The 57,671-nt window shown below is 40.9% G+C and carries 53 protein-coding genes (2 of these 53 cut by a window edge); 37 read left to right on the top strand and 16 right to left on the bottom strand.

Features of this window, described 5'->3' with window-relative positions; all coding sequences use genetic code 11:
- The 9 genes from PaeCFBP13512_RS10915 to PaeCFBP13512_RS10875 form a co-directional block, all read left to right on the top strand.
- On the top strand, positions 1–35 hold the 3' end of the coding sequence (locus PaeCFBP13512_RS10915; protein ID WP_137223032.1) for an NAD-dependent epimerase/dehydratase family protein. The gene continues 721 nt to the left of window position 1, outside the view; only the last 35 of its 756 coding nucleotides appear in the window; its start codon lies off the left edge, out of view; it ends in the stop codon at positions 33–35.
- Between the two features lie 174 nt (positions 36–209).
- Positions 210–884, top strand: coding sequence for a ThuA domain-containing protein (locus tag PaeCFBP13512_RS10910; RefSeq protein ID WP_161594253.1), 675 nt, complete (start codon positions 210–212; stop codon positions 882–884).
- Between the two features lie 238 nt (positions 885–1,122).
- Positions 1,123–1,443 carry a phasin family protein gene (locus PaeCFBP13512_RS10905; RefSeq protein WP_069327744.1) on the top strand — a complete coding sequence of 107 codons (321 nt, stop codon included), beginning with the start codon at positions 1,123–1,125 and terminating at the stop codon, positions 1,441–1,443.
- 1 nt (position 1,444) lies between these two features.
- On the top strand, positions 1,445–3,115 hold the full coding sequence (locus PaeCFBP13512_RS10900) for an ABC1 kinase family protein (protein ID WP_069327745.1): 1,671 nt from the start codon (positions 1,445–1,447) through the stop codon (positions 3,113–3,115).
- Positions 3,116–3,454: 339 nt separating this feature from the next.
- Entirely contained in the window at positions 3,455–4,996 is a 1,542-nt protein-coding gene (locus tag PaeCFBP13512_RS10895) for a SulP family inorganic anion transporter (protein WP_137223028.1), read from the top strand.
- 173 nt (positions 4,997–5,169) lie between these two features.
- Positions 5,170–6,966 (top strand): DEAD/DEAH box helicase, encoded by a 1,797-nt coding sequence (locus PaeCFBP13512_RS10890; protein WP_069327747.1) that lies wholly within the window; start codon positions 5,170–5,172, stop codon positions 6,964–6,966.
- Between the two features lie 140 nt (positions 6,967–7,106).
- Positions 7,107–7,532, top strand: coding sequence for a DMT family transporter (locus tag PaeCFBP13512_RS10885; protein WP_069327748.1), 426 nt, complete (start codon positions 7,107–7,109; stop codon positions 7,530–7,532).
- Positions 7,533–7,554: 22 nt separating this feature from the next.
- Complete coding sequence (locus tag PaeCFBP13512_RS10880; protein ID WP_137223251.1) at positions 7,555–8,256, top strand: Crp/Fnr family transcriptional regulator; 702 nt, start codon at positions 7,555–7,557, stop codon at positions 8,254–8,256.
- 27 nt (positions 8,257–8,283) lie between these two features.
- Positions 8,284–8,754, top strand: coding sequence for a DMT family transporter (locus PaeCFBP13512_RS10875; RefSeq protein ID WP_137223249.1), 471 nt, complete (start codon positions 8,284–8,286; stop codon positions 8,752–8,754).
- 97 nt (positions 8,755–8,851) lie between these two features.
- Here the strand turns inward: PaeCFBP13512_RS10875 and PaeCFBP13512_RS10870 are convergent, their stop codons facing one another.
- Positions 8,852–10,660, bottom strand: coding sequence for an ABC transporter ATP-binding protein (locus tag PaeCFBP13512_RS10870; protein WP_137223026.1), 1,809 nt, complete (start codon positions 10,658–10,660; stop codon positions 8,852–8,854).
- Positions 10,653–12,389 carry an ABC transporter ATP-binding protein gene (locus PaeCFBP13512_RS10865; protein ID WP_137223024.1) on the bottom strand — a complete coding sequence of 579 codons (1,737 nt, stop codon included), beginning with the start codon at positions 12,387–12,389 and terminating at the stop codon, positions 10,653–10,655. The genes PaeCFBP13512_RS10870 and PaeCFBP13512_RS10865 overlap by 8 nt, the downstream gene beginning before the upstream one ends.
- Positions 12,390–12,606: 217 nt before the next feature.
- On the opposite strand from PaeCFBP13512_RS10865, the gene glsA reads away from it, so the two are divergent.
- The 4 genes from glsA to PaeCFBP13512_RS10845 all read left to right on the top strand — a co-directional run bounded on the left by glsA (position 12,607) and on the right by PaeCFBP13512_RS10845 (position 16,830).
- Positions 12,607–13,548 (top strand): glutaminase A, encoded by a 942-nt coding sequence (glsA, locus tag PaeCFBP13512_RS10860; protein WP_069327750.1) that lies wholly within the window; start codon positions 12,607–12,609, stop codon positions 13,546–13,548.
- A gap of 191 nt (positions 13,549–13,739) precedes the next feature.
- Positions 13,740–14,795, top strand: a complete 1,056-nt coding sequence (locus tag PaeCFBP13512_RS10855) for a FecCD family ABC transporter permease (RefSeq protein ID WP_069327751.1) — start codon at positions 13,740–13,742, stop codon at positions 14,793–14,795.
- Positions 14,796–14,803: 8 nt separating this feature from the next.
- Positions 14,804–15,817 carry a FecCD family ABC transporter permease gene (locus PaeCFBP13512_RS10850; protein ID WP_069327788.1) on the top strand — a complete coding sequence of 338 codons (1,014 nt, stop codon included), beginning with the start codon at positions 14,804–14,806 and terminating at the stop codon, positions 15,815–15,817.
- A 149-nt stretch (positions 15,818–15,966) separates the two neighbouring features.
- Positions 15,967–16,830 carry an ABC transporter ATP-binding protein gene (locus PaeCFBP13512_RS10845; protein WP_069327752.1) on the top strand — a complete coding sequence of 288 codons (864 nt, stop codon included), beginning with the start codon at positions 15,967–15,969 and terminating at the stop codon, positions 16,828–16,830.
- Positions 16,831–16,995: 165 nt separating this feature from the next.
- Here the strand turns inward: PaeCFBP13512_RS10845 and PaeCFBP13512_RS10840 are convergent, their stop codons facing one another.
- Positions 16,996–17,652 (bottom strand): pyridoxine/pyridoxamine 5'-phosphate oxidase, encoded by a 657-nt coding sequence (locus PaeCFBP13512_RS10840; RefSeq protein WP_137223022.1) that lies wholly within the window; start codon positions 17,650–17,652, stop codon positions 16,996–16,998.
- A gap of 408 nt (positions 17,653–18,060) precedes the next feature.
- Here PaeCFBP13512_RS10840 and PaeCFBP13512_RS10835 point away from each other — a divergent pair, with 408 nt between their 5' ends.
- The 4 genes from PaeCFBP13512_RS10835 (at position 18,061) to PaeCFBP13512_RS10820 (ending at position 22,575) form a co-directional block, all read left to right on the top strand.
- The gene (locus PaeCFBP13512_RS10835; RefSeq protein WP_137223020.1) at positions 18,061–19,422 is read left to right on the top strand and encodes an FAD-dependent oxidoreductase; all 1,362 of its coding nucleotides are present in this window, start codon (positions 18,061–18,063) and stop codon (positions 19,420–19,422) included.
- Between the two features lie 240 nt (positions 19,423–19,662).
- The gene (locus PaeCFBP13512_RS10830) at positions 19,663–20,550 is read left to right on the top strand and encodes a formate/nitrite transporter family protein (protein WP_137223018.1); all 888 of its coding nucleotides are present in this window, start codon (positions 19,663–19,665) and stop codon (positions 20,548–20,550) included.
- 164 nt (positions 20,551–20,714) lie between these two features.
- Positions 20,715–21,149, top strand: a complete 435-nt coding sequence (locus tag PaeCFBP13512_RS10825) for a GNAT family N-acetyltransferase (protein WP_137223016.1) — start codon at positions 20,715–20,717, stop codon at positions 21,147–21,149.
- Positions 21,150–21,357: 208 nt separating this feature from the next.
- Positions 21,358–22,575, top strand: coding sequence for a sensor histidine kinase (locus PaeCFBP13512_RS10820; RefSeq protein WP_069327756.1), 1,218 nt, complete (start codon positions 21,358–21,360; stop codon positions 22,573–22,575).
- A 136-nt stretch (positions 22,576–22,711) separates the two neighbouring features.
- On the opposite strand, the gene PaeCFBP13512_RS10815 is transcribed toward PaeCFBP13512_RS10820, so the two are convergent.
- The 3 genes from PaeCFBP13512_RS10815 to PaeCFBP13512_RS10805 form a co-directional block, all read right to left on the bottom strand.
- Positions 22,712–24,337 (bottom strand): copper amine oxidase N-terminal domain-containing protein, encoded by a 1,626-nt coding sequence (locus tag PaeCFBP13512_RS10815; protein ID WP_069327757.1) that lies wholly within the window; start codon positions 24,335–24,337, stop codon positions 22,712–22,714.
- Positions 24,338–24,919: 582 nt separating this feature from the next.
- On the bottom strand, positions 24,920–25,366 hold the full coding sequence (locus tag PaeCFBP13512_RS10810; protein WP_137223014.1) for a carboxymuconolactone decarboxylase family protein: 447 nt from the start codon (positions 25,364–25,366) through the stop codon (positions 24,920–24,922).
- A gap of 89 nt (positions 25,367–25,455) precedes the next feature.
- Positions 25,456–26,370, bottom strand: coding sequence for a sigma-70 family RNA polymerase sigma factor (locus PaeCFBP13512_RS10805; RefSeq protein ID WP_069327758.1), 915 nt, complete (start codon positions 26,368–26,370; stop codon positions 25,456–25,458).
- A 156-nt stretch (positions 26,371–26,526) separates the two neighbouring features.
- Between PaeCFBP13512_RS10805 and PaeCFBP13512_RS10800 the strand changes: the two genes are divergently transcribed.
- Together PaeCFBP13512_RS10800 and PaeCFBP13512_RS10795 are read left to right on the top strand one after the other, a co-directional pair.
- On the top strand, positions 26,527–27,759 hold the full coding sequence (locus PaeCFBP13512_RS10800) for an MFS transporter (RefSeq protein WP_137223012.1): 1,233 nt from the start codon (positions 26,527–26,529) through the stop codon (positions 27,757–27,759).
- Positions 27,760–27,839: 80 nt separating this feature from the next.
- Positions 27,840–28,337: a GNAT family N-acetyltransferase gene (locus PaeCFBP13512_RS10795; protein WP_069327760.1), complete on the top strand. Its 498-nt coding sequence runs from the start codon at positions 27,840–27,842 to the stop codon at positions 28,335–28,337.
- Here PaeCFBP13512_RS10795 and PaeCFBP13512_RS10790 read toward each other — a convergent pair.
- Positions 28,325–28,744 (bottom strand): hypothetical protein, encoded by a 420-nt coding sequence (locus tag PaeCFBP13512_RS10790; protein WP_137223010.1) that lies wholly within the window; start codon positions 28,742–28,744, stop codon positions 28,325–28,327. The two genes, PaeCFBP13512_RS10795 and PaeCFBP13512_RS10790, sit on opposite strands and share 13 nt — an antisense overlap.
- A 280-nt stretch (positions 28,745–29,024) precedes the next feature.
- On the opposite strand from PaeCFBP13512_RS10790, the gene PaeCFBP13512_RS10785 reads away from it, so the two are divergent.
- The 3 genes from PaeCFBP13512_RS10785 to PaeCFBP13512_RS10775 are packed head-to-tail and all read left to right on the top strand — an operon-like array spanning position 29,025 to position 33,254.
- Positions 29,025–30,689, top strand: coding sequence for a response regulator (locus PaeCFBP13512_RS10785; RefSeq protein WP_241669356.1), 1,665 nt, complete (start codon positions 29,025–29,027; stop codon positions 30,687–30,689).
- Positions 30,686–31,774: a HEAT repeat domain-containing protein gene (locus PaeCFBP13512_RS10780; RefSeq protein ID WP_137223006.1), complete on the top strand. Its 1,089-nt coding sequence runs from the start codon at positions 30,686–30,688 to the stop codon at positions 31,772–31,774. Before PaeCFBP13512_RS10785 ends, PaeCFBP13512_RS10780 begins: the two co-directional genes overlap by 4 nt.
- Positions 31,755–33,254: a glycosyltransferase family 2 protein gene (locus PaeCFBP13512_RS10775; protein WP_137223004.1), complete on the top strand. Its 1,500-nt coding sequence runs from the start codon at positions 31,755–31,757 to the stop codon at positions 33,252–33,254. Before PaeCFBP13512_RS10780 ends, PaeCFBP13512_RS10775 begins: the two co-directional genes overlap by 20 nt.
- Positions 33,255–33,334: 80 nt before the next feature.
- Here the strand turns inward: PaeCFBP13512_RS10775 and PaeCFBP13512_RS10770 are convergent, their stop codons facing one another.
- Together PaeCFBP13512_RS10770 and PaeCFBP13512_RS10765 are read right to left on the bottom strand one after the other, a co-directional pair.
- On the bottom strand, positions 33,335–33,883 hold the full coding sequence (locus PaeCFBP13512_RS10770; protein WP_069327765.1) for a GNAT family N-acetyltransferase: 549 nt from the start codon (positions 33,881–33,883) through the stop codon (positions 33,335–33,337).
- A gap of 86 nt (positions 33,884–33,969) precedes the next feature.
- Entirely contained in the window at positions 33,970–34,230 is a 261-nt protein-coding gene (locus tag PaeCFBP13512_RS10765; protein ID WP_137223002.1) for a DUF2164 domain-containing protein, read from the bottom strand.
- A 211-nt stretch (positions 34,231–34,441) separates the two neighbouring features.
- On the opposite strand from PaeCFBP13512_RS10765, the gene PaeCFBP13512_RS10760 reads away from it, so the two are divergent.
- Complete coding sequence (locus tag PaeCFBP13512_RS10760) at positions 34,442–36,133, top strand: glutamine--tRNA ligase/YqeY domain fusion protein (RefSeq protein WP_069327767.1); 1,692 nt, start codon at positions 34,442–34,444, stop codon at positions 36,131–36,133.
- A gap of 134 nt (positions 36,134–36,267) precedes the next feature.
- Here PaeCFBP13512_RS10760 and PaeCFBP13512_RS10755 read toward each other — a convergent pair whose 3' ends face one another.
- On the bottom strand, positions 36,268–37,473 hold the full coding sequence (locus PaeCFBP13512_RS10755) for an MFS transporter (protein ID WP_069327768.1): 1,206 nt from the start codon (positions 37,471–37,473) through the stop codon (positions 36,268–36,270).
- Between the two features lie 103 nt (positions 37,474–37,576).
- Between PaeCFBP13512_RS10755 and mobA the strand changes: the two genes are divergently transcribed.
- The 3 genes from mobA to PaeCFBP13512_RS10740 all read left to right on the top strand — a co-directional run bounded on the left by mobA (position 37,577) and on the right by PaeCFBP13512_RS10740 (position 39,477).
- Positions 37,577–38,224: a molybdenum cofactor guanylyltransferase gene (mobA, locus tag PaeCFBP13512_RS10750; RefSeq protein WP_137223000.1), complete on the top strand. Its 648-nt coding sequence runs from the start codon at positions 37,577–37,579 to the stop codon at positions 38,222–38,224.
- 238 nt (positions 38,225–38,462) lie between these two features.
- Positions 38,463–39,134 carry a TorD/DmsD family molecular chaperone gene (locus PaeCFBP13512_RS10745; RefSeq protein WP_137222998.1) on the top strand — a complete coding sequence of 224 codons (672 nt, stop codon included), beginning with the start codon at positions 38,463–38,465 and terminating at the stop codon, positions 39,132–39,134.
- Between the two features lie 142 nt (positions 39,135–39,276).
- A complete protein-coding gene (locus PaeCFBP13512_RS10740) occupies positions 39,277–39,477 on the top strand; it encodes a hypothetical protein (protein WP_069327771.1) in 201 nt (66 codons plus the stop codon).
- An 8-nt stretch (positions 39,478–39,485) separates the two neighbouring features.
- On the opposite strand, the gene PaeCFBP13512_RS10735 is transcribed toward PaeCFBP13512_RS10740, so the two are convergent.
- The 4 genes from PaeCFBP13512_RS10735 to PaeCFBP13512_RS10720 are packed head-to-tail and all read right to left on the bottom strand — an operon-like array spanning position 39,486 to position 41,758.
- Positions 39,486–40,424 (bottom strand): 1-phosphofructokinase family hexose kinase, encoded by a 939-nt coding sequence (locus PaeCFBP13512_RS10735; RefSeq protein ID WP_137222996.1) that lies wholly within the window; start codon positions 40,422–40,424, stop codon positions 39,486–39,488.
- Positions 40,425–40,438: 14 nt separating this feature from the next.
- Complete coding sequence (locus tag PaeCFBP13512_RS10730) at positions 40,439–40,753, bottom strand: DMT family transporter (RefSeq protein WP_069327773.1); 315 nt, start codon at positions 40,751–40,753, stop codon at positions 40,439–40,441.
- On the bottom strand, positions 40,753–41,121 hold the full coding sequence (locus tag PaeCFBP13512_RS10725) for a DMT family transporter (RefSeq protein WP_069327774.1): 369 nt from the start codon (positions 41,119–41,121) through the stop codon (positions 40,753–40,755). The genes PaeCFBP13512_RS10730 and PaeCFBP13512_RS10725 overlap by 1 nt, the downstream gene beginning before the upstream one ends.
- 40 nt (positions 41,122–41,161) lie before the next feature.
- A complete protein-coding gene (locus tag PaeCFBP13512_RS10720) occupies positions 41,162–41,758 on the bottom strand; it encodes a TetR/AcrR family transcriptional regulator (protein ID WP_069327775.1) in 597 nt (198 codons plus the stop codon).
- A gap of 177 nt (positions 41,759–41,935) precedes the next feature.
- Here PaeCFBP13512_RS10720 and cls point away from each other — a divergent pair, with 177 nt between their 5' ends.
- Positions 41,936–43,444 carry a cardiolipin synthase gene (gene cls / locus PaeCFBP13512_RS10715; RefSeq protein ID WP_069327776.1) on the top strand — a complete coding sequence of 503 codons (1,509 nt, stop codon included), beginning with the start codon at positions 41,936–41,938 and terminating at the stop codon, positions 43,442–43,444.
- Between the two features lie 161 nt (positions 43,445–43,605).
- Here cls and PaeCFBP13512_RS10710 read toward each other — a convergent pair whose 3' ends face one another.
- Together PaeCFBP13512_RS10710 and PaeCFBP13512_RS10705 are read right to left on the bottom strand one after the other, a co-directional pair.
- On the bottom strand, positions 43,606–44,214 hold the full coding sequence (locus PaeCFBP13512_RS10710; RefSeq protein WP_137222994.1) for an esterase/lipase family protein: 609 nt from the start codon (positions 44,212–44,214) through the stop codon (positions 43,606–43,608).
- Positions 44,215–44,435: 221 nt separating this feature from the next.
- Positions 44,436–45,947, bottom strand: a complete 1,512-nt coding sequence (locus PaeCFBP13512_RS10705; RefSeq protein WP_137222992.1) for a phospholipase D family protein — start codon at positions 45,945–45,947, stop codon at positions 44,436–44,438.
- A 183-nt stretch (positions 45,948–46,130) separates the two neighbouring features.
- Between PaeCFBP13512_RS10705 and PaeCFBP13512_RS10700 the strand changes: the two genes are divergently transcribed.
- The 10 genes from PaeCFBP13512_RS10700 to PaeCFBP13512_RS10655 all read left to right on the top strand — a co-directional run.
- Positions 46,131–47,681: a phytoene desaturase family protein gene (locus PaeCFBP13512_RS10700; protein ID WP_069328695.1), complete on the top strand. Its 1,551-nt coding sequence runs from the start codon at positions 46,131–46,133 to the stop codon at positions 47,679–47,681.
- On the top strand, positions 47,678–49,141 hold the full coding sequence (locus tag PaeCFBP13512_RS10695; RefSeq protein ID WP_137222990.1) for a phytoene desaturase family protein: 1,464 nt from the start codon (positions 47,678–47,680) through the stop codon (positions 49,139–49,141). Before PaeCFBP13512_RS10700 ends, PaeCFBP13512_RS10695 begins: the two co-directional genes overlap by 4 nt.
- Positions 49,138–50,019 (top strand): phytoene/squalene synthase family protein, encoded by an 882-nt coding sequence (locus PaeCFBP13512_RS10690; protein ID WP_083243577.1) that lies wholly within the window; start codon positions 49,138–49,140, stop codon positions 50,017–50,019. The genes PaeCFBP13512_RS10695 and PaeCFBP13512_RS10690 overlap by 4 nt, the downstream gene beginning before the upstream one ends.
- A 1-nt stretch (position 50,020) precedes the next feature.
- The gene (locus PaeCFBP13512_RS10685; protein ID WP_137222988.1) at positions 50,021–50,815 is read left to right on the top strand and encodes a carotenoid biosynthesis protein; all 795 of its coding nucleotides are present in this window, start codon (positions 50,021–50,023) and stop codon (positions 50,813–50,815) included.
- Positions 50,799–51,536: a lysophospholipid acyltransferase family protein gene (locus tag PaeCFBP13512_RS10680; RefSeq protein ID WP_137222986.1), complete on the top strand. Its 738-nt coding sequence runs from the start codon at positions 50,799–50,801 to the stop codon at positions 51,534–51,536. The genes PaeCFBP13512_RS10685 and PaeCFBP13512_RS10680 overlap by 17 nt, the downstream gene beginning before the upstream one ends.
- Positions 51,537–51,540: 4 nt before the next feature.
- Positions 51,541–52,746, top strand: a complete 1,206-nt coding sequence (locus tag PaeCFBP13512_RS10675; RefSeq protein ID WP_069328707.1) for a glycosyltransferase — start codon at positions 51,541–51,543, stop codon at positions 52,744–52,746.
- Positions 52,743–54,221 (top strand): phytoene desaturase family protein, encoded by a 1,479-nt coding sequence (locus tag PaeCFBP13512_RS10670; RefSeq protein WP_069328699.1) that lies wholly within the window; start codon positions 52,743–52,745, stop codon positions 54,219–54,221. The genes PaeCFBP13512_RS10675 and PaeCFBP13512_RS10670 overlap by 4 nt, the downstream gene beginning before the upstream one ends.
- A gap of 20 nt (positions 54,222–54,241) precedes the next feature.
- Positions 54,242–55,294: a type 2 isopentenyl-diphosphate Delta-isomerase gene (fni, locus tag PaeCFBP13512_RS10665; RefSeq protein ID WP_137222984.1), complete on the top strand. Its 1,053-nt coding sequence runs from the start codon at positions 54,242–54,244 to the stop codon at positions 55,292–55,294.
- Positions 55,295–55,349: 55 nt separating this feature from the next.
- Positions 55,350–55,835 (top strand): hypothetical protein, encoded by a 486-nt coding sequence (locus tag PaeCFBP13512_RS10660; RefSeq protein ID WP_069328701.1) that lies wholly within the window; start codon positions 55,350–55,352, stop codon positions 55,833–55,835.
- Between the two features lie 209 nt (positions 55,836–56,044).
- Positions 56,045–57,671 carry the 5' portion of a methyl-accepting chemotaxis protein gene (locus PaeCFBP13512_RS10655; protein WP_137222982.1) on the top strand. It continues 113 nt past the right edge of the window, so 1,627 of the gene's 1,740 nt are visible here — the first part of the coding sequence; the start codon lies at positions 56,045–56,047; its stop codon lies off the right edge, out of view.

The raw sequence follows: 57,671 nt of genomic DNA, 5'->3' as shown, positions 1-57,671 counted from the left end.
TTAGTCACATTTCGCTATACGACAGTCCAAGATAAATAGCTACTTTTTCTATCCATCATCGCTAATAGACTTCTATCTTCTCATATCTTATATGAATAAAATTTGAAATAAAGCTTATCTATTTGTCGAATTGTTGCAAGAAAAGGGTAATGGAACATAGAGAGCGGAATTTTCGGTCAACACTCTATGTAAAGGAGATTACTTGTCTTATGAAATTACAACCGGATCGCAAAACTTACATCAAACAAGCTATTTTAATTGGGGATTATCATCAAGATGCACCTTATCATCCACTGGAACCGATTGAAAAAGAGATTCGTAAGCTGATGCCTGAAGGCTGGGAATTACATGTAACCGATGACTATGATATGTTTACAGCGGAACGTCTAGAAGCTTATGACCTGTGCATTTCGTATACCGATTCTTTTGACAAAAAGATGAGTGACAAGCATACTGCCGGCATTATTTCATATATTGTCAATGGAGGCGGATTGCTGATTATTCATGCAGGGGTATCCATGCAAGAACAGCGTCACGAAATAAAGTTACTTATGGGAGCTGTTTATCGTGGACATACCGATTACCAGCCACTGGATATGAGCGTATCGTCACCAAGTCACCCGATTATGCAGGGAATTTTTTCTTTTTCGATGGAAGAAGAACCTTATGAATTTTCATTGTTATCTGCGGCAGAGCGTACAATATTAATGGAATATAATTTGGAAGGTACCACATGGCCAGCCGCATGGTGTTCTAATTACGGATTAGGACGGGTTGTGTATCTTATGCCAGGACATCATGCAGCTTCGTTCGACTATCCCGAGTATCGCAAAATCGTAGTGCAAAGTATGTTTTGGGTCGCAGGTCTGGACAATGAAAATTAGTAGAAATGATGTACAGATACGTAGAGGATATAGATCGCTTTGGGAATCATCTTGCATGTACAGAAATTAGGCATATCTGCTTTTAGACGTTATACTTATAATAGATCGACAAGACATGGGCATGTTGCCATGAGTCGGTAATGAACAAGTAACCGGACTATGGCAATGTGCAGGGCTTCTGTTAGGTAAAAGGATACTTAGCATAGATAGATGGAAGTATACAACAGGAGGAATGAAAATGAGCGATTTATTCAAACGAGCAGTATCTTTAGGGCTGGGACTTACCATTGTCAGCAAAGAAAAAGTAGAAAAAACAGTAGAAGATTTGGTGAAACGTGGAGAATTGGCTCCTTCTGAATCTCGTGCATTAGTGAACAAGTTAATGGATCGTGGAGAAGAAGAACAGAACCAAGTGAAAACATGGATTCGTGGACAAGTTCAGAAAGTGCTGACTGAACTGGAAGTACCGTCCAAAGAAACAACAGAACAATTGAATGAGCGGATTACGGTTCTAGAGAAGCGTGTTGCCGAACTGGAATCACCGCAACAACCGGAATAAGATGGCTCTTCATATCCGGCATGCCGGAAGGTACAGAGAAATAGCCATGGCGCTCATGCGTCATGGCTTTGGTTATATGGTCGAGGAATTAGGGCTACACCAGATGCTAGCGATTCCGCTTCGACTGGCACGTCGTGAAGTACACGGTATTCGTACGCTAGGAGAACGTATCCGTCTGGTGCTTGAAGAATTAGGTCCCACCTTTGTAAAGCTAGGGCAATTAGCCAGTACACGTTCTGATCTATTGCCTGAAAATATTGTTAAAGAATTAACCAAGTTACAAGAACAAGTCCCTCCATTTCCTGCAACAGAAGCACGTAAGATTATCGAGCTAGAATTGGGATTGCCGATCGAAGAAGTCTTTGAGTCGTTTGAAGATGTGCCTGTAGCTGCTGCTTCTATTGGACAGGTGCATTTAGGCACTTTACATTCAGGAGAAAAAGTAGCGATCAAAGTACAGCGTCCCGGCGTATCACGAGTCGTTAATCGAGATTTGGAGATTTTGCGTGATCTGACAGGATTGATCAAAAAGCATATGGAATGGGCTTCACAATATCAACTGGAAGAAATCGTTGAAGAATTTGCCAAATCGATGCGTGAAGAACTGGATTACAGTGTTGAAGGACGTAATATGGAGCGTATCGCCAGTCAGTTTGAACGGGATCGCAATATCCATATTCCAGTCACGTACTGGAATTATACGTCTGCTCGTGTATTGACGATGGAATATATCGATGGGATTGCTTTGGGTAAGCGAGAAGAGATTTTAGAGCAAGGATTAGACTTGGGAAATGTGGCGCAACATCTGGTCGATTCGATGTTGCAACAGATTTTTATCGATGGTTTTTTCCATGCCGATCCGCATCCTGGGAATCTACTGGCTTTGCGTGATGGACGGATTGCTTTTCTTGATTTTGGACTGATGGGACGACTTAGCAGTGAAATGAAAGGTCATCTGACCGCATTAATTATTGCTTTGCTACGTAAAAATACAGACAGTATGATTCGTGCGGTGATGCGACTCGGTTTTGTACCGGAAGATGTGAATATGTCTGCACTACGTAGCGATTTTGAACGTATGCGAGAGCAGTATTATGATGTTCCTTTTTCCCGTATTAATCTAGGTAGTGCATTAAATGAAATGTTTGATGTGGTACGCCGTTATCGAATCGGAATTCCACCAGATTTGACGTTGTTGGGTAAATCACTGATTACACTGGAAGGTGTAATTGAGCGGTTAGATCCATCGCTCAGTATTTTGAGTATGGCGGAGCCTTTTGGACGCAAACTTTTACGAGAAAAATATGCACCTAACAAAGTTCGCCAACGTATCACTGACGGGGCATTACATGCAGTAGAAATGTTAACCGATCTGCCAAGACAAGCTTCTGAATTATCTCGCATGATCCGTACAGGTAAGATGAGGATAGAAGTGAGTGTGCCTGAAGTCAAAGATATGATGCAAAAAATGGATCAAATCAGTAATCGACTGGCATTCAGTATTGTTTTGCTGGCTTTTAGTATTATTATGGTCGGTCTTATCGTCGGTTCATCGTTACGAGACCAGACACCGATTTTATGGGGTTTCCCAGTCGTTGAGATTGGTTTTGTGATTGCTACACTGATGGTTATATGGCTATTCTATGCTATTTTCAAATCAGGTCGATTTTAGCAAAAAGAACGACTCTTTTTATTAAAGAGTCGTTCTTTTTGCGTTTTATTCTTTTTTTATTTTTAGCTTATTAATAGAAGATAAAGAGAAATACTAACGATAACGATGGATAGCGGTGATTTTTGCGCTTACATAGACGAAAAAAGATGTAGGTTTTATAGAGAAAATTTTGTATAATAAAAATCTATCTGTACCTACGGCTCCTGTTTTCCCGCGAGAGGAAAGCAATCTATGTATTACATTTAATATCATAATGAATACTGTCTTCGATATTCGTTCGGAAAGTTTGTTAACGTCCGGACAGATTCGTTATGTGCCAAACAAGGAAAGAGGATGATCATGAATCTACAACAACAATGGTTTGGTAATATCCGTGGAGATCTTCTTGCCGGTATTACTGTAGCCTTGGCTCTTATTCCCGAAGCGATCGGATTCTCGATTATAGCTGGTGTTGATCCGATGGTCGGATTGTACGCTTCAATCTGTATTGCCATAGTAATCTCTATTGCAGGTGGACGCAGTGGGATGATCTCAGCGGCTACAGGTGCCATGGCGGTACTGGTCGTTGATCTGGTACATGACCATGGAGTTGAATATTTATTCGCAGCCACGATATTAGCAGGTATTTTTCAAGTCTTACTCGGTTGGTTCAAGATCGGGCGCTTTATTACGTTTATCCCGCAATCGGTGATGACAGGGTTTGTAAATGCACTGGCAATCGTTATTTTTATGGCGCAATTGCCACAGTTTGTCGGATCGAACTGGATCATGTATGCGATGGTGGTAGGAACGCTTGCGATCGTATATATTTTGCCACGATTTACCAAAGCTGTGCCAGCACCACTCGTAGCGATTATTGTGATGTCGTTATTGACGTATTTTCTACATCTAGATGTGCGAACGGTAGGGGATATGGGGCAATTGTCTAACCAACCGCCGGTGTTCCATTTACCAATGATCGATATATCGCTAGATATGTTGTTAACCATTTTACCGTATTCGATTTCACTTGCTTTTGTCGGTCTGCTTGAATCGTTATTGACGGCAACCATATTAGATGAAATGACAGATAGCAAAAGTGATAAAAATCGTGAAGCTCGTGGACAAGGGATTGCCAACATCGTAAATGGATTTTTCGGTGGAATGGCAGGATGTGCAATGATCGGGCAATCGGTAATTAATATTAAATCAGGCGGACGTGGACGTTTGTCTACATTAACTGCCGGTGTGTTTTTATTATTCTTATTATTAGTCCTTGGGAATATTGTACGTGAAGTACCAATGGGTGCTCTTGTAGGTGTGATGGTGATGGTATCCATCGGTACATTTAGCTGGCGTTCTCTGGTAACGATCCATAAGATTCCTTTATCTGAAGCGATTATTATGGTGACAGTGGTAGCGATTGTGGTAGCTACGGACAACCTTTCAATCGGTGTAGGCGTAGGTGTTGTCATGAGTGCCTTACTATTTGGATGGAAAATGTCTCGTATCCATATCACTTCAACGATGCAATCAGGCAATATCACTTCTAATCCTGATCTATTGAACAAAGTGGATCATGCTCATCGTTCTTCTATAGAACCTATCGAAACGGTACAAGAACAACGTGAACAGGTGAAAGTCTATGAAGTGAGTGGCCCGATGTTTTTCGGGACAATGAGTTATTTTGTAGATCAATTTGCACCGTTAGATGATCCAGAGCAGATTGTGATCGACTTTGCTCGTTCGCATATTTGGGATCATTCGGCTGTAATCGGGATTACCAAAGTCAAAGAAAAGTATAAAGCTATGAATAAAGAAGTGCATATTCGGGGCTTAAATGAAGAAAGTCGTCTCTTACTTGAAAAATTAGGAACGACTGCATTGTCTTCAGGACATTGACGTAACTAGAAATAAGCGGTATATTGACGCTAGAGCAGTTTATCCAAAATGGCATACTACGGACTTTTAAATGACGTTATAGATGTAAGCATCGGTATCTACCGGTGCTTCTTTTTACGAGAGCATTTTTTGAAATGCTGCTGAATATAGATCACAAGAATGGGTGAATAGAGTTGAAAAATTTTAATGAGTTCGGCATCTCGCCGAATGTCGTAGAGCTAATGGCTTCCAATGGAATCACACAGCCTACCGAAGTACAGCAGATGTCGATTCCGGGATTGCTTAAAGGCGGAGACGCTATCGTTCAAGCCAAAACAGGTACAGGTAAAACGTTAGCATTTTTGCTACCGATTTTTGAAAAGTTAAACTTGAATGCAGTCGGTGCACCTCAAGCGCTTATCATAGCACCAACCCGTGAGTTGGCTCTACAGATTGCTACAGAAGCGAACAAATTAGCTGCGGCTTATGAAGGTGTACGTATTCTTGCTGCTTATGGTGGACAAGATGTAGAACGTCAGTTGCGTAAGCTTGAAGGTGGATGTCACCTTGTTGTCGGTACGCCAGGTCGTCTGCTTGACCATATGGGTAGAGGCACACTGGATCTAACGAAGATTCGTACATTGGTACTCGATGAAGCGGATCAAATGCTACACATGGGATTTTTACCTGATGTTGAAAAAATGATCAATGCCACTTCTCCAGCACGTCAAACGATGTTATTTTCGGCAACGATTCCTGATGGTATTCGTCGTCTGTCTGCGCAATATATGCGTACACCGAAAGATATTCGTGTCGGTCCTGCTGAAAGTGTTCCGTTGAAATTGATTCGTCAATTAGTAGTAGAATGTACACCTCGTGGTAAACTTTCTGCATTGCGTGAATATTTGGAACAAGAAAAACCTTATCTGGCTGTAATTTTCTGTCGTACCAAAAAACGGGCAGCAGAACTGAATCAACAGCTTAAAGAATTGGGTTATTCTTCAGATGAACTTCATGGCGATTTGTCTCAAAATAAACGTGAGCAAGTAATGCGTGCTTTCCGTGAAGCGAAATTGCAATTATTGGTTGCTACCGATGTAGCCGCTCGTGGTATTGATGTTGAAGGGATTACCCATGTATTCAACTATGATATTCCTCAAGACGCTGAATACTATATTCACCGTATCGGACGTACAGGTCGTGCAGGCGAAACCGGTAAAGCAATCACATTTGTAACTCCTCATGATCGTGACGAATTGCAAGCGATCGAACAAGGAACTTCGCAGAAATTAGAGCGTCAGATTGCTCGTACTTCGATCGAATCCGATGATTCTGGTGAATTGTTGTCGAACGTAGAAGCCAAAGCAGGCAGACGAGCTACTCATAAATCTCGTGATCAAGATCGTAAAAAAGATGGCAAACGTGGAGATGCACGTCGTGGTGCTTACCGTGAAGAATCTTCTGGTGGACGCTCGGGTGGTCGCGGAAAACCTTCTTCGACTTCAGAGCGTGATCGTTTTGCAAGTAGAGGCGGTACAGGTAAGCGTGGAGAACGTAAAGAATCTACACCTTCTGTACGTACAACTGCTCGTCCGGAAGCTAAAGAAGCAAGTGCTCGTAGCGAACGTCCAGAACGCAGTTATGGTCGTAAGGATCAAGCTCGCTCAGGTAGCGGTTCTGCTCCAAGACCAACACGTCGCACAGACGATGCTCCTTCTTTCCGTAGAGATGCTTCCAAAGGTCGTACGATTTCGTCAGGTGATTCAGATCGTACACGTGAATACGGTGGAGCTGGAAGTAACAGCAACGCTGGTGGTCGCCGTAGCGAAGGCACAGGTAGTGCTCGTGGAGAACGTACCTATGGCGGTAAAAACAACAGCAGTTCCGGTGGACGCAACAACCGTCCGTCTTCGGGTAAACCATCTAGTGGTGGTCGTCCTTCTTCTTCCGGTCGTCCGTCAGATAACGCACGTCGTGGTGGAAAACGTTAATAACTATATTTTATCCCCTTTGAATCTAAAGGGGATTTTTTATGAGAAGGCTTAGGACATATGTCCTTTATCTATTATGTAGAGATCGTTTTTAATAGAAAGAACAAGAAATGTCTAAAAGATAAGGAGAACACGCAGCGATGAAAGGGATTTTGTTTGCTTTATTAGGTGGGGCTTGTATCACGTTACAAGGGGTAGCGAATACAAGGATTAGTCAAGATATCGGCACATGGCAAGCAGCCACTATTACTCAATTAACCGGATTTATTATAGCGGCATTAATCTGGGTATTTGTACGAGATGGTAAGCTTGGAGATTTTAAAAAGGTGAAGCCGTTATATCTAGCAGGTGGCGGATTTGCAGCGATTATTATTTTTACCGAAGTAACAGCCATTCAACAGATCGGGGTCACGCTTACGATCTCAGCATTATTGATTGCTCAATTATGTTTAACTTTTATTATTGATATCAATGGTTGGTTTGGCGTAGTGAAGCAGAAGATGAAAATGCCACAATTTATAGGGCTTGCGATGATGATTGCAGGTGTGATTATTTTGAAATTCTAATCCAAAAGGTGAATCCATGACGATACATGATATTCAGGATCAAGCGCAGGTTGAGTATTATTGGAAATTGCATGATTTGGGTGCCCATTTTCCTCAAATCTTATTCCCATATCTAACCGTTTTCCATTTGGAACAAGGCGATATTTTGTGTACGCAAGGTGATGATATTGAACATCTGGATATATTGGTTCACGGAAAGATCAAAATTTATACCACGTCTCAAGAAGGTAAAACATTGATTCTTTGCTTCAAAACACCGCTTGAATTTATAGGTGACGTGGAATATATCAATGGCAATGATAAAGTGATTAATACTGTTGAAGCTGTATCATCGGTACATTTTCTACGTATTCATCGCAAATGGTTAGTTCAGTATGGCAGTGATCATGTCCCTTTACTACAATTTTTGCTACAGATGATGACTCGTAAATTTTATAGCAGTTCTAATTATTCATGCTTCAATCTCATGTATCCGGTAGAGATTCGCTTAGCCAGTTACATGTTATCTGTAGCGTGTGATGAAGATCCAGCAGATTGTTATGAAGAATTGCGTATATCCAGTTTAGTTGATGTAGCCAACCTGATCGGCACCAGTTATCGGCATTTGAACCGTGTTATTCAGAAATTAGGTAGTGATGGTCTGGTGAAGCGAACATCAGAGTATTTGGTCATTCAGAATCGGGCAGGCTTAGAAGCATTAGCAGGACATAATATTTATGAATAATAGAGAGACGTTAGGAGAGGACATATGATTTTATTCGGTATACTTTTGGCGGCTATAGCAGGCGCTTTGGTTAGTATGCAGACGGTGTTTAACAACAAAGTCAATGAGCAGACCGGTTCTTGGACAACGACCATGTTGGTATTGTTTATGGGATTTGTTGCATCGCTGCTAGCCAGTCTTATTTTTGAAGGGAAAAATACATTTACACTTCAGCATGTGCAGTTGTGGTATTGGTTCAGTGGAATGATCGGAGTAGGTGTTGTCTTCTGTCTGGTACAAGGAATGAGACGATTAGGTCCAACATATGCAATCTCAATCGTACTGACAGCACAACTCGGTACAGCCTTATTGTGGGATTCACTAGGCTGGTTAGGCTTAGAAAAGATTCCGTTTACGCCAGCTAAATTGATTGGTGTGCTTGTCATTATTGGCGGTATACTGGTATTCAAATTCGGTGGACGTAAAGAAATAAAGTCAGAATCACCAGTGGCTGAATAGTTCATACATAAAAAAGCTTTTTGACTAGAGCATATGACTCTAATCAAAAAGCTTTTTTTATATTATTTAGCTATGAGAGAATGTATTACTTTCTCCACTACACGACACGATTGAATTGACTTTGATACAGATCATGATAGAATCCGCCTGCTTGAAGTAACTCATCATGGGTGCCACGCTCAACGACTTCGCCGCTCTGGATCACTAGAATCTGATCGGCTTCACGTATGGTGCTCAGTCGATGAGCGATAACAAAGCTGGTACGTCCGTGCATTAACTGTTTCATCGCGGTCTGAATATGCATTTCTGTACGTGTATCGACACTACTTGTAGCTTCATCCAGAATAAGAACAGACGGATTAGCAAGAATTGCACGAGCTATTGTTAGCAATTGACGTTGTCCTTGACTTAGATTGCTTCCATCGGCAGAAAGTGGCGAATCATAACCTTCAGGTAATTTGTGAATAAATGAATGAGCATTGGCTAGCTTCGCTGCTTCTTCGATCTCCTGATCGGTGGCTTCCAATCGACCGTACCGAATATTGTCACGTACTGTACCGGAAAATAAATAAGCATCCTGTAAAACAATTCCGATCCGACTACGCAAATTTTCTTTATCCAGTAAACGAATATCTTCGCCATCGATCGTAATCGTCCCGCTATCAATTTCATAGAAACGGGTGAGCAGATTGATAATCGTTGTTTTGCCTGCTCCTGTAGGTCCCACCAAAGCGATTGTCTGCCCGGGCTTGGCTGTTAAGGAGACATCACGCAAAATCGGCGAACCTGCTTTGTAGCTAAATTGAACATGATCAAAAATCACTTCTCCATGAACATTAGCAGGTAGTTGATGTACGGCTGTTTTCTCATCTTCTGTACTTTCAGGTCGCTCATCTAACACTTCAAAAACACGCTCTGCTCCAGCAATAGCGGATTGCAGTAGGTTGAATTGATTAGCCAGTTCATTGATCGGACGACTGAATTGCTTGGAATAACTAAGAAAACTAACAATCACACCCACACTGGTCATGCCTTGCAAAAATAACCATCCACCAGACAAAGCGATCAACGCATAACTGATATTGTTGACCAAGTTCATCACTGGGCCCATATTACCAGACCAGCTCTGTGCACGAATACTGGCATGAAGCAGTCGATGATTAATCTCTTTAAATTCAGTCAGACTGCGAGCTTCTTGGACATAGGCTTTGACCACTTTTTGACCGGATATTGTTTCTTCAATATATCCATTGAGTCCGCCTAATTCTGTTTGCTGAGCTCCAAAATAACGTCGTGTCCGCTTAGTAATTATACGGGTCAGCCAGAACATAATCGGTACTGTGATTAAAGTGACCAGTGTTAACCAAATATTAAGCCATACCATAATAATCAGCGTACCGACAAGTGTAAGAGCACTGGTCATAATCTGTACAACACTTTGATTCAGCGTCGTCGTTACATTTTCAATATCGTTGGTTGAACGACTCATCAGATCCCCACTGCTATGTGTATCGAAAAAGCGTAGCGGCAAGTCATGCAGATGTTTGAATAAATCGCGTCTGATCTGAAATACAGTCTGCTGAGAAACAGCGGTCATTACATAAGCTTGTATCCAGCTTGTTAGACTGGCGACGACATAGAGAATGAATAACCATACACAGAGCATAGCCAATCCTGCATAATTACCCGGTAAAATGTATCGGTCAAAAGCTATCGTTCCCAGCAGATAAGGAGTGATCAGATTGAATGCTGTTCCAAGTAAAGTGAGTATAAAAACAAGGATTAGACCTTTGCGCTGTTGACGTAAATAATCCCAAAGACGGCGTACAGTACTTTTAGCATTTTTAGCTTTGACAGGAGCGCTATTCGATCGTCCGGCTCGACCCGGCATCATTGGATTACCCATGAGATTCGACCTCCTGTCCTAATTGCGAACGATAGATTTCCTGATAAGCCTGACTATTTTTGATCAAATAAGCATGATCTCCACGGTCAATAATTTGGCCATCTTCCATAATTAAGATCAGATCAGCATCTAAAACGGAAGTGATACGCTGAGCGATAATAAATCGCGTACTTGCTGATAACCGTTCTTCAAGTGCTTTTTGAATCAATGCTTCTGTTCGCAGATCAACTGCACTGGTGCTATCATCCATAATCAGTAGAGGCGGCTGAATCAACAGTGCGCGTGCAATAGATAAGCGTTGTTTTTGACCACCTGATAGATTGACCCCTCGTTGCCCCAATAAAGTGTCATATCCTTCAGGTAGTTTTTCTATAAATTCATGAGCTTGCGCTGCTCTAGCAGCAGACTCTACTTCTTCTTGCGAAGCATTCGGTCGACCATAACGGATATTATCACGGATACTACCGCTAAATAGTAATGCTTGTTGCAACACGATTCCAATGGAACTCCGTAGTTGATCCAGGTCCCATTGCCTTACATTAACATCATCTACCAATACCGCTCCATTCGTCACATCATACATACGTGGAATCAAATGAACCAGACTGGACTTGCCTGCACCCGTAGCTCCTAGAATCGCAATCGTCTGTCCTGCTGTTGCCACAAAGCTAATCTGATCTAATACCGCAGGCGAATCACCATCATAAGCAAAAGAAACATCACGAAATTCTAATCGTCCTACTTGCTGAGGATCAGGAGTGACGGTCTGAGCAGGAGCCGTAATATCGGGTTCTGTATGTAACACTTCATTAATTCGTTCTGCTGAAGCGGTTGCACGAGAAACAGACATCAGTGTCATACTTACCATCATAAGAGACATCAACACTTGTGTAGCATAGTTGATAAAAGCGATCAGATCCCCTACAGGCAAAGCACCAGTTTTGGTTAGTCCGCCACCGAACCACAGCACAGCAACAATACAGATATCCATAATTAACATCATAATGGGGCCAATCAGAGCAACCATCCGATTCGCTTTAATCGCTATATTCGTATAATCTTGATTGACTGCATCGTACCGTTTATTTTCATGGATAGCTCGTACAAAAGCTTTGATCACTCGAATACCGGCTAAATTTTCTTGTGTAACGGTATTAACACGATCTAATTCGGCTTGAACACGTCCAAAAATAGGAAATGCTTTACGCATAATAAAGATTAAGGTGACTAACAAAATAGGCATAGCAATCAACAAAATAATTGCTAATTTAAAACTAATTGTAAATGCCATAATCAAACTGCCGATAGATAATAGAGGAGAACGTACCAACATACGCAAAGCCATCAATACTAGATTTTGCAATTGAACCACATCATTCGTTAATCTAGTGATCAATGAACCTGAGGAAAAACGATCCAGATTATGAAAAGAAAAGCGCTGAATGTGCTGAAACAAATCAGCACGAATATCTGCACCAAAATGTTGTGAAGCAATACTGGCATAAATCGTACAGCCAATTCCGCCCAGCATACCGATCAGAGCCAGACCGATCATCAGCAAGCCTGTACGCTGAATATGCCCTAGATCGCCTGTCATAATCCCTTGATCGACAATACTTGCTACTAACTTGGGTTGCATCAAGTCCATCAATACTTCGACCAACATTAACAAGGGAGCAAGTAATGCAGCAGTACGATAAGGCTTCAAATATTTTAACAAAGGAATCATCTATACACCTTCTATCCTGAAATATGTAACCGTCAAACACACATATGTTTATGTTAACGTATATTCAGATTATCCGTAAAGCAGCAATAAGAGCGGCAGTATGATTCGGAGCAAGATTAGTATAATATGATGAAGAAAATAAAATTTGAAATGATGAGATGAGCATACGTACTCATTTTATATAGAACATAAAGATGGATTTCAAGGAGGAATATGGATGAGTCAAGAACAAATGGAACGATTAACCACACTATTGCCCGATTGGTTAGAGACCAGCCGTTTGCATACCAGTCAGGGGAAAGTAGCTTCTTATATTCCAGAGCTTGCCAAGTCTTCGCAAGATGCACTGGGTATTTTTATTGCCGATTCGCAAGGGAAAGTAATCTCGGCAGGCGATTGCGGGATTCCTTTTACCATGCAAAGTATATCCAAAGTATTCACTTTAATACTTGCATTGATGGATCATGGAGAAGAAGCGGTATTCTTTAATGTAGGTAAAGAGCCGACAGGCGATGATTTCGATTCGATGATTAAGTTAGAATTAGTAGAGCCGGGAATCCCGTTCAATCCGCTTATTAATGCAGGAGCGATCACAGTATCGTCACTGATATCTGGTGAGAATCCACAGGAGAAGTCAGAACGGGTACTGCAATTTTTCCGTAAGCTCGCAGCGAATGACAAAATCGATTACAATCTGGCAGTCTACGAATCAGAAACAGAATCCGGTCACTTGAATCGTTCACTGGCTTATTTCCTCAAGCAAAATGGTATTATTAAAGATCCGGTTGATGACGTACTTGAAGTGTATTTCCGTCATTGTTCGATTGAAGTCAATTGTGCCGATCTTGCCCGTATGGCATTGGTACTTGCTTTTGACGGTGTAGATCCTTGTTCTGGAGAAGAATTGATTCCACGTCGTTATGTACAGATTGCCAAAACATTTATGATTACTTGCGGTATGTACAATGCTTCTGGTGAATTTGCTATTGATGTGGGTCTGCCTGCTAAAAGTGGAGTGTCGGGTGGAATCCTGACGATGGTTCCCGGACAGTATGGCATCGGATTAGTAGGGCCTTCGCTAAATAAAAGAGGAAATAGTATTGCAGGTGTGCATCTATTAGAACGGTTATCCAAAGAGTTCGATTGGAGCTTATTTTAAGTTGCTACTAAAATAATCGTTTAACTTAAAACGTCTACATTCCCTAAAAACAGAGGAATTTAGACGTTTTTTTGTGATAAGTGTTGACAAATGATAATGATTATCAGTATCTTTAAACATATGCAATAATTGTATTTATCATAACTACTATAAATGAAACAATAGATTTCGATGTAGAAAGAGGCTTGCTTATGACTCGCAGCAATGTTGTGAAAGGCAGACAGACCTCACCTAAAGAGCAGATATGGTCGCGTCCTTACACAGCAATTTCGATCATCGTTGGTGGGCTTGTCCTGTTGATATTAGGTTGTGCGTTTTCAATCGCTAAAGGCAGTAAAGATATTCCGCTTGAAGAAGTCTGGCAAGCCTTAGTAGCGTTCAATCCTTTGAATAGTGATCATCAGATTATATGGGAACTTCGCTTACCACGCACGATTGCAGGTGCTCTGGTCGGAGCGGCTTTTGCTGTATCTGGCGCATTGATGCAAGGGATGACACGTAATCCGATCGCAGACCCGGGATTGCTCGGGGTTAATGCAGGAGCCGGATTTGTACTGGCATTATGTTTTGCTTTTTTTCCAGGGTTATCATTTAATCAGTTAATTTTATTTTCTTTTGTTGGAGCAGCTGTTGGTGTAGGTCTGGTCTATGGTATTGGTTCGCTTGCCAAAGGTGGGCTAAGTCCGGTACGACTTGCTTTAGCAGGTTCAGCTGTCGCTGCACTATTAGTCGCTTTGTCAGAAGGAATTGCATTGTATTTTCGAATCTCACAAGATCTAGCTTTCTGGTATGCAGGCGGTGTAGCAGGCGTAACATGGGCGCAAATTGATATATTGTGGCCGTGGATCGTGCTTGCACTGATTGGTTCTTTACTTCTTTCTCGTTCGATAACGATTCTCAGTCTGGGTGATGATGTCGCTTCTGGATTAGGTCAACGTACTGCATTAGTACGCTTAGGCGCTGTACTAGCTGTGATGGTGTTGGCTGGAGCTTCGGTATCCACGGTAGGGGCTGTAGGTTTTCTCGGTCTTATGATTCCTCATGCGGCGCGTGCGATGGTAGGCGTCGATTATAAATGGGTGATTCCGACTTCTGCGATTCTAGGTGCATTGTTAATGGTTGTTGCCGATACCGTAGGACGACTGAGTAATCCCCCTCACGAAACACCAGTTAGTGCGCTGATCGCTTTGATTGGTGTTCCTTATTTCTTCTATATTATTCGGAAGAAAGTGAGGGATAATCTGTGAATCAAGTGATGTTTCACCGTAAACGTACGATACGTACAACGATTACATTAATTGTTTTAGCACTAATCGCTTTTGGCGTATTGTTGCTAAGTATGAATACAGGGTTTAGCAAAATGTCACCGATGGAAGTGTTACGTACTTTGTTTGGAGGCGGAACGCCGAAGCAACATTTGATTTTATTTGAATTTCGGTTACCCCGTATTGTGATTGCTTTGTTAGTCGGCATTGGGCTAGCGATAGCAGGAGCGATTCTGCAAGGGGTATCTCGTAATGGATTAGCGGATCCCGGTATTCTGGGCATTAACTCGGGAGCAGGCTTAGCAGTGGTGTTATTTGTCATTACGAATCCACAACGAGAATCGACTTCACCGATGTTATTGCCTTTTCTAGCTTTGATTGGTGCTTTTGGAGCCGCTATTATTATTTATCTTATGGCATACAAACGTCATAAAGGCATATCCTCTTCACGTCTTGTACTATCCGGTATAGCACTTGCCGCAGGAGTCAATGCCTTAATGATTGTTATGACGATTCGACTTGATCCGAATGAATTTAACTTTATCGCCACATGGCAAGCAGGAAGTATATGGGGCAGTAGCTGGAAATTCGTGATCGCTTTGTTACCGTGGTTAATCGTACTGATTCCTATTGCTTTGTGGAAAGCCAGACAACTGGATGTCTTCTCATTAGGCGATGAGACAGCCACAGGCTTAGGTTCTCAGCTTAATATGCAGCGGCTCGTCCTATTAGTGGTTGCTGTGGCGATTAGTGCAGCTTGTGTGGCTGTAAGTGGAGGGATAGGATTTATCGGTCTACTTGGGCCGCATATTGCTCGTCGTCTGGTTGGCCCTCGCTATGAGCATGTTATTCCTGTATCGGCTCTTATCGGTGCAGTCTTATTACTTACCGCCGATATGATTGGCCGATCGATCTTGCAAAATGCTGAAATTCCAGCAGGGGTTATGGTTGCGATTATTGGAGCACCTTACTTCTTATATTTATTAGCTCGTTCCAAAGCATAATGATCTACACGTTATAACTCTAAATAATGCTATGAAATATAAAGTTGTGTTGTTACTTGCTGATCCTAATCAATTCAATAAAAGATTGAAAATATAGAGTGGAGTCAGGTGTCTAGCACATCGGGTTCACTGAAAAGGGTGGATAAACCATGGTTCGTTTGATGACGTCTAAGCTTGATATTGCATATGAAGATCGGTTGATTGTCGAAGACTTGAGTGTACAGATTCCTCAAGGACAGATTACAGCATTAGTCGGAGCCAATGGTTCAGGTAAATCAACGATACTCAAAACGATGGCACGCATTATGCAACCCAAATCGGGAGCTGTATTATTGGACGGCAAATCGATCCACAAACAATCTACCCGTGAAATAGCGAAGCAGTTAGCGATTTTGCCTCAGAACCCGACAGCGCCTGAAGGATTAACGGTAACGGAATTGGTATCCTATGGACGTTTCCCTTATCAAAAAGGATTCGGTTCGATGAAAGCAGAAGATAAAGCGATGGTCGAATGGGCAATTGAAGCAACAGGGATGGTTGATTTCTACGATCGTCCGATTGATCAGTTATCCGGTGGTCAGCGTCAACGTGCTTGGATTGCGATGGCACTAGCGCAGGATACCGAGATCTTATTTTTGGATGAACCGACTACATTTCTAGATATGGCGCATCAATTGGAAGTTCTTCAATTGTTGGAAAAATTAAATGCGGATTCTCAACGTACCATTGTGATGGTGGTGCATGATCTTAATCATGCTTCTCGTTATGCACATCATATGATTGCGATTAAGAACGGTAAAGCGGTAGCTGAAGGAACACCCGTTGAAGTCGTTTCTTGTGATGTACTGCGTAACGTATTCGGAATCGAAGCTGATATTGTGACTGATCCTCGTAGCGGGGTGCCTTTGTGTCTTCCTTATGCACTGGAAGGTCATGTGGCTGAAGCGGTACAGCAAGAACAACAAGTGAGTGAAGTTCGCCATCAACATGCTATGCGTATGGCACATAACTAATATTAATAATAGTAGGTATACCCAATCGGTAGTTTTCTTCTTTGACAGGAGAGAACTACCGATTTTTTGATGCAAATTAAAAAAGCAAAATCATCTATATCTGATTTTGCTTTTGGAATAGAAGGTTATACAAAAGGACTTTAAAGACAAAAATTGATAATCTGTTTAAGGCCACAACTGCTGATGTGTCCATTGACCCTCATAAAGAATATATTGATACCTTGTGTGTTTGCGATCAGGGTCGGCTTGCCAAAACTCGATTTCTTGAGCATGTACAGCGAATAGTCGCCAATTAGGAGTTACAATATCAGGATCACGATGAATCTTTTCTTCTTGCATCCCAATAGATTGTTCTAATTGTTCTTGATTCTCCAGCGGTTGGCTTTGACGTTCGGTCATAGCCACAGCGCGAGCAATGGTTGATCGTCTTCTCAAATCAATGGCTCCTGCTTCTAGACCTTGATCTTCAGCGATACCTCTAATCCGAATCTGTCTACCTAACTCAGGCCAATAGAACGTAAGAGCTACCTTTGGATTATGTTGTATATGTTGACCTTTTTGACTTTCCAATCCGGTTGCAAAATAAAAAGATTCTTCTGTAGCTTCTTTGAGAATCAATACTCGTGCATCGGGAAACCCATGATGATCTACTGTTGAAATTGTCATTGCATGAGGTTCTTTAACTTTCATTTCGATCGCTAATTTCATCCAATCTAAGAAGAGTTCAGTCGGATTCTCCGGTAATGATTGAGTATCCCAGGTAGGGAAAGGGCCAGATAAAGCTTTCAAACCACGCAAGATATTGCTTGATTGTGTACTCATTTTACCAACCACCTTTATATAATTTGTTCTCACTATAACATAACCAATGTATAGTCAATAAACGCGTTGATCAAAGATGTTATACAAGAAACATATGTTTATATAACTTTGTGAAAATATGAACAAATTGCGAACTTCTCTCAAACCCCTTGCAATGTGATAAAAATCACAATATAATAGCAATACAAGGTGAATTAATTCACAAATAAAATAAATCAAAAAAGACTATATTAAAAAATAGAAGAGCCAACAAGAAGATGGACACCATAGAGAAACCACACACTTCTCTTGCACCTACATCTTAATTCACCTGAATTTTACTTGTCGGACATTCAGCATAGACCATACAACTTTGGATAAGAACCATTTACATGATAAAAAATAAAGAATTATCAGGAGGAAGAAACCATGAAAGTAGCTGTTATAGGATGTACTCACGCAGGAACTGCCGCTGTTGTTAATACCGCTAAATTGTACCCGGATGCTGAAATCACTGTATATGAACGTAACGATAATATTTCATTCTTATCTTGCGGGATCGCGTTATATGTAGGTGGAGTAGTAAATGATCCAGACGGATTGTTCTACTCTTCTCCAGATCAATTAGCTGATCTAGGTGTAACCACTAAAATGTTGCATGAAGTGACAGCGATCGATACGGATAACAAAACATTACAAGCTCGTGATCTGACTACAGGTATTGAACTTACAGATACGTATGACAAATTGATTATGACAACGGGTTCTTGGCCGATCGTTCCTAAATTTGAAGGTATTGAACTGGATAACATTTTACTTTGCAAAAACTACAATCACTCCAATACGATTATTGAAAAAGCGCAACATGCTAATAATATCGTTGTTGTAGGCGCAGGTTATATCGGTGTTGAACTGGTAGAAGCATTCCAAATGAATGGTAAACAAGTGACATTGATCGATGCTGAAGATCGCATTTTGAACAAATATCTAGATCCTGAATTTACATCTCGTACCGAAGAATCACTGCAAGAACATGGCATCGAATTAGCGTTATCAGAGAAAGTGGTAAAATTCACAGGTGAAAATGGTAAAGTCACAACCGTAGTTACTGACAAAGCGACCCACAAAGCAGATATGGTCATCTTGTGTATCGGTTTCCGTCCAAATACTGAATTGCTTAAAGGACAAGTCGATATGTTAGTTAACGGTGCTATCCTTGTAGATAAATATATGCAAACCAGTAAAAAAGATGTGTTCGCTGCTGGAGATAGCTGTGCTATTTTCTACAACCCAACAGGTAAACATGCTTATATTCCTTTAGCTACTAATGCAGTTCGTATGGGTACACTGGTTGCTCGTAACCTTGTTCAACCTACGAATGAATATATGGGTACACAAGGAACATCCGGTATCAAAATCTATGAAGATAATATTGCAGGAACAGGTATGACCGAAACAGCTGCTCGTGAAGCAGGATTAAATGTAGAAACAAGCACCATGCATGATCATTACCGTCCAGAATTTATGCCGACACATGAGACGGTAACCTTGAAAGTCGTGTACGAAAAAGAAACACGTCGCATCTTAGGCGCACAATTGATGTCTAAAGTCGACTTAACTCAATCGATCAATACCATCTCGGTCTGTATCCAAAATCAAATGACAGTGGATCAATTAGCCTTTATCGACTTCTTTTTCCAACCACATTACAACAAACCTTGGAACTATTTGAATACGGTAGGTTTGCAAGCATTAGCACCTATCCAGACCCAACAAGAAGTTCACGCTTAATCGGGTTTGAAATAAGTCATTTTATATCATCGTAAGCTCCTATTAGATATTGATTAAAGTTCTACCCCTAACAAAGCCTGTACAGTTCCCCCACTGTACAGGCTTTTGTGCTTAATTTCACAAATTCTTTTCCAAAGTGATATTTGTTACTTTTTTCACAAAGTAATTGTATTAAAATTGAAATATGCAAAGGTAATTTAATTATACGGAAATAGATGCTTATAAGGGGGATGCAACACAATGGCTTATTACAAACCACAACAGATTGCAATGAATACGATTGAGACGGGAATCATCAAAGCCAAGTCGACATGGATACAGATGCTTGTACTCGGGTTTTTAGGTGGAGCTTTTATTGCGCTAGGATTTTTATTAGATATTCGAGTGATTGCGAATACACCGGAAGCCTGGGGAAGCTTTGCTAACTTTATCGGAGCGGCATTGTTCCCTGTGGGACTGATTCTTGTACTGGTTGCAGGTGGAGAACTGTTAACTGGTAATATGATGGCTGTCCCGTTAGCGCGGATGGCGAAGCGGATCAGTACCCTTGAAGTAGCACGTAATCTACTTGCGATTACGGTAGCGAATCTATTAGGCGCTTTATTCGTCGCTTACTTCTTCGGTCATGTGGTGGGATTAACAGAAACTGGTCCTTATTTGACCAAAACAGTAGAAATGGCAGGGCATAAGTTAGAAGGAAGCTTTGCCCAGATGTTTTTATCCGGGATTGGATGTAACTGGTTGGTAGCTCTAGCGGTCTGGTTATCGTATAGTGCCGACAGTATTAGTGGTAAAATACTCGGAATCTGGTTCCCGACCATGGCATTTGTTGCTATCGGATTTCAGCACGTTGTCGCTAATATGTTTTTGATTCCAGCAGCGATCTTTGCAGGGTATTATTCATGGGATATGTATCTGATGAACTTTATTCCGGTATGGCTCGGTAATCTCACAGGTGGAGCTGTATTTGTAGCAGGGATTTATTTCACAGCCTATATCAAAAAAGATCATCAACTGACACCAGCCAATTCTGGACATACTCAGCATCATGAACCTACAGTCTCAACGATGCCAGCGGTATCGGCTACAGCAACATTACCGTTGCAACATAGCGATCAAGCTCATTAATCGCAAGCAGGTGTAGAAAAAAAGATCTTCATGTTGATGAAGGTCTTTTTTTGCGTTATAGAGGAAGCTAATGATCTTCTTGTAACATCATACAGTCAAAATAGTATACTTATTAAATAATCATGACGATATCTTAATTATCTCTGAAAGAGTAGGTGATTTCTGTGCATATTCAAGAACTATCTGTAGACGATCATATACCACAGATCAAACCATTTATGGATCAATTTAATAGTAATCAAGAGTTGGCTCTTCCGCCGTATGATCGTGTGCATTTTTCGCTAGCCGCTTATGAAGGTGAGCAATATATTGGTGGAGTCGTTGGCTCGATGGTCTGGGGATTGTTATATATTCAATTACTTGCTGTCGATCATGTATACAGAGGCAAAGGGATTGGAGCAGACTTGTTACAAGCGATCGAAGATCAAGCTAGGCAGCAGGGAGCCAAAGTGAGTGAATTAACGACAATGAGCTGGCAAGCGCCTCAATTTTATATGAAGTACGGGTATACTATTTTTGGCGAAATTCATGATATTCCGATCGAAGGACAGACCAAGTATTATATGAAAAAAAATCTACTCTCTTCGACACAAAGTTAAGTTTGTCTTTATTGGATATAGATGAAGCTTAAGAGGTCATCTATAAACGTATAGAAAAACGGATATACGCTAGGTTTGATGCTGGATATCACCTGATGATTTGCAAATATAGTAAGCTATTTTTGGCGGTATGCTTTATGATAAAGTAGAGACCATATGCATCATGAACTACCCATTATAAAGGTACGGAAAATAGAGGTGTTGGACTATGTCTGATAAAGATTTAAACGAATGGACTGAAAACGAAAAAAATTTACAAGCAGAGATCGAACGATTACAGCTTCTGGCAGACGAGCGTCTGGAAGCTAAAGTGAAAGCAGAAAAAGCAGACGAGAATAAGTCTTCCTTTATTGCTATGCTTAGTCATGAGATTCGAACACCTATGAATGGTATTATCACAATGGCGGATTTATTACAGCAGACTTCACTTGATGAAGAGCAGACACGATATAACGAGATTATTCAATCCAGTAGTGAAGCTTTAATGACACTTGTCGATAATTTGCTAGATATCAGTAAAATGGAAGCCGGTAAAATGTCTTTAGAACAATATCCGTTTGATCTGATCAATACGATTGAAGATTTGGCGTATGTGTTATCCCCTACAGCTTTTGAGAAAAAAGTACAGGTGATACTCGATGTAGAGACTGATATTCCTTTATTTGTGATCGGCGATGCGTTAAAGGTTCGACAGATTTTTATGAATATTTTGCAGAATGCGATTAAATTCACACACTCTGGCGAAATTTTAATTTCTTTGTTCTTATTGTCTACCGTCAAAGAAGAAGATATCCATGTCAAAATCGTCCTTAGAGATACAGGCATCGGGATGTCGGAAAAGCAACTCGGGGTTATTTTTGACAGTTATGCTCAAGGTCATAGCAATCAGAAGCATCATTATGGAGGAACAGGACTCGGACTCGCAATCACCAAAAGTCTTGTAGAACTAATGGGCGGACAAGTCTATGTAAAGAGTGAGCTGGGTGTAGGGACTGAATTTAGCGTCGAGATTCGATTTGATAAATATACAGACTTACCGTCTATTCCTTTTGAAAAAAATATCTTAGCTAATATCAATATTATGGTGCTAGACAGCAATCTGACGAGCTTAGAGTTAATGACGAATACACTTCAAGGATGGGGAGCACGGGTCGCTACGTCTTTGAATATGGATGATTCATTTATTGATAATATTTCAAGACATTCGTATGATATCTGCTTAATCGATCATCAGACGATTGATTTTAAAAAGTGGGATTTGGAATTGGATTATTTGAAAAAGCAGCGTATGTTGCTAATGGTTCCTTTGGGGAATAAGATTGATGAAGATTTCAAAGGCAGATTCGAGACGGTGATCACCAAACCAATTCGCAAACTTCATTTGCTTAACAGTATTCTGGCATTACAAAAAATCAAAAAACATTAATGATGACATATCTACATCGCATGAGTAAACATAAGCGATCATTATACATAAAAGGCACTTTGGAGGATAACCCCCAAAGTGCCTTTTACGTTATAACATTGATTAAAGATAAGATCTAGCGTGTAGAAAAACTAGATTACATTGATTTAGTTAGTGTGATTTCACCAGTAGATTTATTCCATTTAACATCCCAACCCAATAATTCAGTGATAGAGCGTAAAGGAACCATTGTTCTACCGTTGCTATCTACCATAGATACAGCTTCGATTTTTTGAGTTTTACCGTTCACATCAACAGTGTTTTTACCAACCCAGAATTTCATTGTATCTTTACCAGCCATAACAGTTACTTGACCCGCAGCTTTGTTCCAAGCTACTTTAGCGCCAATACCTTCTGCAAGGTAACGCAATGGAATATAAGTTGTTCCATTTTTCACCATAGGCATAGTGTCCATCATTGTCATTTTGTCGCCAACTTTAAGTTGTTTGCTGTTTAATTTCATCCATACTTTCATCATAGAAGCATCAGCAGGTTTTGCTGGCATTGGAGCCGCAGCAGCCATTTTGAACTTAGCAGGGTATTGTTTTACAATTGCGCCACCCAAAGCTTCGCCGATACCGAACATTGTTTTGAATCCTTCACGATCTGCTTTGTATGCAGCTTCGTATTTTTTAGCAGCATAGTTGTCGATAACCATTTGTACTTGATCTTCATGAGCAACTAATGCTTTTTTAGCAGCAGCAGCTGGCAAGTTGTTTGCTGTTGCAGCACCTAAGAATGTAGAGAATTCAGTTGTGAAATCAGTGATACGATCTTTTACAGCTTGTAGAGACGTTTTGTCTCCTTTTTTCAATGCTGTTACATAATCGCTTTGTGCTTTGATATGGTTGGTAACCCAGATTTTTTCGAACTGGTTACCACCTTCAGCGCCATAGATGGAAGTGATTGCTTTTTTGAATGCTGCTGTGTTTCCAGCTTCTGCTTTGATCAATGCTGCAGAATCTTTGCTATCGCCATCATATTGTTTTTGCATTTGCAATACAGATAATGCAAAGTGTTCTGCTGCTAATTGGTTTAGTGCAGAGCGAAGGTCAGCTGCTGGAGTATCTACAGAACCATTGTTGAATTTAGCAGGGTTTTGAGCAACGATTGCTCCTGATAGCGCTTTACTTACAGTGAACATAGTAGCGAAACCTTCACGATATTCAGCATAAGCACCTGTGTAATCGCCAGCTACATATTTTTCAAATACGTCTTGTACTTGATCTTCATGTAGACGAAGAGCTTGAGCTGCTGCTTTTTGTGGCAATTTACCTTCTGTAGCTGTTGCAAGGAATTTAGAGAATTCATCTACGAAGCTTTGTACTTGAGCTTCTGCTTTTTTGATTGCTGCTTTATTATCCATCTTAGTTGCTTTAACCAAGTTGTCTGTGTATTTGTTGTGAGCACGGAAGATTCTTTCAAATTCAGCCGCGCCTGCTTTACCGTAGATCGCTTCGATAGCAGGTTGCATATCTAGTGCATTTTGATCAAGTGCATCATAAGCTTGTTTAGCATCAGGTGCACCTTCGTATGCTTTAGTCATAGCTACAACAGCTAATGCGAAATGCTCGGAAAGTAAGTAATCTAATCCTGAACGAAGGTCAGCCGCTTTGGTGCTTACTGTAGGAGTCGCTGTTGCTGGTGTTGCCGCGAATGCTCCTGCTGCTGGAAGAAGTAAAGAAAGGCTTAATGCAGGTACGATTAGTTTTTGAATTTTCATAAGTAAGCTCCCTTTGTGTTTACATTTTTTGGTGAAGCATTGTTGCTGTCCATACACAGATGAACGAAAGATATTTGTTTTTGGATCACTTTATTTATTTTTTAATTTTAAAAATGAGGCTGCAATGAAGTAATAGAAGGATGAATAATGCGGTATTGTTACTGTTTTCGTAATTGATGTCACTGATCTGTCCTTGCCCGATCACCAGCCCCACTGTATAGAAATAAATGACTTACCTTTTTTCACTTGCATACTCTCGAATAATGTATAAACACATTTCTCAGAAACTAAACTAAGTGGCTTATATAATTTTAAGGAACAACTGATTTGAGTGGAACCAAATAAAAAAAGTGCCCCTATCATAGGGCACTTTGATAATGTAATAGAATATATAAAGCCGAATAAACAAATGAAATCCGCCATAGTGCGGTTCGGGGGAACGAAACCGTAATATGGCGGATTCCGGGAGTGGTCCATGATATAGCAGAAGTGAGAACGAAGGGGACATCATTCTCGCCAATTGCCGTTACTTATTGTTAAACACGGACACATGTATTGAAACAGATGATTTACAAAATTTTTTTAATCTTTACAGCCCGGGAACATTCCTGTTGAAATGGCTATCCGATTCCAATTATTGATCGTGTTAATCGCTACAACAATATCCATATATTGTTTCTCACTAAAGTGTTTTAACACTTCATTGTATACCGTTTGAGGGACTCCTTGAGTTGTGATTTCAGTGACCACTTCGGTCAGATGAAGAACTGCTTTTTCAGCATCTGTATAATACGTACATTCTCGCCATACGCTGATTAGAGCGATTCGTTCTTCCGATTCCCCCATTTTGCGTAAATCGCGTGTATGCATATCGAGACAGAACGCACAGCCATTGATCTGAGAAGCACGAATTTTGATCAATTCATAAAGGATAGGGTCAAGATCCTGTTCTTTGATAAATTTCTCCATTTGCCCCATTAGTGAATAGACTTTCGGGTGTACTTTGTAATAATCCATACGTGTTTGCATGTGTATTCCTCCTAAGATATTGAATAATCGTAAGCTTCATATGAAGCTTATATAGACTAGACCAATGAGGAATACGATTTGTGACAAGCTTAACGAATTTTATCGGGATTGGAGATCATAAAGATCTGATCGACTTGTCCGTGTATATCATATCTGAAAGAATAAATAGCTACAGTGACATGTTCGCGTTGGAGTTGTAGACCCATTTCTCCGTTGATCCATACAATCGACCATTCGCCGGTAAGGGAGCCTTTATTAGCAATGCCATTGAAAAATGAGACCACACGCCTCCGATCCCAAATAGGACGCAATGCCGATTTAACTTTACCCCCGCCATCTGTGTATAGACGGATATCGGATTTTAATAATTCTAATAGATTCGAGAAATTACCTGTTTGCGTAGCTTGCAAAAAAGCATGTGTAAAAGCTAATTTATGCTCGGAAGAGATAGAGTGAGAAGACTGTGCTTCTTGTAATTTGGGTAGCGCACGACTGAGTATTTTGCGACAAGCACTTTCGGATCGATCCAGCCAGACCGCAATATCTCGATAAGGAAAATCAAAAGATTGTCGTAACACAAAAATAGCTCGTTCTATCGGTGTCAATTGATCAAGCATGACCATCACAGCATAACTAATATCATCTTTTAACATCATTGAGGTATCGGCACTTTCTGTTAATAATGCTTCATAGTTCATGTTGGTCGATGAATAGGTATGCTCAATATTAGGTTCAGGCAACCAGACTCCAGGATAATCGATACGCTTAATCCGTGCGGATTCCAGTACATTTAGACTACGATTGACGGTAGATTGAATTAGATAAGCACGAATATTGATCACCTGCTGCTGATTCCAGTCTGTCGTGCTAAGATGGATAAAAAGATCTTGTACAATATCTTCTGCTTCAGTACGCATACCGGTGATTCGATAAGCAACAGCTATGAGTAATGATCGATATTCTACATATAAAGGTTCAATATGGGTTTGGAATAAAGAAGTCATATAAGAATTTATCTCCTTATTAAATATCAGTAATACGATAGGAATTATCGATGCACAGCGTTACATGGTACACTTGCCCGATTTCGACTCTCTATATCATACTAGAAATATTGTGCTTATTCTGCTCGTGATCACCAAGAAAGGAACTTACATCTTATGAATTGGCTTCGATCGTATCCACGCGAAATACAAGTTTTTTTACTCGCTAGTCTAATCAGTGCAGCGGGTGGTTCATTAATGTGGCCACTGACCACACTATATGTATATCAAGAACTCGGTCGCACGATGACCGATGCAGGTTTTGTCGTTCTTTTGCAATCACTGGGTGGTATCGGTGGTCAATTGCTTGGAGGTACATTATACCATCGTTTAGGTGTCAAAAAGTTAATTGTAGGTTCACTGGCATTAAATGCACTTTGTTTATTCGCTTTGCCTTTTGTAAGTCAAAATTGGCATCTGTATATGCTCACTATGGTATTTGTAGGACTATTTAATGCGATGTCTTTACCTTCTATTCAGGCATTTATCGGCTTCCGCTTTGCTGATCGCCGTGGACAATTATTTAATATTGTCTATGTCGCTAACAATATCGGAGTCGCTTTGGGAACAGCTCTTTGCGGGGTGTTGGCAGATATTTCATACCATTTAACCTTTGTGCTTAACGGTGTGAGCTGTGCTTTATTTGCCGGTTTCTTTTTTGTCTATTTGACCAAAATCGGTGAAGGCGAACGTCCTCCTACTGAGCAAGAAGATGTACATAACCCGGGACGACCGCAAGTAAATACAGAAAAACGTCCAGTATGGTTGTTGGCACAAGTGAGAGTCTACTTATATATGGGGATCGGTTCTTTATTTCTATGGTTAGGCAATTCGATCTGGAATACAGGTGTATCTCCATTTATCGTAAGTTCAGGCATGTTGATCAGTTATTATAGTCTACTGTGGACGTTAAACGGTGTATTGATCTTTGCAGGACAGCCATTCGTTAATTTTATCCGCCGCGTTGCTGCACGTACTGCAGAAGCTCAAATGACAGCAAGTGCTCTCTTCTATTTGTTCGGGTATATCGTTATTCTTGGATTTCATAATTATCCTGCGATGATTGTAGCGATGATTCTGATTACATTTGGCGAAATGTTACTATCTCCTGCAATCCCTTCTTATGTTTCGGAAAAAACAGGATTGTACGCTCCATTTTATCTAGGTGTTGCTGGTGGAATCGGTGCAGTAGGGCGTGTTATCGGGCCTTATATTATGGGTGTCTTTTATGATGCTGGTGGACTTCATCCTGTAGCATGGGTAGCTGTGATTGCAGGAATACTTTCTTTAGCGTTTTTTATGATTCATCATTATGCACAAAGAAAAGCAGTATCACTAACGGGTCTTTAAGTCTAATACTTGAGTATAAAATGGATGATATACTATACTCAGAATACAAAGACCAATTATATAAGAGAAGGTGCGTATACATGGCGGTTCAGCCTGTTGATCAGCTAGTCACTCGATTATCGATTATGAATGATGCTCAATATTTAATAGAAATTGATCATTTGGTATGGAATGATAATAACACTCCATGTGTATTGAAATACGGATCACGTCAGCAATACTTGCAAGATCATCCTCCAGGCACTCAACTGGTAGCTATGCTCGGTGAGACCATCTGCGGATATGTTGGTTTTCAATATCCTACCTATGTACCGACTAATCAACATGTATACGATATTCATATTGCAATTCATCCTAACTATCAAGGTAAAGGTGTAGGACGTAAGCTAATCGAATCGATGGGGGACTTTGCACGTTCTCAACAAATTCGTAAATTAACGTTACGTGTTCTATCTACAAATAAAGAAGCCTTTCAGTTCTACAATAAGCTAGGCTTTGTAGAAAACGGAAGGCTTCCTGAAGAGTTCTATATTAACGGGCAATATGTGGACGATATCTTGATGACTTACTGGCTGTAGGAGGTCTGACCATATACACTCTTTGTAATGAGATCGGTCAATTCTTCTTTTTGTGCCCGGTATGTATCCGGTGACAATAATCCTTGCTGGAATCGTTCATTTAACATCTCTGTCATCTGCGCTACCTGTAAGTCGATCACGGCTTGCGGGTTTTTGTTATGTCGACGTGCCGTTTGGGCAAGTGATCTACCTTCATATAAATCTTCATAGACATCCTCATCCGACGAAGCGCCAAGTGTACTTAGGAACGGGTCCTGTTGCTCACTCGTCAACGAAGAACCAGACGCACTCGATGGCGTTTGAGCATTTGCTTCTTCCCCTAGCAACATACTGCTGATCGCAAGTCCTAGAAGCAACGTACTGATCATCGCTTTACGTGAACGGTGGTTTTTTTTCGTTCTTTTCATCATGGATACCTCATTTCATACTATTGTTTACCATTAGAACTTGAGCCTTTACCATGTATGGCTCTGTAACAATCATAAACAGGTTGCCTTAAAAGAAACTTAAAAGAATGTAAAGGTAAGCTAAAACCTATTTTTAACGTTTCAATCATAGGCTTCATTCTTTACATAATAAATAACAATATTTTCTATCTATAATACTCTCTTGTTCAATTTACAGTGAATGTATCCGATAGTTTCAAGTAAGAGGGTATACAGAAAAGGGGGGTTATTTGTGAATCGCATGTTAAAGTACCAGATCCTTTTTAAACTTCAATTACAGGAGAAACTACAGAACATGCTAGCGCCAGATGCACAGATTTCAGAACAAGAATTATATCGGATGGCTCATTCGATTAAAGGAACCGCAGGAACGATTGATTTGCCTGAATGGTATTCGGAATCTTTGCGTTTATTAATGACATTTAAAGAAAACGGTCAACGTATATTTGATCATGATCAGTTAGAGCCTATTTTGGGAACATTACAGGAATTAATTGAACAATCTGATCTTCATCCCGTAGTCACAGAATCACAGCAGACCCATACATCCACACCTGCAATTCCTCCCAGTATGAATGCGCCTAGAGTAGGCAAAGTATTAGTTATTGATGATGATATCGGGCTGTTAACATTATTAAAAGATGAATTGACCCGTCAAAATTTCATGGTCTTAGCGACAACACAACCGGAAAAAGGATTGAGCTGGTTTTATGATATGCGTCCTGATTGTGTGGTATTGGATTTGATTTTACCGGGCATGAATGGATTTGAATTATTAGCGCAGATTCAGGATTTATGTGAGCGTCATTTTATTCCTGTGATGATCGTCAGCGCTTCCAGTAACAAAGAAACACGTATGCAGAGCTATTCGATGGGAGCCGAAGATTTTATGGCCAAACCATTCGACCTTGATGAGTTTTTACTGCATATTCGCAAATTAACAAGCAAACGCCGCAAGCTGACCGAGTTGTTGTTATTAGATAGTGTCACAGGTGCATATAGTATGCCTTTTCTAGAACGTGAATTAGAGCGATATCAAGCACAATCGAGAATGAGAGCGATCGATATCTCTTTCGTCGGTATTGATCTACAAGGATTACGTCACTATAACGAAATGTACAACTTTGCGAAAGGCGATCAGTTGTTGCATCAAGTATCTGATGTGTTCAAAGCTGCATTGCGATTAGAAGACATTTGGGCACATGAGCGTGCTGGGCGATTTTATCTGCTTCAACCGGGAATGACAGCCGAACAAAGTACTTCTTTGATAGAAGGTATTTTACAGTCAAAAGAATTGAATGCTTTGATTCCATCGGATATGATGCGAATTCGCTTTGGAGTGGTTCCAGTGTCTTTCAATACCGATCGCTCTCAAGTGTTCGATCAAGTGAATCAGCAATTGTTGAACATGGAGTCGTCTGAAGTGGAAGCTAATCCGATTGTATCTGGAATCTCAGAAGATGAGAAAGTCGTAAGAAAACAGTCTTCGCCTACTCCATCTGCTGATGAACCGTTGCGATTAGCGATTATTGATGATGATCCGTTAATCCGTAATATTTTGGAACGGCAAATGTTGGATCTAGAACAAGAATATTTACTGGATATTCGTGTCTATACCGATGGCAAAGAATTTCTAAGTGATCCGTGGCATGATGAATCTGCTCAATACCTGTTGATTTTAGATCGGATGATGCCACGTATTAACGGAATGGAAGTACTATCACGCTTGCGTAATGAAGCGAACTCTAATTATACCGTGTTGATGTTAACCGGAGTCGATGATGAACAAGGCATCACAGAAGCGATTCGTGCAGGAGCCGATGATTATATGACCAAGCCATTTAGTATGATGGAATTGGAAGCACGAGTACGACGTTTACTTAGCAAAGTAGGGACAGCTTTATGAGTATAGAAGAGATATTAATCATTATCTGGTGGGCAACGGTCGGAGTGATTACATTAATTGTGGTGTTGTTATTGTATCTGATGTTTCGCAAATATCAACGGAATCGTCGTCTACAAGCGATCGCTAAAGTAACCGAACAACTTGCCAAAGCAGACTCACCGTTGAACCAATACATTTCAACCGGAGAACGCTCTCGCAAAATGCTGGCTAAAAGCAAAATAGAACAAAAAGCGATCGAAGAAATGTTGATTCATCGCTTATCTCTGAGTCGTGCCAAAAGTGAGCAAGAACGCATTATGGAATTAAGCGAATATTATTTTGCTGATATGTATGCTGCTGAGTTACGTAGTTCACGCTGGAGTGATCGGATCAATGCCTTACTGTATATCGAACAATTTCAAATGACCCGACTCAAACCAGATCTATTAGTAGCTTTGAAGCGCAAAAATTGTACAGGAGACGAACAGTTTTTGATTTTACGTATTCTAGCTACTTTTCAAGCGTCTGAGATTATGGATGAATTGGAACCAGCAGCTATACAATATTCCGAAATTCAATTATTGCAGCTAGTGTTGTTAATTCGAGGAGAATTGCTGGATCGATTGCTTTTACAATTTGATAAATACAGCCCTAAGTTGCGTTATACCATTATAGATAGTCTGCGGATCAACAATATCCGCACGCAAGACGTACTGCAATTGTTAGAGCAACTGATCTATGTCAATGATAAAGAAATGCGGATTCGCGCAATGAAAGCATTAGCGAATTTTGGATATATGAGCCCTGAAGCCGCCGATCGGATGGAGCAAGAATTAGCGGAACACCAATCGGTATCATGGCAAGAACGATTGATGAGAGTCAAAGTGATCAACAGTACGCGTGATGAACGCTTTTTACCTTATTTGGAACAAATGGTGAGCGATGATGCTTATGAAGTGCGTCTACAATCGGCACAAGCATTGCTACGGTATCGTCAAGGCGCAGCCATCCTAGAACAAATTGCAACAGATCATCCTGATCGATTTGCCAGAGAAATGGCACAAGAGATATTGGAAAGGAGAAATTATGAGCGGAATGTGGGCTGAGTTAGGAATGGTTGTGTACCATATTGTGGCTGTGATCACAATACTTTACGTCGCTTTTTCAACCGGAGCTTATTTATTAATGTATTTTGCTGCGGCTAAAGATTTGCGCAAAGATAAAGATGTGAGTGGACTTCAATATAGTAAAGCGCTCGAAAATGAATTAGCTCCTTTATCCATTCTTGTTCCTGCTTACAATGAAGGTGGCAATATCGTATCCAGTGCCCGTTCACTGCTTAGTATTAATTATAAGCAATTTGAAGTCATCGTCATTAACGATGGTTCCAAAGACGATACAGCGCAACGGATGATCGATGAATTCGATATGTCGCCGATCTCCAATCGGGTTCCTTTTTCTGCATTAGGCAAATCTACAGCACCGATCCGTCATATTTATCGTTCGCTACAGCATCCCAATCTAGTGCTGGTCGATAAAGAAAACGGCGGGAAAGCTGATGCGCTAAATGCAGGGATTAATGTATCACGTTATCCTTATTTTGCGTCCCTAGATGGCGATACCGTACTGGATACAGATGCTTTTATCAAAGTGATGAAGCCAATTATGGAAGCCAAGCCTGATGAAGAAATTGTAGCGACAGGTGGTAGTGTAGGTATTGCCAACGGTAGTATTGTTGATACAGGTTATCTTAGTAGCGATAATGTAATGTTATCTCGTAATCCATATGTGATCATGCAAGTGATTGAGTACTTACGTGGTTTCTTAATGGGGCGCATTGGTCTAAGTAGCTTCAATATGTTGATTCTTGTATCTGGTGCATTTGGCGTATTCAAAAAAAGCTGGGTGATTGAAGTAGGCGGATATGAGACAGAAACGATTGGCGAAGATATGGAGCTCATTGTGCGTCTACACCGTCTGCTACGGAAGAAAAAAAGCAAAGGTCGAATCATCTATATTCCTGAACCCGTATGTTGGACAGAAGCACCGGAAAGTCGCAAAATTTTACGTCGTCAACGGATTCGCTGGCAACGTGGATTATTTGAAAGTCTTTGGCGTAACAAAGATATGCTGTTCAATCCCCGTTATGGACGGATAGGATTCGCTGCTATGCCTCTATTTATGTTTGTAGAGTTATTAGGGCCGGTTGTGGAATTAATCGGCTTAATTATGATTGTACTGGGTCTTGTGCTCAAAGCAGGCGCAGGCTGGGAGATCAGCGCTTCACTTACACTCATGATGATTCTGTATGGCTCATTATTATCAACTGGAGCTGTGTTATTCGAAGAGTGGCGATTCCATCATTACAATCGAATGTCTGACGTATTCCGTCTGGTTCTACATGCGTTATCGGAATCATTCTGGTATCGTCCGATGTTAACCGTCTGGAGAGTGATTGGACTGGCACAGGCAATTCGTGGTAAAAAAGCCCAGTGGGGTGAGATGACACGGGTGAATGTGATCGGTGGTAGCTCAGATACGATAAAGATACGACCAGAAAATCCATTGATACAACCGAAAAAATAAACCATCAAGCTAAACACATAAAAAAGCTACTTCACCAGCAAACAATGATGGTTGAGTAGCTTTTTTTATAATCAAGAAGCTTATCGCTTCAGTTTCCATTCTTGTTGTAACATGCCATATACTGCATGATCTACATAACCGATCGGCAACAATTCAGCTTCACGAATAATGCCTTCCAAAATAAATCCTAGACGCTGAGGAACCGCGCGACTGCGATGATTACCTGTCGCACAGCGAATCTCGATTCGGTGCAGATTCAGCTCAATCAATGCATAGTCGATTAATACACGAAGTGCAGAAGTGACTAATCCTTTGCCTTCATAATTCGAACCAAGCCAGTAGCCGATACCTACAGAACGGTGATTCCAATTGATCTCATGAAAACCGATAATGCCAGCCAATTGACCTTTATACCAGATGCCAGCATTGAATGCACCATTTTCCATCGCTTGGGTCATCGAAGACCGTACATATTCTTCGCTAGCAGCCACAGAATTGGTTGCATCGACCCAAGCTAGCCATTGGCGTAAAGAAGATCGGGATTGATCGATCAGTTGATAAATTGGGCGAGCATGACTGGGTTCAAGCGGTCTTAATTCGATTTCTTCATCCAATTTATATGTAAACATCAATAGGTACCCTCTTTCTTAATCGAATATAAAATAAAATGGATCGGATGAGATATGCAGATTAGCAGATTAGCAGGATGGATGATTTAACGACGTGGACGAAGAGGTGGATGCTGTTCCAAAGCATAGATATCTTCTTCAAGCCCAGCCATGCGTTCATTTAAGGTTGTACGACAATCTGCTAAGGCTTGATTATAGATCAGAGGCCCTGCCGATTGTAAAAAGAAATCGAGCACAGAATCAGCAGCCAAATCGCCTATACTTTCACCACGTTCTATTTCAAAAAAATGCTGGATTTGAGCGATCATCTGCTCACGCTGTTCTTTTGGTAGACTCAATGCTTTCATGCGTCATTGCTCCTTTGTACACGTTTATACTACATGCTACCGTATTCATCCTCTAGCGTCAAAGCCATTTAGCATCAAAAATGCAGTCACTAGAACAGGACAATGGTCTCTGTCTTCATGTGCATATCCTTGTCTAACTTGCCAGAACAGTTATAATGGAAGTATTGGATTATTCCTGTAAAACAAACTGAACGATGAAAGGTTGATTGACGTGGAGCATACAAATACCCCGCCTAATTTTATAAAAACTGTAATTGCGGAAGACCTACAGTCCGGTAAAGTCAAAAAGGTCGTTACCCGTTTTCCACCGGAGCCGAACGGTTATCTCCATATTGGTCATGCCAAAGCAATCTGGATTAACTTTGAACTTGCGAAAGAATTCGGTGGTAGTACGAACTTACGCTTTGATGATACGAATCCTGCAAAAGAAGATGTAGAATACGTAAAATCGATTGAAGAAGATGTGAAATGGCTAGGCTATGAATGGACAGGTAAATATTTTGCTTCGGATTATTTTGATACGATGTATGAAAAAGCAGAATTGTTAATACAAAAAGGACTTGCTTATGTCGATGATCAATCGGCTGATCAAATTCGTGAAATGCGCGGAACACTAACCGAGCCGGGTAAGAACAGCCCTTATCGTGAACGTACGATTGAAGAAAACCTAGATTTATTCCGCCGTATGCGTGCAGGCGAATTCGGTAATGGTGAACGTGTACTACGTGCGAAGATTGATATGTCTTCACCAAATATCAACTTGCGTGATCCCGTCATCTACCGTATTGCTCATCTAGAGCATCACAATACAGGTGACAAATGGTGCATTTATCCAATGTATACTTTTGCCCATCCATTAGAAGATGCGATTGAACATGTGACTCATTCTCTTTGTTCGATTGAATTTGAAGATCAACGTCCATTTTATGATTGGGTGATTCGTGAGTGTGAAGTTGAAGCGGAACCTCATCAATATGAATTTGGTCGCTTGAATCTAGCGCAGACGCTAACCAGTAAACGTAAGCTGAAGCAACTGGTGGACGAGAAGATTGTCGATGGTTGGGATGATCCACGTATGCCGACGATCTCAGGATTACGTCGTCGTGGATATACGCCAGAAGGTATTCGTGCATTTGTCTATGAGACCGGTATTTCCAAAAGTCAGGGCGTTGTCGATCTACAAACACTAGATCACTTTGTACGTGAAGACTTGAAATTGCGTGTTCCTCGTACGATGGGTATTTTGCGTCCACTTAAAGTGGTCATTACCAACTACCCTGAAGGACAGATTGAAATGCTAGATGCTGAAAATAACACTGAAAATGAAGAAATGGGTATTCGCCAAATTCCATTTTCACGTGAAATTTATATCGAGCAAGATGACTTTATGGAGAATCCGCCGAATAAATATTTCCGCTTATTCCCGGGCAATGAAGTTCGCTTGAAGCATGCTTACTTTATCAAATGTAACGATGTGATCAAAGATGAAGAAGGCAATGTGACAGAGATTCATTGTACGTATGATGTGGAAACGAAAAGCGGTAGTGGATTTACCGGACGTAAAGTCAAAGGTACTATTCATTGGGTCGAAGCGAGCCAAGCCGTTCCTGCTGAATTCCGTCTATATGAGCCGTTGATTACAGCGGAAGAAGCAGACGAAGAATTAACTGATGAAAATGAAGAGACTGCTGAAAAAACGTTTTTGGATTACTTAAATCCAAAATCACTTGAAGTGGTTCACGGGTTTGTAGAACCTGGTTTGAAAGATTCCAAAGGATATGATCGTTACCAATTTTTCCGTCATGGTTATTTCAGTGCTGATCCGAAATACACGATGCCAGGCGATCCGGTCTTTAACCTTGTTGTATCGATGAAGAGTTCGTTCAAATTGCCAAAAGCATAAGATCATAGAATTCTTTCACAGTTAAAATAGGAACAAATCACATCACAAAAACCGCCCTTTCTCAACAAGTGAAATGGGCGGTTTTTGATGTTATCTATGATGAAATTACAGATGAGTAGATAGGATGAGATACATTAATACTGTTCGTCCTCTTCTTCCATTCGGTACTGCGTTCGCTTCACATTCAGCCACATCGATGCAAAACCGATCGCTCCCACAAACGAAAGAGCAACACCGGCTAGATACATCTGCTCCGAACCGAAGTTCTGGAATAACCATCCACCGAGAAAGCCAGCAATCACACCGGATACACCGCTCCATGTCATCGTATAAATTGCTTGACCGGAACTGCGGAATGCTTTGGGAACAAACATCATGGTGAGCTGTGTACCGACATAGAAATAGCCACCGAATGTTACTGCATGTAGCAATTGAATCGCAATAATTTCCCACGGGCTAGTCGCTTCTGCCATCAAAAACCAGCGTAATGTAAACAACAGACTGACAATCGCTAACCAACCGATCATAAATGAAATATTACGCTTAAGATAACGATCAAATAGCAAAAATAAAGCCGCTTCAAAAATAGAAGAAGCAAATACAGCCCAACCGACCATCGACTTGGTTCCCCCAAGTTCAACGATATAGAGCGAGACAAAGGTACTGTTCATCGCATTCGGAATCGCTACCAAAATACCAAATACAATAAAACCTACAAAATACAGATTGCCCAGCAACTTCTTCATCGCATACCGATTCATTGTCGGTGATCCACCCGGTAGCTTGGTCTGTGGAGGCAATAACAAAATGATACCGATTGCAATAAGAAGCAACACCGTAAACACCGTACCGATTTGAGAAACCCCTAATCGATCGATGACAGGACCTGCCACAACAGCTGTTAATGCCCAACCCAGTGAACCATACAAACGAAACCCGCCGAACTTTTTGGGTGTGCCATCAATATAACTCAAAATCAACGTATTGCTTTGCGATAACATAGGGGTCTGGAAAAAGAAAAAGACCGCCATAACAATATAAATAATCGTATAATTCTGCACATGAAAAACAAGCTGAACCATGAGCAACGTGCCTAGCATCATAATCAGCAGAACAAATCGTACATTTTGTAGACGATCACTATAAAATCCCCAAAATGGATTAGCAATTAATGAAATCAACGGACCAATGGCCATCAAAGCACCGATCTCACTCTGGCTCATTCCGATATCTTGCAGGTATAATTGAAAAAAGCTTGTAAAAATAACCAGTGTGCCATATATGAAAAACGTAAACCATCGTAGTGGTCTAAAAGTAGTGTTGTTTATATTCGGATGCAAAGCCAGCCAATCCTTTCATCAGACATTTCATTCACTGTAGCATGTGTTGAAAAGGGATACAAACCAATTTTGTTTATTTCTGGAGTAGAAAGGATAATCTATTATGCCATCCTCTTTAAAATATACAGGTATTATTTTAGCAGGCGGTCAATCAAGCCGTATGGGTCAAAATAAAGCATTATTGCCTATAGATGATCATACCATTATCGAACGTGTAGCCAAAGCATTAAAACCAACTGTATCTTCGCTATGGATTGCAGGCAATTACAATGCTGATTATTCATTTCTAAAGCTCTCCGAAGTGCCCGATATTTTTCCCGGACAAGGGCCTTTATCAGGTCTGCATACAGCCTTATCACAGATTTCTAGTGAATGGTATGTAGTCAGTGCCTGTGATCTACCTTTTGCCAGTACAGTGCTGATGCAATATCTAATAGAGCAGACTAGGATAGAAGGGATACAAGCTGTGATTCCTATGCAACATGGACGTATTCATCCACTATATGCGGTCTATCATTATAGTGTACTGCCATCGCTTCAGACCGCCTTAGCACACAACCAATTGCGTGTAAGAGATTGGTTAGATCAGCAACAGGTAAAGTATGTAGAAATCGAGTCATTGTACGATCCAAATGTAAAGGAACTATCTTCTTTTCAAAGTATATCGGAGTATAGCTTATATAATATGAATGATCCCCAGTCCTATGAGCATGTTTTGCATCTTTTGGAGCAATATCCTTCTTTGGTATAGCCAGTCTGTGGCATAAGTCCTTTTGAAAGCGTGACAAACATGACTATTTTATGAACGTATGCTTAATTCGCCCCTAATCGCTACAAAATAGAGTACAATAAAAGTATAAAAACAAGTCTCTTCTTCAGTACTTACTACCGCTGTTGACTAATGATTTAACCTATATATTGCTTCAAACCTTCAATGTCGGAATTCAATCATTTAAATATGTGAATATTATCACAAGGAGTGATTTAAGATGACTATGTATACAGAACCGGAAACCCACCAAGCTCGCCAAGAATGGTTATACAGTCGTGTAATGACTTACCGTTTACTCAGCGAAATGTTAGAACGCAAACCTACATTGTCCAAGTTGATCGAATGGAAAAAAGAAGCGTCCAAAATCAATCGTCTATTTACCAATGACTATGCACTGCTTCATACGTTAGAAAATACGATGTTGAATGATATTATGCAATATGCTCGTCAGGAATGTGCAGAATACAGTCAATTGTTCGAGCAAGATCAACATGTTAGCTATCCACCACAAGCTTCCTACTATTTAACGAATGAGCAAGGACGTACGGCGTATGAAGCTGTTGTGAATGCTGTCTATGCACGGGCAGGAATTGCTTTCAAAAAAATGGATCATGAAACAGATGATCATATCGGAATTGAATTGGAATTTATGGCGTTATTGGCAGAACGTTCGGCAGAGACTGATATGCATTCCTCTAGCCGCAAAATGATCGCTCAAATGCAGATCGAATTTTTAGAACATTATTTGATTCCATGGGTACCTTCATTCTGCGCTGAACTTGGCAAAACTACTTGCAGTCCTTTGTATCGTGAATGGGCACAGATGTTACCGACGTATCTTCAACATGATGTACAAGAATTACAACAGATCGTGAATCGCTTACCCTAACTCAAATTCCCTATTTTATAGATCACATGATCTGAAATAGGGAATTTTTGCTTTGATTTTGAAAATATAAGTAATTTATTTCCAATTCACTGTGTCAAATTAGAAAATACAGTCTAATGAGTGATAAGGGAGGTTTACCGCCTTGAATAAATATTATTGCCTCAAACAATGTATTGTCGTAAAGGCTGTAGACAGAAGAGCGGAATTTCCATCGTTAGATTGGGCACGCCAATATGCTTTAAAAGAATTAGTGCCACAAGAAATCAATTTTGTAGTGAGCGATGGAGATACAGGTCAAATCTATATGGATGTTCGATTCGGTTCGCATACCAAAAACCCCTGAGTACTTCTTTACTCAGGGGTTACTTTTATATGCTGATATAGTTGTTGTACATCTTGAAGGTCTACTTTGCCAGCGATCGGTTGCAGAGCACAAGCACTACCGCAAGCCGCTCCATAACGAAGCATTTCTGCAAGATCACCACCACGATAAGCTGCGGTTACCATACCTGCTGCCATCGCATCTCCGCTTCCAAGCGCACTGATAATATCAAGCTCTGGCACATGTACTCTGTACCGCAGGGAGCCTTGAGCCGCTATGGCTCCACGTTTACCCAAAGAGATCGTAGCTGTTTTTACACCATGATCTAACATTGCTGTCAGTACACCATCTAATGTCTCCTCTGAATAGTGATCACTGGGAGCTATGCCTGCCCATGCACAAGCTTCATCTTCATTAGGTTTCACTAGATCAGGTGAAGCTTGTAATCCATAACGTAACGCTTCTCCGCTAGCATCTAAAGCGGTCTGAGCACCTTTAGTTTTAGCAATCTGGATTAAGGTCGCATACAGATCAGCAGGGCATCCTTCAGGAATACTACCGGAAAATAATACCCATGCAGATACACTTGCTAACTGTTCTACCTGCTTTTCCAAAAGGATCAACGATTCAGGTGTTACATATGAAGATCCTTGTTCGATAAATTCAGTCTGGGTGCGTTGCTGTTGATCCAGTACAGTAATCGCCAGTCTTGTTTCTCCTTGCACTTCGGTAAATTCACAAGCTACACCTTCTTGTTGTAAAAGGGACTGCATTTTCTGTCCATTATATCCTGCGATCAAGCCGGTAGCTGTTACCGATTCGCCTAGCATATGAACAACACGTGCAGCATTAATCCCTTTGCCCCCCGGAACAGTGATTCCCGGTAAGCGATGTACATGATCAATATGAAGCGTAGGAACAGAATAAATAATATCAAGCGCTGTATTTAACGTAACCGTTGTAATCAATAGTTGTTCACCTCTTAAGCGATTAATTTAAGTCCGATTGCCGAGGCGATAATCATAGCAATAAACAAAATACGTAGTCCACTTTTGGCTTCACCGTACATAAACATACCGACTAATGTACCACCGACGGTACCGATTCCTGTCCAGATCGCATAAGCCGTTCCCATCGGAATACCGTTCATCGCCACAGTAAGACAAGAGAAACTACCTGCAAATGTAATAATCATCAAAAGATAATTGAGTAACGATTTGTGACGGACGATACGATTCATCATAATCACACCGACTACTTCAAATCCACCAGCAACAACAAGAGCTAACCAAGACATTATGCTTCACCTGCTTTCACTTTAGCCGCAGATTGAGCTTCTGCTTTGACGCCACTGTCTGTTACTAATTTTAATCCTGCTACACCGATCATCAATACTAATATCAAGATCACTTTGAGCCAGTGGAACGGTTCGCCGAAAATAATCATCTCCGCAGCGACGGTTCCAGCTGTACCGATTCCTGTAAATACTGCATATACTGTACCCACTGGTAAGCGAGTAGATGCTTTGATAATAAGATAAAAGCTAATAGCAATACCTATAGCTGTGAATAACCATTCGATTGGAGTTGCAGCGTGTTTGAGTCCAGATACCCAGACCACTTCAATACATCCTCCGATTAATACGTACAACCAATTGCGATTCATAACACATCTAATCTCCTTTATCGTTCGTTAAACGTTTCTATCAAATTGTAGTTCCTGAAGGGGTGATGCCTCGCCAGTAAATCGGGAAGATCACATTTAACCGTTGTACAGAGCGAGAAGGTTCGCTGTATAACATATCGATCATCACGCCATCGACTACAGTCATATATCCTTTGGCCGCTTCTGTAGTAGTGACTACTAATAGCAGATCATGCTGATCGACATGCACATCGAATAATCGTAAAAGTCTGGCTTCCAAATCATCAATCAAACCATACACCAGAGGTACAATTTCTTTTTCTGAAGCCGAATGTGGAAAAAAACACATCCGCATCACGAATTTGATGATAGGGTCATCAGAATATTGCTGTTGTAAAAAAGCAATTAACTGATAAAGACGTTGTTCTAATGGTATATGAACATGACGAATCATATAGCGAATAATTCGTCGCTTGAATTCAGCTAAAGTTTGACGAAGTACATGCAGAAACAAATCTTCTTTGCTTTTAAAATGAGCATAGATCGAAGGTTTTTTGATACCTGCTTCATTCGCGATATCTGCTAATGAAGTGCCTTCATATCCATTTTGCGCAAAATGAGAAAGAGCTATCGTTAATAGCTGAGGCTTTGTAGTCATATAAGCACCTTCCTAACGGTCGTTAGGTAATATTATTGTCTTTTTGATCTTGTTTGTCAAGAAAGGTGAATAAAGTGTCATTCCTTGTAAAGAAGGATATATGTATAACAAAGTTATGCGACATCTTCTCGTTCAGTTACGTACATACTCTGAAGAGGAAGACAGGAGTTGATGATATTGCGTAAAGGTGTTCTAGGGGTATTTATTATTGTTTTACTATTTGGTCTCTATTATGTAGGATTCGATCTACTTGGTCCCACAACCGGAACGATTATCAGTATTTTTTCAACACTGAGTGTGATTTCGATTGGATTTATTATTTTTATAGATAATCGGCAGCCTGCGGTAACAATGGCATGGATTCTCTTATTAGCTTTATTGCCAGTTGTCGGTGTATTTTTTTACTTCTGGTTCGGACAAAATGTATTCAAGCGTCATAAGTATGAAAAGAAAGCGAAGCGAGATCGGCAAGTGTACCAGATGATCGAAAATGCAGGGATGCTGACTGCACTGGATTTATCTTCTTTTCGCGAAGATCATCAATTGTTACTTCGTCTGTCGCAGAACTTAGCGGTAACTCCTGTGTCACAAGCGACAGAGACAACGATCTTAACCAATGGTGGACAGACATTTACCGCTTTGTTAGAAGCGTTAGAAACAGCCGAACATCATATTCATATGGAATATTATATTTATCGTGCAGATGATATTGGCACACGGATTCAGCAGATTTTAATTGAAAAAGCGCAACAAGGTATTGAAGTTCGCTTTATGGTCGATGCAGTAGGAAGTATGCAATTACCTCGTTTGTTTCTGCAAGAAATGAGAGAAGCGGGTGTACAAGTGGGTGTATTTGGCGAAGCACGCATCTTGTTATTGTCCAGTCAGGTGAACTATCGGAATCACCGTAAGATTGTGGTGATCGATGGCAATATCGGATTTATAGGTGGGCTGAATGTAGGTGATGAATACTTGAGTCGCAGTCAGACTTATGGTTTCTGGCGTGACACCCATATGCAGATCAAAGGCGAAGGGGTACGCACATTACAGATTATCTTTCTGCAAGATTGGCTCCATGTGACAGGAGAGACCTGTCTGGATCAAGTCTATTTTTCTCCACAATTAATCGCTTCTCAAAGTGGAGCCGTGCAGATTATAGCAAGTGGGCCGGATAATGATCTACGTGTGCTTAAGCATGTATTTTTTTCGATGATTACGTCAGCCAAGCGATCAGTCTGGTTAGCGACTCCGTATTTTATACCGGATGAAAGTATTCTGACCGCACTCCGGATGGCGGCATTATCGGGGTTGGATGTACGTATTCTTTTTCCAGGTAAGCCGGATAAGCGACTTCCTTTTTATGCTTCTCATTCTTATTTTGTGACATTACTTGAAGCAGGAGTACGTATCTATGAATATGAAAAAGGATTTTTACATTCCAAGTTGTTGATTGTAGATGGGGAGATTGCGACAATCGGTACAGCGAATATGGATATGCGTAGTTTTCATTTGAATTTCGAAGTGAATGCTTTGTTGGTAGAGACAGAAAGTGTGCATCAGATGGTACGGGATTTTGAACGTGATCTGAATTCAGCCAGTTTGATTATTCAAGATCGATTTGCTCGCCGTAAAGTGATGCAACGTCTTGTCGAATCAGCCGCCCGTCTTATTTCACCGATGTTGTAAAAAGTACTATATAGATTTTCTACTATACTAATATGATGATCAACTATCACAATGCTATTTATAAATGAATAAAGATACACTATTTATCTATAGATCATAAAATGATAGAGCACAAAAAAAGCTGACCTTAGCTATCAAGGTCAGCTTTTTGGTACATAGGATTATTCTTCAAGTGCTGTTGTGATTAGAGCACTTACAGAAGGGCTGTATAGTAGTCCGATATGCGCCATACCGAAGACACGGATATTGTTGGCTCCATCTAACATCGACAATTGGTTAGCGACGATTTGGTCATTGATCGTGTAGATCGAAGTCACTTTGATACCTTCTGGTGCTCTGCTAGTCGTTAAGCGGTTAGCGCCGCCAATCGTTACTAATTTATCGACTTTAGAAAGACCACCGTTGTTCAAAATATAATACAGACTGTTGGCTCCACCCATACTGTGAGCAACAATATTTACTTTTTGACTGCCTGTTTGTGCTAATACTTCATCAACTTTACGGCTGATTGTAGCGGCATTTAGCAATTGGTTACCGCTTTTGCTAGGAAGTTCAATGGCGTATCGTTCGTTGGAAGCCCAACCTTGACGACTTAGGTAGCTTTCTATGTAGGTAAAGTTGCTTGCTGTTCCTCCAAGTCCATGAACAAAAATAACTGGTGTACGTGTTGTAGCCGCAGTGGCTTGATTTGGTGTGAAAACACCCAAACTAAAAACAGATAATAGCAATACAGATAGCACCAAACGCAAAGATACACTTACTTTCTTCATAATCAATCTCCCTTTTGTTGTGTTCTATAATACATAAATTTACCAAAATATGAATTATTATATAACGAATACACTCGCTTGTAAACCCTTTTTGGAATTATTAACTTTAGGTATCGCAAAAAAAGAACGATCTATTCCTTCTGTATTGTTCGCAAAAGGAAAGATCGTTCTTTGAGGTTATACCGATATATTTAGCAATGTAAGAATGAATAAAGTATTTATTAGAATGTTGTAAATCCAAGAATTAGCTGTAGACGATACGCGATATCTTTTAGCCATGTCGTATCTTCTTGATAAGCACTTAAAGGTAACGTATATTCTTCGCCTTTATTGTTCCACAACATCGTAAAGTATTTATTTACACCGGTCATCAGATCGTTATCCCCTGGAGCAGAGATCCAAAGATCATTTTCCAGATTGTAATCTTTCAGGTTACGTGGCGTAAAGTTAGAAGAACCTCCGATAATCAGATCATTACCAGATGCTTTGTCGATATACATCATTTTGGTGTGATACTGCTCATCGGTAGTGTTGTACCAGCGAACATCAATTTTGCCACTAGAAGCATTTTTGAGCTCAGCAGCTACAGGACGATTCGGAATACCGATCTTATCTTGTCCAAAAGCATTCTGATTCGGATCAAGAATCAATTGAATTTTAACTCCACGTTTGGACGCTTCCATTAGCCCACTCGTAACATCTTTATCAGCTAAGTAGAACATACCCATCCATAAAGTATCTCCTTGCTTAGTGTCTGCAATCGCTTCAAGCAACCGATCAAATACTTTACCTTCGGTAATATAACGTAGTTGAACTTCGCCTTTCGGTTTGTTTGCTGTTCCCGCAGGCGCTTTATAGGTAGGCAATTGCACCGAACTACCCGAGAGATCGATCACCGCTTGTTCTGATTTTAGAATATCACCGATAATAGGTCCTTGCACTTCAAAAGCGATATTGGAATGATAAGCACTCGCATCATGCACATTACCTGTAGAAACCAGTGCACTATTTTCGGTCGCTACGACTTTGCGATGATTGGCTTTCACATTAATCAGTTTCAGATACGAACGGAATGTGACATCAGGTCCATCAGTCGCCATCATATTCGGTACCCATCCTTTGCCTTCTTGCCCGAACCATTGGAAAAAGGTACGCCAGATCGCAGAGTACACCGGTGTAGAATCACGAAGTGAGTCGACATCTGTCAGTACCACATCAATGCCATTCTTTTTAAGCTTTTCCAGTAATCCATTAGGACCTGAATTGTAATTCGTATTCACCTCATCTGTAATAAATACCACTTTGAGGTTAGGCACCTGTTTTTTGCGTTCGATTAACTTATCTGCTAATCCTTCACTCAATTTAGGATATTTTTGCCCTTTATGTACATAATCGTTAAATAAAAATATATCAATAATCACATATTGTTGAGCCGAATCGATCATTTTAAGTATTCTGTCATAAATTTGTCGTTTTTGTGTAAATCGGTCCCCTGTACCTGGTGCGGGATACGTGAGATCATAGTAAAAATTAACATGATCCACTGTGTAAAGTGGGCTTTCATAAGATACGCCAGGCGGTAAAGGTTTGTTCGTCTGATAGATCATAACGGCGATAAGCCAGACGATCAGTAGGCCGAGGACATAACGAACCCAATGGGAACGTTGAAATCTACGGGGTGATTTACGCTGCGAAGCATGAATCGGTGATTGATTATTTGAAAAAGAATTCATCTCTTTTTGTCCCCTTCCGAAAGCGTAATTCATACACTTCCACCTATTCATTAACAACAAAACATTAATTTTGACGCAGACTGAGTTGCAAACAGGGGTTCGGAAGTTTATATATTAATTATAGTAAAAGAATTTATACAACTTAATGTATTTATGAAATCCATTTTAACAAAGGGGACTGTAATGAAAGCCAATCATTCAACTCGAAAAGCAATCGTCATTGGAGCAGGCCCAGGAGGACTCGCAGCAGGAATGTTACTTGCTAGTCAGGGATATGAAGTGAACATGTACGAGAAACAGTCTGTTGTCGGTGGACGTTCTTCACAATTGAAGCTAGGGGAGTATCGTTTCGATCGCGGAGCTACTTTTTTAATGATGCCTCATTTGATCGAAGAATTATTCCGTGTATCCAAGCGTTCACTATATGATTATGTAGACATGCAAGAATTAACACCAATGTACAGCTTACATTTCGGTGATAAAGTATTCCAACCTTCACGAGATCGAGAAGATACGGCTGCGCAGATCGCAACGCTTTTCCCCGGTGATGAGGCGGGGTATTATCGTTATCTGGAAGAAGAAGATGTGAAGCTGGAAAAAGTCATGCCTTTGTTGCGGAGACCTTTTTCCAATTTGACCGATTATATGCGTAGTGATGTATTCCGCGCATTACCTAAGCTTCATCTGAACGATACGGTATATGGACGATTGTCTAAATATTTCAAAGATGAGCGATTGAAGATGTCATTTGCTTTTCAAGCTAAATATTTAGGAATGTCTGCTTGGGATTGTCCGGGAACCTTTACGATTTTGTCGTATCTGGAACACCGTTATGGACTTTTTCATCCTAAAGGCGGAATCAACGCTATATTCGAAAGTATGGCTAAAGTAATCTCTGAACACGGAGGTCACGTACATACAGGTGTAGGCGTGAAACAAGTCATTACCGAAGGACGTACAGCCAAGGGGGTTGTACTGGACAATGGGGAGACTGTATATGCAGATCATATTGTAATTAATGCTGATTTCTCTACAGCGATGAATCAATTATTTGCACCCGGTGTATTGCGCAAATATTCACCAGACAAGCTAGCTGCCAAAAAATATTCTTGTTCTGCGGCGATGTTATATCTAGGTGTCGATGGAGCTATTGATCTACCCCATCATTCGGTGCATTTCTCTGAAGATTATCATCGCAATGTAGATGAGATTATGAAGAAAAAAACATTATCAGAAGATCCATCGATCTATGTTCATAATCCATCCGTTTTAGACCCAACACTGGCCCCTGCTGGCAAAACAGCACTATACATTTTGATGCCAACACCGAACTTAACAGGTGAAACGGACTGGGAAGCGAAGCGTGAACAAGTGAAAGAACAGATGTTATCTCGAGCAGAGATGATTCCTCAATTAGCTGACTTGCGTGAACGGATTGAAGAAATGAGCTTTTTCACACCGCTGGATTGGGAACAACAATTAGATGTATATCAAGGAGCAACGTTTAATCTAACGCATCACTTGGATCAGATGATGACATTCCGTCCGCATAATCGTTTTGAAGAATTAGATGGTGTATGGCTAGTAGGTGGAGGAACGCATCCGGGTAGTGGATTGCCGACTATTTTTGAATCTGCACGTATCAGTACCAGTATGATCTTTAAGCAGGATGGAATCGTGATTACCGATGAGACTCATGCCGATCAAGTGATGACCGAGGTTACTCATTCATGAAACGGCATGTAGCAATCGTAGGTAGCGGTATAGGTGGCTTAACAACGGCTTTACTACTGAGCAAGCAAGGTGTACAAGTAACTATATTTGAGAAAAGCAATCGTGTTGGTGGACGCATCGCGTTTGAGTACGAAGGGGAAGAACGGATCGATCAAGGACCGACAATTGTACTGCTACCTGAAATGCTTCATGGTATTATGGAAGAAGCTGGTGTGGCACGTAACAAAATTCCATTGATTGAATGTGATCCACTGTATCGTGTTCATTATCCAGATGGCAAAGTACTCACCAAACATCGCAAGCCTGAAGTGCAGGCAGAAGAAGTAGAACGTGTTTTCCCGGGGCAAGGTGCTAACTTTAGCCGCTTTATGCGTGAAATGCGTCCATTATTTGCTAGAGGACAAGCTTCATTTCTAGAGCGTGATTTTCCCAAGTGGAAACATTTTTTCACTCCAGATAATCTAGCATTAATGCTTAATCTTCGAGCGTATCGTAATCTGAGTAGTGCTGCGGGATTGTATTTTACAAATGATCAGTTGCGTGAAGCTTATTCGTTACAAAGTCTGTATATCGGCGGGATTCCAGAAAAAGCACCGGGATTGTATACAATGCTCCCTTATGCTGAACATGCTTTTGGTATATGGATGATCAAAGGTGGATATGGAAGATTGCCCGAGATTTTGGCGCAAGAATTAGCAGACCGCGGGATCAAGATTCAGCTTAATCGCACTGTTGAAAAGCTAGAAATTCAGCATGGTGTTTGTCTAGGGGTTCAGGTGGATGGAGAAAAACACCATTTCGATGCCGTATTGTATAATGGAGACTTCCCTAACATTTCAGCTTTAATGGACAAAGGAATCACCAAGCCACGTCGTAAACCGTATCAACCTTCATCAGGTTGTGTGCTGATCTATGCGGGAACCAATCGTCGATGGGATGATATGTTAACCCATCAATTCTTTTTACCACCTAGTCTAAATGATAGTCTTAGACAAGCATTCAGTAATCGTCAGTTGCCAGAAGACCCTGCTTTTTATGTATTTAATCCCGTAGCAGTTGATCCCGATGCAGCGGCTGAAGGGCATAGTGTATTATACTTTTTGATTCCAGTGACCGATGAAGTAGGTATAGATTGGGAGAAAGATACACCACGTCTTGTCGAACATGTACTGAATGCGGCAGAACGTCGTGGATTTACAGATCTTCGTTCTTCGATCAAATGGACTAAAGTACGTACACCTGTAGATGCTTTGCGTAGCGGATTATATGGAGGTGGAAGCTTCGGTATTGCTCCAGTGATTGGGCAGTCCGGTGTATATCGTCCACAGCCTAAGCCTTTTCCCCATATTCGAGGATTGTATGCAGCAGGCGCTTCGGTTCATCCGGGCGGCGGCGTACCTATTGTTATGCAAGGAGCAAGGATGGCTGCACATCAAATGTTAAAGGAGTTGGGAATTTGAAATCAATCCGAAAGGCTGATTTGCAAAATTGTGAAGAAATGATTCGTCATGGCTCGTCATCGTTTTATTATGCCTTTAGCTGGCTCCCAAGTCCGCAAAAAGAAGCGGTTCATGTGATTTACGCTTTTTGTAGAATGATTGATGATAGTGTAGATGAACCTGAACAATCGTTATACAGTATTCATGAACTCCAAGCTTTATTTAATAAGCTAGAGACCGCAGAAGGACACTTTATTTGGCCTTCTTTGCGTTGGTTATTCAGTGAGTTTCCGGGATTATCCAAAGCCCCATTCCGTCGTCAAATGGACGGTCAAACATATGACCTTGCGTTTACTCGCTATTCAACGATGCGTGAATTAGAGCATTATTGTTATCTTGTAGCCGGAACCGTAGGCGAAATGTTATTGCCTGTGCTTAAAGGTGAGCATAGTGATGAGATTCGTCATTCAGGTATCGCATTGGGTAAAGGAATGCAAATTGTAAATATTATGCGTGATATCGGAGAAGATGGTAGACGAGGCAGACGTTATATTCCGCTTGAATTGTTGCAACGTCATCACTATACAGAAGAAGAGTTAGAAGCAGGCGTGATCGATGATCGTTTTCGCGCATTGATGGATGAATTGCGCTTTTTGGCAGAGCAATGGTTTGCCACAGGGCTTGGCGATTTAGCAGCTTATCCTCAGACCAGTGCATTTACGGTTGAATTAGCTGCGACTTTCTATGCTGGAATTATGGATGTTATTGTAGAAAATGAATACGATGTATTCACCAAGCGCGCGTATGTTACAGATGAACAAAAACGTGATATGTTGATCGGAATTGCGATGAGACACGGGTTTACTACAGATATGCTTAAGCGATCGGTGGTTTCTTAATATGGGTTGGTTATTTTGGATCTGGTATAGTATCGGAACTATCTTGTTATTAACAATAGGTGTACCGAAAGTATTGGATTTTTCAAATGGACTTTTTCTCGTGTTTTATGCATTATATGCGCTCTATCTAATCCATAGGGCAGATCTTTTTAAAGAAATGTCCGACCAGTCAGTCAGTGGCTCTCTGAAGCCTCTATGGTCACGCCTTATCGTATCTGGCGTGATCATCTGGCTAGGTGGTATGGGTTTAGAATGGGTTGGTGTACATAGTGGTTGGCCGTTTGGAGAATACGAGTATACCTCTGTTCTAGGCGCTTTGATTTATGGTGTACCCTGGACATTAGGATTTGCATGGATTGGTGTAGTCGCAGGAGGCGTGTTGTTAAGCAGTTCTTCTCATCGTTCTTCGGTAGATCGTCCATCCACATCGAATCAAGGTATGTATCTGCTCATTCGTGCATGCAAAGTAGGCATATGGGTGATCATTTTGGATCTTGTGCTTGACCCAGTTGCTCATGCACGCGGATTCTGGCATTGGGCAGAAACGGACGGATTTTACGGAGTGCCGTGGAGTAATTTTGTAGCATGGTTTATTGTAGGTGGATTATTGTCTATGGTGTTGCCGCGTTTGATTTTGACATTAGGGATTTTGCGTCAGGCGACTTTTTTATATCAAGCGATGTTATTATTCTTCGGATTGTTAGCATGGCAAGCCGATATTGGTGGATCGATGATGGTTGCCTTGATCGGTATTATTTTAGCAGAGGGGAATTATCGTTATGATACCCGCAGGTAAATCAGCATCGTTTCAAATGGTATTTCGAAAGTATAATGAATGGTATCTTATTCGCCGTAATTTTCATTCTTTAACGATAACCGGTTCGCTAGATGCTTTACCAGCTCAGCAACCGGTTATTTATATTATGAACCATAGTTCATGGTGGGATGGGTTGCTGGCGTATCATGCATACAATCGCACTTCAGTAGGCGATCATTATATGATGATGGAAGAACGGCAATTGAAGCGGTATGATTTTTTTCGCAAAGCAGGAGCCTTTTCGATTGAAAAAAGCAGTCCTAGCGATGTACGGCAAAGTATGCGTTATGCCGCAGGATTACTTGAGCAAAGTAAACGGATATGGCTGTTTCCACAAGGAGAAATTCGCCATCTGGAGACACGTCCGTTAACGTTCCGTCCGGGCATCGGATTATTATTACGACAAGCTCCACCGGAAACAGCTGTGATTCCTGTCACGTTGCATTATGGACTGTATCAGCAACCTCGATTGCAAGCTTCTTTACATATTGGAGAGCCTATTTTCCAAAATTGGAAACAGATCGGTTCCAGCGATTGTGCAGAGATGCTAGAAGATAGGTTAACTGTACAGTTGGATCAACATAGCCAGCAATTGCTATTATCCAAAGAAGGATATTTACCTGATGAAGTTCATCTTATTGGTAGGAAGCGCACCGTAGATGAGAAATATGATCAATATCGCAAAATAAGAAAAAGGTGAAATGATGCTATTGATCATGCAAGTACTTACAGTATGGCTAGCGATTCAGCTTTTATTTACGATCTGGAATTTATCTCGTATGCCCAAATTAGGCAAATCGTTATCTAGCCAAAGCACTTATTATCAACCTTCGGCAGACTCGCATGATCAGGCTGTAGCAGACCATACTAGTGGGAAGGATCAGCGTTCTAAGCCTATATTATCGATTATGATTCCAGCCCGTAACGAAGAGATTAATATTCGTCAGTGCTTGGAATCTGTATTGAATTGTCGTACCGATTCGATTGATATTGAAGTGCTGGTGATGAACGATCATTCAGAAGATCGTACAGTAGCTGAGATTCAGCAAGTGATGCAGCAAGATGATCGGGTACGCCTTTTTCATAGTGATCCTTTACCAGACGGCTGGATGGGCAAATCATATGCGTGTCATCAACTGGTGCAACATGCTCAAGGGAACTGGTGGTTATTTATTGATGCAGATGTAAGACTAGAAGTAGAAGGGCTAGAAGCCGCAATGGTTACCGCACGTTCTCAAGGCAAAGGTCTAATTAGTGGATTTCCACGCATGGAGACAGGCACATGGTTAGAAAAGATTCTTGTACCCATGATGTCATTTGTGATTGCGTATCATTTGCCGATTATGATGGTTCGTCGTAGTCGTAGCCCTTTCTTTGTGGCTGTGACAGGGGCATGGTTAATGATTCACCCGGACAGTTATGCTCGTTCAGGAGGACATGAAGGAATTTCCACTCAGATTGTAGAAGACATGGAATTAGCTCGTGCAGTCAAGCGAATCGGTGATCCGGTGACACTGGCTAATGTACAGCATTATACATCTGCTCGTATGTACCGCAATGCGGGACAAGTCTGGGAAGGTTATAAAAAGAATATTTTTGTAGGTGCAGGACGTAGTCCTCTGCTAGCGATCGGGATTTCTATTTATTATGCACTGTTATTTATTCTGCCTGTGATTACATTGATCTATAGTCTATGTACCTTAGATACCATGCTGATTGGCTGGTCATTGCTCAGTATTTTGATTGGAATGATCACCAAAAGCATCATTGATGTCTATCATGGTAAGCCGATCTGGATGGGAATATACATGCCTGTTAGTGCGGCTTGTCTGATCGGGATTATGATGGATTCTTGGCGTGCAGGAGCCAATGGTACAGGTTACAATTGGAAAGGAAGGAATTATGGATGAGTGATCGCAAAGCGCTGATTATTGGCGCTGGCTTCGGTGGATTATCTTGCGCCATCGGTCTAGCTTCACGCGGATATGATGTGACTATTTTAGAGAAGCAACTGACGGTCGGTGGCAAATTACAACATATAGAAAAATCAGGTTATCAGTTCGACCGTGGACCAAGCACGATCACAATGCCTCATGTATTCCGCAGTGTATTTGAGCAAGCTGGACGACAGATAGAAGACTATGTAGATTTGTATGATCTAGAACCACGTACACGTAATATTTTTGCAGATGGATCAGTGGTAGACTTAAGTCGTCATGCTGAAGTGACAGCGGAACAGATTGCAATCTATAGCCCTGAAGATGCGCTTCAATATCCTCGATTTTTAGCAGAAGCGAAGCAGATGTATCTGGAAGCGAATAATCAATTTCTAAATACCTTATTACTGTCATGGCGTGATAAAATAAAGCCATCTATGGGCAAAGGCTTACTGCGAGTACATCCATTAACAACATTACAATCGTTATTGCGCAAATATTTTCGCCATCCCAATACATTGATGTTATTCGGACGGTATGCCACTTATGTTGGCGCTTCGCCTTATCAAGCACCCGCTATATTTGCCATGCTTAGTCATGTGGAAGCAGAGCTTGGAGTGTATGGAGTACGTGGAGGTACATATCAGTTAATACGGGGATTGGAAAAGCTGGCTATTGAATTAGGTGTATCGATACGAACAGGCACAGAAGTCTCCCGAATTTTGGTACAATCAGGTAAAGCCATTGGTGTAGAAAGTAGTCTAGGTGATTATTTTGCCCCTGTTGTGATTATTAATGGTGATGTGCTCAGTATGAGTCAGATGTTATTAGATGAACATGAACGCCCTTCACTTAGTGATAAGCAGATCGATCGGTATGAGCCTTCATTATCTGGCTTTGTGACACTTGCAGGTGTACCCCGTCAATATGATCAACTGCTTCATCATACGGTCTTTTTTCCGGAACAATATGAACCTGAATTTCTATCGATCTTCGGGCAAAAGCGTCCGCCAACATTACCAACATTATATATTTGCTATTCAGGTTATTCTGAAGCCCAGATGGCTCCGCCGCTGAGTAGTAATTTGTTTATTTTAGCCAATGCTCCTTATTTGTCAAAGGAGTGGGATTGGGAACTACAGCGTCAAGCCTATGGACATAAGATTGCGGCATTGTTAGAACAATATGGATTGGAAGATATTTCACAAGGACCGGTCTGGGAGCATTATACGCCTGCTGATATTCAGCGCGATACGTATGCTCATCAAGGAGCGATCTATGGTATTTCATCCAATTCGGTAAAACAGACTTTTTTCCGTCCGGGTAATCGAAGCCGTGATGTACAAGGATTATGGTATGTCGGTGGAACAACACATCCAGGTGGAGGCACACCGATTGTGACATTATCAGGCCAACTTGTTGCTAAACATATTGCAAGTCAACATTAGAATCGAAACGAGGGCACATTATGAAATCTGAAGAAATAATACCTGAAGGACAGATTGCTGATCGTAAAAGTGCTCATGTTCGTCTTTGTCTGGAAGAAAATGTAGCAGGAGAAGGCGTAACTTCCGGTTTTGAAAAGTATCATTTTCGCCATCAAGCCTTACCAGAACTGGATTTTGCCACTATTTCACTACAAACTTCTTTTCTAAATCAACCGGTTGCCACACCTTTACTAATCAGTTCGATGACAGGTGGTAGTCAAGCTACCGGAGATATTAACAAACGTTTAGCGACTGTAGCCGAGCAACGTGGCTGGGCGATGGGACTAGGCTCTGTACGAGCTGCCATAGAACATGATGAGTTAGCAGCTACTTTCAATGTGCGTCAACAAGCGCCAAATATTCCGATTATAGCGAATCTAGGTGCTGTGCAGTTGAATTATGGATTTGGGATTGATCAATGTCGACGTGCTGTTGATCTGGCTGAAGCCAGTGCATTGGTGCTTCATTTGAACAGTTTACAGGAAGTTTTTCAGCCTGAAGGTAATGTTAATTTTGCCGGTTTATTGTTACAGATTGAACAGATCGCCAAGCAGTTAGAAGTACCGATCGGTATCAAAGAAGTGGGTTGGGGAATCGATGGAGAGACCGCTCGCTTGTTAGTGGATGCAGGAGCATCGTTTATAGATGTGGCTGGTGCAGGTGGAACATCTTGGAGCCAGGTCGAAAAGTTCCGCAGTATTGATCCTGTACGCCGCGCCGCTGCTGAAGCTTTTGCAGGCTGGGGCACACCGACAGCAGAGTGTATCGTAGATGTCCGTCAAGAACTGCCCGAAATGACCATCATCGGTAGCGGTGGACTCAAAAATGGAGTCGATGCCGCCAAAGCGATTGCATTAGGAGCCGACTTTGCTGGATTTGGAAGATCGTTATTAGGAGCGGCTGTAGAATCCACAGAAGCGTTAGAACAAGTATTAGCTCAAGTTGAATTTGAATTATCCGCCGCCATGTTGGGTATTGGAGCAGGAGATATCACTGCATTACAATCGACCACACGCTTGCGTTCGAACGTATAAGTATAGTCATATATATCTAAAAATAGTTATCCTTTGGGCAGAAAGGAGTCAACATATGGCTGTATCCGAAGCCGAACAAGCACGCCAGCATACGATTCAACAGATTGCAGAACGATATCAACCTCTTTTTAAATATTTAAAAAGCAAAAAATGTCTCCGTCAAAAAAGTGGTGACTTTACATTTGATATTTCATTTACAGGCTCCAAGTACGGTGAATTGCGTGTATTTGTAAGTGTAGAGACAGCAATAGCACCTCCTGATGCCAATTGTGTTTTTATCAGTCCGATTGTAAATTTGACGCGTAAATACAAAAATATAGATAGTTATCATGTCATAACCATCAGCGAGCGAGAGCGGGTTATTGAAGAAATTTGTCGGTATATCGATGATTATGTTTTGCCGTTCTTTGCCCGCTTTGAACAGATTGAAGTTCTTTCACAAGAAGTCTCCACACAAGGATTTTTACCTCATCGCAAAAACTGGGATCGGTTCAGTCTGACCACCAAGCGCTTTCTAGAATTATATCCTCCTTCTTCTTAAATTAAAGATCCGTTGTATCTCGAAATCCAATCTATTTTGGATTTCTATCTTTATTTCTGAAAGAATTCTGAAAATTTCTGAATAATAGTACAAATTAACTATATTTTTTTGCAGCTCCTCTTCAAAACTCACACCTTTTGTACGATATATATGTAGTTAGGCATCTTGAGGACTACAGAATAGATAGAGGTATGAAGGAGGCAACATCAGTGAAAAGGGGCAAAAAAATTAAGTTAGGGTTACGCTTGAAATTATATCTTATGATTATCGTGCCATTGATTATAGTGGCTGTATTAACCATGTTTATTACACAAATATTAATTAAAGATGCTGCTTTATCTACAATGCAGTATAACAACCAAAACTTAGCTAAAAATACGATTGCTAATCTTAATTTAGCTGCTATTGAAAAGCTAGGCACGAGTAAAAATCCAGAACAACTTCAAGAATATCGCGATCTTCGTGACCAGTTGACTATGTTACGTCAAGAAACGGGATCATTATATATTTATTTGTTTAACTATGTGGATGGAAAATGGTTCTATACAGTGGACGGAGCCGCATGGGATGATGAGGACTACAGCAAATACGGAGACGAATTTGAATTTAGTTCAGGGATTGCTCCAGAGGTATTATCAGAACAAATGGTGACTACTGATGTAGCTACAGATCCGACATGGGGAGAATTATTTTCTACCTTTTCACCGATCAAAGACCCAAGTGGAAAAACGGTCGGATACTTGGGAATCGATATTTCGGCAAGTGCTGTGAATACAGTCTATTCCAGTACATTAAAACAGGCATATCAAATGGTTATTCCTGTATTTACAATAGTTCTCTTGATTGCTGTTTTATGTGCAATGGCATTTATTCGCCGGATGTTACGTCAAGTGGGCGAGATCAAGACGAGTATGGAAAATGTCACTAAAGGTGATCTAACCGTACAATCGAAACGGATTACAGGAGATCAATTAGGCGATATCAGTGACTTGAATAATGCAATGGTCGCTCATATCACCGATATGATTACTAATATTCAGAACAGTTCGCATACCCTACAAGAATCGTCTCAATATATTTCAAAAGTTTCTGAAGGCACATTACGTCAGACAGAAGAGTTATCTCGTGCCATTCATGAGATTGCTACGGGTTCAACCCAACAAGCACAACAGACCGATGAAGCAGTACAACATTCAGAACGTCTAGGACAGATTATTGATGAAGTGGGCAGTTATGTAGATCGCTTCGGAGATACCGCTCGCCAACTTACTGAAGTGCGCGAACAAGTCACACAAGAACACCAACGATTGTTAACACAAGGTAAGCAAAATGTTCAACAAATGCAGCATATGCAGTTGATGTCACGCACGTTAGCAGAGCAATCACAACAAGCGGCGAATGTGAGTGGTCAAGTTCAAAGTATTGTAAAACAGACTCAGATCTTAGCATTAAATGCATCCATCGAAGCTTCTCGAGCAGGTGAAGCCGGTAAAGGATTTGCTGTTGTTGCGAGTGAAATGCGAAGTCTAGCACAACAGTCTGAAGATTCGATTCGTGAAATTGATATGATTTTAGGTAGCTTTGTCGAGCAAATTAATAGCATGAGTGGTCAATTTGATACAACCATGCAGTCTGCGGATCGACAAGAATCTCAGATTACTGAATGTATGGAGACATTTGAACAAGTGAGCCAAGTGTCTGAAGAAGTACACGGATTAGCTGTAAATCTAGCAGATCGTACAGCACATATGCAGAATATTCGTCATGAAGTAGAAGAGCAACTCAGTTATATCGCTTCAGCGACTGAAGAAACCTCTGCTATGACCGAAGAAGTAT

The sequence above is a fragment of the Paenibacillus sp. CFBP13512 genome, from assembly GCF_005233705.1.
Lineage (GTDB): Bacteria > Bacillota > Bacilli > Paenibacillales > Paenibacillaceae > Saccharibacillus > Saccharibacillus nuruki.
This window is presented reverse-complemented; position numbering and strand designations above follow the sequence as displayed.

Coding starts and splice junctions, on each gene's coding strand:
- PaeCFBP13512_RS10910 (WP_161594253.1), top strand. CDS start 210: ATGAAATTACAACCGGATCGCAAAACTTACATCAAACAAGCTATTTTA.
- PaeCFBP13512_RS10905 (WP_069327744.1), top strand. CDS start 1,123: ATGAGCGATTTATTCAAACGAGCAGTATCTTTAGGGCTGGGACTTACC.
- PaeCFBP13512_RS10900 (WP_069327745.1), top strand. CDS start 1,445: ATGGCTCTTCATATCCGGCATGCCGGAAGGTACAGAGAAATAGCCATG.
- PaeCFBP13512_RS10895 (WP_137223028.1), top strand. CDS start 3,455: ATGAATCTACAACAACAATGGTTTGGTAATATCCGTGGAGATCTTCTT.
- PaeCFBP13512_RS10885 (WP_069327748.1), top strand. CDS start 7,107: ATGAAAGGGATTTTGTTTGCTTTATTAGGTGGGGCTTGTATCACGTTA.
- PaeCFBP13512_RS10870 (WP_137223026.1), bottom strand. CDS start 10,660: ATGGGTAATCCAATGATGCCGGGTCGAGCCGGACGATCGAATAGCGCT.
- PaeCFBP13512_RS10865 (WP_137223024.1), bottom strand. CDS start 12,389: ATGATTCCTTTGTTAAAATATTTGAAGCCTTATCGTACTGCTGCATTA.
- glsA (WP_069327750.1), top strand. CDS start 12,607: ATGAGTCAAGAACAAATGGAACGATTAACCACACTATTGCCCGATTGG.
- PaeCFBP13512_RS10855 (WP_069327751.1), top strand. CDS start 13,740: ATGACTCGCAGCAATGTTGTGAAAGGCAGACAGACCTCACCTAAAGAG.
- PaeCFBP13512_RS10850 (WP_069327788.1), top strand. CDS start 14,804: ATGTTTCACCGTAAACGTACGATACGTACAACGATTACATTAATTGTT.
- PaeCFBP13512_RS10845 (WP_069327752.1), top strand. CDS start 15,967: ATGGTTCGTTTGATGACGTCTAAGCTTGATATTGCATATGAAGATCGG.
- PaeCFBP13512_RS10840 (WP_137223022.1), bottom strand. CDS start 17,652: ATGAGTACACAATCAAGCAATATCTTGCGTGGTTTGAAAGCTTTATCT.
- PaeCFBP13512_RS10835 (WP_137223020.1), top strand. CDS start 18,061: ATGAAAGTAGCTGTTATAGGATGTACTCACGCAGGAACTGCCGCTGTT.
- PaeCFBP13512_RS10830 (WP_137223018.1), top strand. CDS start 19,663: ATGGCTTATTACAAACCACAACAGATTGCAATGAATACGATTGAGACG.
- PaeCFBP13512_RS10820 (WP_069327756.1), top strand. CDS start 21,358: ATGTCTGATAAAGATTTAAACGAATGGACTGAAAACGAAAAAAATTTA.
- PaeCFBP13512_RS10815 (WP_069327757.1), bottom strand. CDS start 24,337: ATGAAAATTCAAAAACTAATCGTACCTGCATTAAGCCTTTCTTTACTT.
- PaeCFBP13512_RS10810 (WP_137223014.1), bottom strand. CDS start 25,366: ATGCAAACACGTATGGATTATTACAAAGTACACCCGAAAGTCTATTCA.
- PaeCFBP13512_RS10805 (WP_069327758.1), bottom strand. CDS start 26,370: ATGACTTCTTTATTCCAAACCCATATTGAACCTTTATATGTAGAATAT.
- PaeCFBP13512_RS10800 (WP_137223012.1), top strand. CDS start 26,527: ATGAATTGGCTTCGATCGTATCCACGCGAAATACAAGTTTTTTTACTC.
- PaeCFBP13512_RS10795 (WP_069327760.1), top strand. CDS start 27,840: ATGGCGGTTCAGCCTGTTGATCAGCTAGTCACTCGATTATCGATTATG.
- PaeCFBP13512_RS10790 (WP_137223010.1), bottom strand. CDS start 28,744: ATGAAAAGAACGAAAAAAAACCACCGTTCACGTAAAGCGATGATCAGT.
- PaeCFBP13512_RS10785 (WP_241669356.1), top strand. CDS start 29,025: ATGTTAAAGTACCAGATCCTTTTTAAACTTCAATTACAGGAGAAACTA.
- PaeCFBP13512_RS10780 (WP_137223006.1), top strand. CDS start 30,686: ATGAGTATAGAAGAGATATTAATCATTATCTGGTGGGCAACGGTCGGA.
- PaeCFBP13512_RS10775 (WP_137223004.1), top strand. CDS start 31,755: ATGAGCGGAATGTGGGCTGAGTTAGGAATGGTTGTGTACCATATTGTG.
- PaeCFBP13512_RS10770 (WP_069327765.1), bottom strand. CDS start 33,883: ATGTTTACATATAAATTGGATGAAGAAATCGAATTAAGACCGCTTGAA.
- PaeCFBP13512_RS10765 (WP_137223002.1), bottom strand. CDS start 34,230: ATGAAAGCATTGAGTCTACCAAAAGAACAGCGTGAGCAGATGATCGCT.
- mobA (WP_137223000.1), top strand. CDS start 37,577: ATGCCATCCTCTTTAAAATATACAGGTATTATTTTAGCAGGCGGTCAA.
- PaeCFBP13512_RS10745 (WP_137222998.1), top strand. CDS start 38,463: ATGACTATGTATACAGAACCGGAAACCCACCAAGCTCGCCAAGAATGG.
- PaeCFBP13512_RS10730 (WP_069327773.1), bottom strand. CDS start 40,753: ATGTCTTGGTTAGCTCTTGTTGTTGCTGGTGGATTTGAAGTAGTCGGT.
- PaeCFBP13512_RS10725 (WP_069327774.1), bottom strand. CDS start 41,121: ATGAATCGCAATTGGTTGTACGTATTAATCGGAGGATGTATTGAAGTG.
- PaeCFBP13512_RS10720 (WP_069327775.1), bottom strand. CDS start 41,758: ATGACTACAAAGCCTCAGCTATTAACGATAGCTCTTTCTCATTTTGCG.
- PaeCFBP13512_RS10710 (WP_137222994.1), bottom strand. CDS start 44,214: ATGAAGAAAGTAAGTGTATCTTTGCGTTTGGTGCTATCTGTATTGCTA.
- PaeCFBP13512_RS10705 (WP_137222992.1), bottom strand. CDS start 45,947: ATGAATTCTTTTTCAAATAATCAATCACCGATTCATGCTTCGCAGCGT.
- PaeCFBP13512_RS10700 (WP_069328695.1), top strand. CDS start 46,131: ATGAAAGCCAATCATTCAACTCGAAAAGCAATCGTCATTGGAGCAGGC.
- PaeCFBP13512_RS10695 (WP_137222990.1), top strand. CDS start 47,678: ATGAAACGGCATGTAGCAATCGTAGGTAGCGGTATAGGTGGCTTAACA.
- PaeCFBP13512_RS10685 (WP_137222988.1), top strand. CDS start 50,021: ATGGGTTGGTTATTTTGGATCTGGTATAGTATCGGAACTATCTTGTTA.
- PaeCFBP13512_RS10680 (WP_137222986.1), top strand. CDS start 50,799: ATGATACCCGCAGGTAAATCAGCATCGTTTCAAATGGTATTTCGAAAG.
- PaeCFBP13512_RS10675 (WP_069328707.1), top strand. CDS start 51,541: ATGCTATTGATCATGCAAGTACTTACAGTATGGCTAGCGATTCAGCTT.
- PaeCFBP13512_RS10670 (WP_069328699.1), top strand. CDS start 52,743: ATGAGTGATCGCAAAGCGCTGATTATTGGCGCTGGCTTCGGTGGATTA.
- fni (WP_137222984.1), top strand. CDS start 54,242: ATGAAATCTGAAGAAATAATACCTGAAGGACAGATTGCTGATCGTAAA.
- PaeCFBP13512_RS10660 (WP_069328701.1), top strand. CDS start 55,350: ATGGCTGTATCCGAAGCCGAACAAGCACGCCAGCATACGATTCAACAG.